At 74.4% G+C, this 57,538-nt stretch carries 48 protein-coding genes (1 of these 48 only partly in view); 21 read left to right on the top strand and 27 right to left on the bottom strand.

The annotated features are described in order from the left end of the window. Positions 1-1,156, top strand: partial view of a nitric oxide synthase oxygenase gene (locus ACFV61_RS00500; protein ID WP_380489229.1) — the 3' portion only. 89 nt of this gene lie to the left of the window's left edge; only the last 1,156 of its 1,245 coding nucleotides appear in the window; its start codon lies off the left edge, out of view; it ends in the stop codon at positions 1,154-1,156. A 97-nt stretch (positions 1,157-1,253) separates the two neighbouring features. On the opposite strand, the gene ACFV61_RS00495 is transcribed toward ACFV61_RS00500, so the two are convergent. Beyond that, positions 1,254-1,991 (bottom strand): TetR/AcrR family transcriptional regulator, encoded by a 738-nt coding sequence (locus ACFV61_RS00495; protein WP_380489227.1) that lies wholly within the window; start codon positions 1,989-1,991, stop codon positions 1,254-1,256. Between the two features lie 138 nt (positions 1,992-2,129). On the opposite strand from ACFV61_RS00495, the gene ACFV61_RS00490 reads away from it, so the two are divergent. The 4 genes from ACFV61_RS00490 (at position 2,130) to ACFV61_RS00475 (ending at position 7,193) form a co-directional block, all read left to right on the top strand. Next, positions 2,130-3,293, top strand: a complete 1,164-nt coding sequence (locus tag ACFV61_RS00490; RefSeq protein ID WP_380489224.1) for an acyl-CoA dehydrogenase family protein — start codon at positions 2,130-2,132, stop codon at positions 3,291-3,293. Positions 3,294-3,453: 160 nt separating this feature from the next. Then, positions 3,454-4,656: an acetyl-CoA C-acyltransferase gene (locus tag ACFV61_RS00485; protein ID WP_063350054.1), complete on the top strand. Its 1,203-nt coding sequence runs from the start codon at positions 3,454-3,456 to the stop codon at positions 4,654-4,656. Positions 4,657-4,798: 142 nt separating this feature from the next. Next, a complete protein-coding gene (fabG, locus tag ACFV61_RS00480) occupies positions 4,799-5,569 on the top strand; it encodes a 3-oxoacyl-ACP reductase FabG (RefSeq protein ID WP_244293711.1) in 771 nt (256 codons plus the stop codon). Positions 5,570-5,822: 253 nt separating this feature from the next. Beyond that, positions 5,823-7,193 carry a S8 family serine peptidase gene (locus ACFV61_RS00475; RefSeq protein ID WP_063350053.1) on the top strand — a complete coding sequence of 457 codons (1,371 nt, stop codon included), beginning with the start codon at positions 5,823-5,825 and terminating at the stop codon, positions 7,191-7,193. A 158-nt stretch (positions 7,194-7,351) separates the two neighbouring features. On the opposite strand, the gene ACFV61_RS00470 is transcribed toward ACFV61_RS00475, so the two are convergent. Then, positions 7,352-9,529: a hypothetical protein gene (locus ACFV61_RS00470; protein ID WP_380489221.1), complete on the bottom strand. Its 2,178-nt coding sequence runs from the start codon at positions 9,527-9,529 to the stop codon at positions 7,352-7,354. Between the two features lie 158 nt (positions 9,530-9,687). Between ACFV61_RS00470 and ACFV61_RS00465 the strand changes: the two genes are divergently transcribed. Together ACFV61_RS00465 and ACFV61_RS00460 are read left to right on the top strand one after the other, a co-directional pair. Next, positions 9,688-10,212, top strand: coding sequence for an HAD domain-containing protein (locus ACFV61_RS00465; RefSeq protein WP_380489218.1), 525 nt, complete (start codon positions 9,688-9,690; stop codon positions 10,210-10,212). A gap of 45 nt (positions 10,213-10,257) precedes the next feature. Continuing rightward, a complete protein-coding gene (locus ACFV61_RS00460; protein ID WP_380489216.1) occupies positions 10,258-10,545 on the top strand; it encodes a hypothetical protein in 288 nt (95 codons plus the stop codon). Between the two features lie 226 nt (positions 10,546-10,771). Here the strand turns inward: ACFV61_RS00460 and ACFV61_RS00455 are convergent, their stop codons facing one another. The 14 genes from ACFV61_RS00455 to ACFV61_RS00390 form a co-directional block, all read right to left on the bottom strand. Next, complete coding sequence (locus ACFV61_RS00455) at positions 10,772-11,092, bottom strand: GntR family transcriptional regulator (RefSeq protein ID WP_380489213.1); 321 nt, start codon at positions 11,090-11,092, stop codon at positions 10,772-10,774. A 185-nt stretch (positions 11,093-11,277) separates the two neighbouring features. Then, the gene (locus ACFV61_RS00450) at positions 11,278-15,333 is read right to left on the bottom strand and encodes a BTAD domain-containing putative transcriptional regulator (protein WP_380489212.1); all 4,056 of its coding nucleotides are present in this window, start codon (positions 15,331-15,333) and stop codon (positions 11,278-11,280) included. Then, on the bottom strand, positions 15,333-15,779 hold the full coding sequence (locus ACFV61_RS00445) for a hypothetical protein (protein WP_063350047.1): 447 nt from the start codon (positions 15,777-15,779) through the stop codon (positions 15,333-15,335). Before ACFV61_RS00445 ends, ACFV61_RS00450 begins: the two co-directional genes overlap by 1 nt. A gap of 164 nt (positions 15,780-15,943) precedes the next feature. Continuing rightward, a complete protein-coding gene (locus tag ACFV61_RS00440) occupies positions 15,944-16,486 on the bottom strand; it encodes a TadE/TadG family type IV pilus assembly protein (protein ID WP_380479374.1) in 543 nt (180 codons plus the stop codon). Next, positions 16,483-16,899: a TadE/TadG family type IV pilus assembly protein gene (locus tag ACFV61_RS00435; protein WP_159398548.1), complete on the bottom strand. Its 417-nt coding sequence runs from the start codon at positions 16,897-16,899 to the stop codon at positions 16,483-16,485. Before ACFV61_RS00435 ends, ACFV61_RS00440 begins: the two co-directional genes overlap by 4 nt. Beyond that, the gene (locus ACFV61_RS00430; RefSeq protein WP_363367209.1) at positions 16,896-17,189 is read right to left on the bottom strand and encodes a hypothetical protein; all 294 of its coding nucleotides are present in this window, start codon (positions 17,187-17,189) and stop codon (positions 16,896-16,898) included. Before ACFV61_RS00430 ends, ACFV61_RS00435 begins: the two co-directional genes overlap by 4 nt. A gap of 53 nt (positions 17,190-17,242) precedes the next feature. Further along, positions 17,243-18,121: a hypothetical protein gene (locus ACFV61_RS00425; RefSeq protein WP_063350044.1), complete on the bottom strand. Its 879-nt coding sequence runs from the start codon at positions 18,119-18,121 to the stop codon at positions 17,243-17,245. Continuing rightward, positions 18,118-19,080 (bottom strand): type II secretion system F family protein, encoded by a 963-nt coding sequence (locus ACFV61_RS00420; RefSeq protein ID WP_380489208.1) that lies wholly within the window; start codon positions 19,078-19,080, stop codon positions 18,118-18,120. The genes ACFV61_RS00425 and ACFV61_RS00420 overlap by 4 nt, the downstream gene beginning before the upstream one ends. Continuing rightward, the gene (locus ACFV61_RS00415; RefSeq protein WP_380489205.1) at positions 19,077-20,711 is read right to left on the bottom strand and encodes an ATPase, T2SS/T4P/T4SS family; all 1,635 of its coding nucleotides are present in this window, start codon (positions 20,709-20,711) and stop codon (positions 19,077-19,079) included. The genes ACFV61_RS00420 and ACFV61_RS00415 overlap by 4 nt, the downstream gene beginning before the upstream one ends. Then, positions 20,701-22,032 carry a hypothetical protein gene (locus ACFV61_RS00410; protein WP_380479381.1) on the bottom strand — a complete coding sequence of 444 codons (1,332 nt, stop codon included), beginning with the start codon at positions 22,030-22,032 and terminating at the stop codon, positions 20,701-20,703. Before ACFV61_RS00410 ends, ACFV61_RS00415 begins: the two co-directional genes overlap by 11 nt. Then, positions 22,032-22,847, bottom strand: a complete 816-nt coding sequence (locus ACFV61_RS00405; RefSeq protein ID WP_380489203.1) for an SAF domain-containing protein — start codon at positions 22,845-22,847, stop codon at positions 22,032-22,034. Before ACFV61_RS00405 ends, ACFV61_RS00410 begins: the two co-directional genes overlap by 1 nt. A 221-nt stretch (positions 22,848-23,068) precedes the next feature. After that, on the bottom strand, positions 23,069-24,013 hold the full coding sequence (locus tag ACFV61_RS00400; RefSeq protein WP_380341793.1) for a hypothetical protein: 945 nt from the start codon (positions 24,011-24,013) through the stop codon (positions 23,069-23,071). Beyond that, positions 24,007-24,486, bottom strand: coding sequence for a hypothetical protein (locus ACFV61_RS00395; protein ID WP_380489201.1), 480 nt, complete (start codon positions 24,484-24,486; stop codon positions 24,007-24,009). Before ACFV61_RS00395 ends, ACFV61_RS00400 begins: the two co-directional genes overlap by 7 nt. 280 nt (positions 24,487-24,766) lie before the next feature. Beyond that, entirely contained in the window at positions 24,767-25,621 is an 855-nt protein-coding gene (locus ACFV61_RS00390) for a hypothetical protein (protein WP_063350037.1), read from the bottom strand. A 202-nt stretch (positions 25,622-25,823) separates the two neighbouring features. Between ACFV61_RS00390 and ACFV61_RS00385 the strand changes: the two genes are divergently transcribed. The 3 genes from ACFV61_RS00385 to ACFV61_RS00375 all read left to right on the top strand — a co-directional run bounded on the left by ACFV61_RS00385 (position 25,824) and on the right by ACFV61_RS00375 (position 28,385). Continuing rightward, the gene (locus ACFV61_RS00385; protein WP_063350036.1) at positions 25,824-26,267 is read left to right on the top strand and encodes a pyridoxamine 5'-phosphate oxidase family protein; all 444 of its coding nucleotides are present in this window, start codon (positions 25,824-25,826) and stop codon (positions 26,265-26,267) included. A gap of 134 nt (positions 26,268-26,401) precedes the next feature. Continuing rightward, positions 26,402-26,854: a MaoC family dehydratase gene (locus ACFV61_RS00380; RefSeq protein WP_380489198.1), complete on the top strand. Its 453-nt coding sequence runs from the start codon at positions 26,402-26,404 to the stop codon at positions 26,852-26,854. 346 nt (positions 26,855-27,200) lie between these two features. Further along, on the top strand, positions 27,201-28,385 hold the full coding sequence (locus ACFV61_RS00375) for an MBL fold metallo-hydrolase (RefSeq protein ID WP_380489243.1): 1,185 nt from the start codon (positions 27,201-27,203) through the stop codon (positions 28,383-28,385). Between the two features lie 155 nt (positions 28,386-28,540). Here ACFV61_RS00375 and ACFV61_RS00370 read toward each other — a convergent pair whose 3' ends face one another. Continuing rightward, positions 28,541-31,309, bottom strand: a complete 2,769-nt coding sequence (locus tag ACFV61_RS00370; protein WP_380489196.1) for a DUF6493 family protein — start codon at positions 31,307-31,309, stop codon at positions 28,541-28,543. Beyond that, the gene (locus ACFV61_RS00365) at positions 31,306-32,727 is read right to left on the bottom strand and encodes an SWIM zinc finger family protein (RefSeq protein WP_380489193.1); all 1,422 of its coding nucleotides are present in this window, start codon (positions 32,725-32,727) and stop codon (positions 31,306-31,308) included. The genes ACFV61_RS00370 and ACFV61_RS00365 overlap by 4 nt, the downstream gene beginning before the upstream one ends. Positions 32,728-32,863: 136 nt before the next feature. Here ACFV61_RS00365 and ACFV61_RS00360 point away from each other — a divergent pair, with 136 nt between their 5' ends. The 4 genes from ACFV61_RS00360 (at position 32,864) to ACFV61_RS00345 (ending at position 36,750) form a co-directional block, all read left to right on the top strand. Then, the gene (locus ACFV61_RS00360) at positions 32,864-33,763 is read left to right on the top strand and encodes an acyl-CoA thioesterase (RefSeq protein WP_380489191.1); all 900 of its coding nucleotides are present in this window, start codon (positions 32,864-32,866) and stop codon (positions 33,761-33,763) included. A gap of 133 nt (positions 33,764-33,896) precedes the next feature. Continuing rightward, positions 33,897-34,556: a TetR/AcrR family transcriptional regulator gene (locus ACFV61_RS00355; protein WP_063351543.1), complete on the top strand. Its 660-nt coding sequence runs from the start codon at positions 33,897-33,899 to the stop codon at positions 34,554-34,556. 246 nt (positions 34,557-34,802) lie between these two features. Next, positions 34,803-36,446 carry a BCCT family transporter gene (locus ACFV61_RS00350; RefSeq protein ID WP_363367186.1) on the top strand — a complete coding sequence of 548 codons (1,644 nt, stop codon included), beginning with the start codon at positions 34,803-34,805 and terminating at the stop codon, positions 36,444-36,446. A 118-nt stretch (positions 36,447-36,564) separates the two neighbouring features. Beyond that, complete coding sequence (locus tag ACFV61_RS00345) at positions 36,565-36,750, top strand: hypothetical protein (RefSeq protein WP_063350032.1); 186 nt, start codon at positions 36,565-36,567, stop codon at positions 36,748-36,750. Between the two features lie 161 nt (positions 36,751-36,911). Here ACFV61_RS00345 and ACFV61_RS00340 read toward each other — a convergent pair whose 3' ends face one another. Next, positions 36,912-38,729: a DUF2398 family protein gene (locus ACFV61_RS00340; protein ID WP_380489189.1), complete on the bottom strand. Its 1,818-nt coding sequence runs from the start codon at positions 38,727-38,729 to the stop codon at positions 36,912-36,914. Between the two features lie 250 nt (positions 38,730-38,979). Between ACFV61_RS00340 and ACFV61_RS00335 the strand changes: the two genes are divergently transcribed. After that, a complete protein-coding gene (locus ACFV61_RS00335; RefSeq protein WP_380489186.1) occupies positions 38,980-39,738 on the top strand; it encodes a lysoplasmalogenase in 759 nt (252 codons plus the stop codon). A gap of 70 nt (positions 39,739-39,808) precedes the next feature. On the opposite strand, the gene ACFV61_RS00330 is transcribed toward ACFV61_RS00335, so the two are convergent. The 7 genes from ACFV61_RS00330 to ACFV61_RS00300 form a co-directional block, all read right to left on the bottom strand. Next, a complete protein-coding gene (locus ACFV61_RS00330) occupies positions 39,809-40,480 on the bottom strand; it encodes a hypothetical protein (protein ID WP_380489183.1) in 672 nt (223 codons plus the stop codon). A 154-nt stretch (positions 40,481-40,634) separates the two neighbouring features. Next, positions 40,635-41,438, bottom strand: coding sequence for an exodeoxyribonuclease III (locus ACFV61_RS00325; RefSeq protein ID WP_063350028.1), 804 nt, complete (start codon positions 41,436-41,438; stop codon positions 40,635-40,637). A 172-nt stretch (positions 41,439-41,610) separates the two neighbouring features. Next, entirely contained in the window at positions 41,611-43,404 is a 1,794-nt protein-coding gene (gene ggt, locus ACFV61_RS00320) for a gamma-glutamyltransferase (protein WP_380423608.1), read from the bottom strand. Between the two features lie 119 nt (positions 43,405-43,523). Beyond that, a complete protein-coding gene (locus tag ACFV61_RS00315) occupies positions 43,524-44,630 on the bottom strand; it encodes an ROK family glucokinase (RefSeq protein ID WP_063350026.1) in 1,107 nt (368 codons plus the stop codon). Between the two features lie 2 nt (positions 44,631-44,632). After that, the gene (locus ACFV61_RS00310; protein WP_380489181.1) at positions 44,633-45,493 is read right to left on the bottom strand and encodes an ATP-binding cassette domain-containing protein; all 861 of its coding nucleotides are present in this window, start codon (positions 45,491-45,493) and stop codon (positions 44,633-44,635) included. Further along, a complete protein-coding gene (locus tag ACFV61_RS00305; RefSeq protein WP_063350025.1) occupies positions 45,490-46,521 on the bottom strand; it encodes an ABC transporter permease in 1,032 nt (343 codons plus the stop codon). The genes ACFV61_RS00310 and ACFV61_RS00305 overlap by 4 nt, the downstream gene beginning before the upstream one ends. Then, positions 46,518-47,537, bottom strand: a complete 1,020-nt coding sequence (locus ACFV61_RS00300; RefSeq protein ID WP_380489178.1) for a sugar ABC transporter substrate-binding protein — start codon at positions 47,535-47,537, stop codon at positions 46,518-46,520. Before ACFV61_RS00300 ends, ACFV61_RS00305 begins: the two co-directional genes overlap by 4 nt. Before the next feature lie 312 nt (positions 47,538-47,849). Between ACFV61_RS00300 and ACFV61_RS00295 the strand changes: the two genes are divergently transcribed. After that, entirely contained in the window at positions 47,850-48,998 is a 1,149-nt protein-coding gene (locus ACFV61_RS00295; protein ID WP_380489175.1) for an alpha/beta hydrolase, read from the top strand. 139 nt (positions 48,999-49,137) lie between these two features. Here ACFV61_RS00295 and ACFV61_RS00290 read toward each other — a convergent pair whose 3' ends face one another. Next, positions 49,138-50,730 (bottom strand): PucR family transcriptional regulator, encoded by a 1,593-nt coding sequence (locus tag ACFV61_RS00290; protein WP_380340180.1) that lies wholly within the window; start codon positions 50,728-50,730, stop codon positions 49,138-49,140. A 451-nt stretch (positions 50,731-51,181) separates the two neighbouring features. Between ACFV61_RS00290 and ACFV61_RS00285 the strand changes: the two genes are divergently transcribed. The 5 genes from ACFV61_RS00285 to ACFV61_RS00265 all read left to right on the top strand — a co-directional run. Next, positions 51,182-52,069, top strand: a complete 888-nt coding sequence (locus ACFV61_RS00285; protein ID WP_380489173.1) for an FAD binding domain-containing protein — start codon at positions 51,182-51,184, stop codon at positions 52,067-52,069. Further along, positions 52,066-52,554 carry a (2Fe-2S)-binding protein gene (locus ACFV61_RS00280; protein ID WP_063350020.1) on the top strand — a complete coding sequence of 163 codons (489 nt, stop codon included), beginning with the start codon at positions 52,066-52,068 and terminating at the stop codon, positions 52,552-52,554. Before ACFV61_RS00285 ends, ACFV61_RS00280 begins: the two co-directional genes overlap by 4 nt. Further along, a complete protein-coding gene (gene pucD / locus ACFV61_RS00275) occupies positions 52,551-54,920 on the top strand; it encodes a xanthine dehydrogenase subunit D (RefSeq protein WP_380489171.1) in 2,370 nt (789 codons plus the stop codon). Before ACFV61_RS00280 ends, pucD begins: the two co-directional genes overlap by 4 nt. 447 nt (positions 54,921-55,367) lie before the next feature. After that, positions 55,368-56,855, top strand: a complete 1,488-nt coding sequence (locus ACFV61_RS00270) for an NCS2 family permease (protein WP_380340184.1) — start codon at positions 55,368-55,370, stop codon at positions 56,853-56,855. A 106-nt stretch (positions 56,856-56,961) separates the two neighbouring features. After that, a partial coding sequence (locus ACFV61_RS00265) for an XdhC family protein (protein WP_380489169.1) occupies positions 56,962-57,538 on the top strand: 577 nt, incomplete at its 3' end.

Raw genomic sequence — 57,538 nt, 5'->3', positions numbered from 1 at the left:
CCCGGCCGCGGCCCGGCCGTCGCCCCCGCCATCGTCCACGCCGCCGTCCACGCCCCCGCCATCGTCCACGCCGCCGTTCACCGACCCGGAGCAGGCCGCCGAGTTCATCCGCCGCTTCCATCGCGAGCAGCCCGCCACCGGGGCCCCGGACCCCCGGATACGGGCCGTCCTCGACGAGATCGAACGCACCGGCAGCTACGAGCACACCCCCGCCGAACTCGCCTACGGCGCCAAGCTCGCCTGGCGCAACGCCGCCCGCTGCATCGGCCGGCTGTACTGGCGCAGTCTGGTGGTGCGCGACCTGCGCCACCTCGACTCGGCCGACGACATCGCCGCCGAGTGCTTCGAGCACCTGCGGCTGGCCGGCAACGGCGGACGGATCCGCCCGGTGGTCTCGGTGTTCGCCCCCGACCGCCCGGGCCACCCGGCCGCCCGCATCGTCAACCAGCAGCTGGTCCGCTACGCCGGCCACCGGGTCGGCGACGCCGTCGTCGGCGACCCGGCCGGCACCGCACTCGCCGCCCGCGCCCGCGACCTCGGCTGGAAGTGCGCCGAGGACCGCTTCGAGGTGCTGCCGCTGCTCGTCCAGGAACGCCCCGACGAGCGCCCGCGCTGGTACGAGCTGCCGGACGACACCACCCTGGAGGTGCCGCTCACCCACCCCGCGTACGACTGGTTCGCCGACCTGGGCCTGCGCTGGTACGCGGTGCCCGCGATCAGCGACATGACGCTGGAGATCGGCGGCGTCCGCTACCCGGCCGCGCCCTTCAACGGCTGGTACATGGGCACCGAGATCGGCGCCCGCAACCTCGCCGACGCCGACCGCTACGACCTGCTCGGCACCGTCGCCGAGCGCCTGGGCCTGGACACCTCCAGCGAGCGCACGCTCTGGCGCGACCGCGCGCTGATCGAGCTCAACATCGCGGTGCTGCACTCCTTCCAGGAGACCGGAGTGACGATCGCCGACCACCACACCGAGTCCGAGCGCTTCCTCCGGCACGTCGCCCAGGAGAAGCGGCTCGGCCGGCCGACCCCGGCGGACTGGAGCTGGATCGTGCCCCCGGTCTCCGGCGGACTCACGCCCGTCTACCACCGGTACTACGACCCGGTGGACCCGTCGCTGCGGCCGGCCTTCCTGGCGCGCGAGCCCTGGTGAGGCGGGGGGCAGCGGGGGCGGCGGGGGCAGCAGGGGCAGCGGGGGCAGCGGAAACAGCGGGACGGTGGGACAGGGGGAAGGCCGGCGGCGGCGGGGTCTAGGGGCGTTCGGTGAGGCGCTCGAAGCGCAGGACGAGCCCGTCGAGCAGCGCTTCCAAGCCGGTCTCGAAGGCGCCCTCGTCCACCGTCCCGCGGTGCCCGGCCAGCCGGTGCGCCTCGCCGAGGTGCGGGTAGTCGGCCGCGTCGTACACCTCGGCGTCCGCGGGGAAGCCGGCCGCGAAGGAGGCCAGCGCCGAGCCGGTGACGAAGTAGCGCATCAGCGCGCCGATCCGGGTGGCCTGGCCGCGCGGCCAGCCGGCCTCGACCAGGTGGCCGAAGACCGCGTCGGCCAGGCGCAGCGCGTTCGGCCGGCGGCCCGGGCCCTGGGCGAGCACCGGCACGATGTTGGGGTGGGCGGCGAGGGCGGCGCGGTAGGAGCGGGCCCAGGCGCGCAGCGCGTCCGGCCAGGGCGTCGGCCGGCCGTGGGGCGGGCCGTCGGGCGTAGCGGTGGGTGCGTCGTCGGGCGTGCCGTCGGGCTTGGCGGTGGGCGTAGCGGTGGGCGGGCCGTCGGGCGCGCCGAACATCGACAAGTCGACCTCGCCGATCACGCTGTCCACCACCGCGTCCAGCAGTTCGTCCTTGGTCGCGACGTGGTTGTAGAGCGAGGGACCGCTGACCGACAGTTCGGTGGCGAGGCGGCGGGTGGAGAGGGCCGCCAGGCCCTCGGCGTCGATCAGCCGCAGAGCAGCGGCGACGATGCGCTCGCGGCTGAGCAGCGGGGTGCGCGGGCGGGCCATCGGGGTGCTGCCTCCGGTTCCTCCGGTCGGGTGGGGCGGGGACCGATTCTGGCAGGTGCCCCTTCCCAGCGCGGGCCGGCCGGGGCTACAGTCCCTCCATAAAACTTGCAGCGCTAGTTTAATGGATCTGGAGCCGCCGTGAACCTGGAGCTGTCCGAGGAGCAGAGCGCCGTCCGGGACCTCGCCGCCTCCTTCACCGACCGCGAGATCGCTCCGCACGCCGCCGCCTGGGACCGTGCCGAGTCCGTCGACCGCGCGATCATCGGCAAACTGGCCGGGCTCGGCTTCCTCGGCCTCACCATCCCCGAGGATTACGGCGGCAGCGGCGGCGACCACCTCGCGTACTGCCTGGTCCTGGAGGAGCTCGGCCTCGGCGACTCGGCCGTCCGCGGCATCGTCTCGGTCACACTCGGTCTGGTCGCCAAGTCCGTCTACGGCTACGGGACCGAGGAGCAGAAGCAGCACTGGCTCCCCCGGCTCACCTCGGGCGAGTCGCTCGGCTGCTTCGCGCTCACCGAACCCGGCACCGGCTCCGACGCGGCCAACCTCAGCACCCGCGCCGTCCGGGACGGCGACGACTGGCTGATCAGCGGCGCCAAGATGTTCATCACCAACGGCACCTGGGCCGACGTCGCCCTGGTCTTCGCCCGCACCGGCGGCGACGACCCCGACCGGCAGGGCCACAAGGGCATCACCGCTTTCCTGGTGCCCACCGACCTGCCCGGCTTCACCCGCACCGAGATCCACGGCAAGCTCGGCCTGCGCGGCCAGGCCACCGCCGAGCTCGCCCTCGACCGGGTCCGGGTGCCCGACAGCGCGCGGCTCGGCGAGGTCGACAAGGGGTTCCGGGTGGCGATGTCCGCGCTCGCCAAGGGCCGGATGTCGGTCGCGGCGGGCTGCGTCGGCATCGCCCGCGCCTGCCTGGAGGCCGCCGTCCGCTACGCCGGCGAGCGCGAGCAGTTCGGCCGCCCGATCGCCTCGCACCAACTCGTCCAGGAACTGCTGGCTGGCATCGCCGTCGACGTCGAGGCCGCCCGGCTGCTCACCTGGAAGGTCGCCGACCACATCGAACGCGGCCTGCCGTTCGCCACCGAGTCCTCCGTCGCCAAGCTCTACGCGAGCGAGGCCGCCGTCCGGGCCGCCAACAACGCGCTCCAGGTGTTCGGCGGCTACGGCTTCATCGACGAGTACCCGGTCGGCAAGTACCTGCGCGACGCGCGGGTCATGACCCTCTACGAGGGCACCAGCCAGATCCACCAGTTGCTCATCGGCCGTGCCCTCACCGGGGTCAACGCCTTCTGACCAGCCCGTTCATCCCATCCGATCAGCCAGGACAGGTCAATCGGACCACCCGGACCACCCGGATCACCCGGATCACCCGGACCGTCCTGACCGTCCTGACTGCTCGGATCACTCGGATCACTCGGATCACTCGGATTCAACCGGATAGGAGCCCGACGACGTGCGTCCCGTCTACTTCGCCGCAGCCCGCCGCACACCCATCGGCCGGCTGCGCGGAGCGCTCGCCACGGTCCGCCCGGACGACCTCTCGGCCACCGTGCTGCGCGCCCTGCTCGCCGACGTCCCCGCCCTCGACCCCGCCCGCATCGACGACGTCTACTGGGGCGCCGCCAACCAGGCCGGCGAGGACAACCGCAACGCCGCCCGGATGGCCGTCCTGCTGGCCGGCCTGCCGGAGACCGTCCCCGGCGCCACCGTCAACCGGCTCTGCGCCTCCGGGCTGGAGGCCGTCACCCTCGCCGCCCGGGCCATCGGCTCCGGCGAGGCCGACGTCGTCCTGGCCGGCGGCTGCGAGTCGATGACCCGCGCCCCCTTCGTCCTCCCCCGCCCCGACGAGGCCCTCCCGCACCGGATCGAGACCTACGACACCCGGCTCGGCTGGCGGCTCACCAACCCCCGGATGGCCGAACTGCACGGCGTGCTCAGCATGGGCGAGACCGCCGAGGAGGTGGCCGGCCGGTACGGCATCGGGCGGGAACGCCAGGACGCCTTCGCGCTGCGCAGCCACCAACGGGCCGCCGCCGCCCGCAAGGACGGCCACTTCGACGCCGAGCTGATCCCGGTCGAACGGCCCGACGGCGTGACGGTCGGCCAGGACGAGGGCATCCGCGAGGACACCAGCCTGGAGAAGCTCGCCCGCCTCAAGCCCGCCTTCCGCCCCGGCGGCACCGTCACGGCCGGCAACGCCTCGCCTATGAACGACGGCGCGGCCGGGCTGCTCCTGGTCGGCGAGGAGGCGCTGCGCGACCTCGGGCTGCGGCCGCTCGGCCGGTACGTGGCCGGCGCCTCCGTCGGGGTGCACCCCGACGTGATGGGCATCGGCCCGGTGCCGGCCACCCGCAAGGTGCTCGGCCGGGCCGGCTGGTCGCTGGCCGACCTCGACACCGCCGAACTCAACGAGGCCTTCGCCGCCCAGGCCCTGGCCTCCGCCGACGGCATCGGATTCACCCCCGAACAGGCCGACGAACTGGTCAACCCGAGCGGCGGGGCGATCGCGCTCGGCCACCCGCTGGGCGGCTCCGGCGCGCGCATCCTCACCACCCTGCTGCACCGGATGCGCCGCACCGACGCCCGGCGCGGGCTCGCCACCATGTGTGTGGGGGTCGGTCAGGGCACTGCCGTCCTCGTCGAGAACGTTGACTGAGTGCGCGCCCGCGTTCGCGGCCGAGTTCACGGTCGAGTCCGCGTCCGAGTTCACGTCCGAGTTCGAGTTCACGTCCGAGTTCGAGTTCACGTCCGAGTCCAAGGGAGCACCAGGAATGACTGAAGTAGCCGCAGTGGCTGAAGTGACGGGCCTGGCGGGCAGGTTCGCGGGGCGGGTCGCCGTCGTGACCGGCGCCGCGCAGGGCATCGGCGCGGCCACCGCCCGCCGGCTCGCCGAGGAGGGCGCGACCGTCGCCGTCGTCGACCTCACCGCCGAACGGGCCGCCGGGACGGTCGCGGAGATCACCGCCAAGGGCGGCACCGCTCGGGCGTACGGCTGCGACGTGGCCGACTACGACGCCGTCGAGGCGGTGTTCGCGCAGGTCGCGGCGGACCTCGGCGGGGTGCACATCCTGGTGAACAACGCCGGGATCACCCGGGACAACCTGTTCTTCAAGATGCCGAAGGCCGACTGGGACGCGGTTCTGACCGTCAATCTGACCAGCGCGTACAACTGCAGCCACGTCGCGCAGAAGTACATGGTGGCGCAGAAGTACGGGAAGATCGTCTCGCTCAGCTCGCGCTCCGCCCTCGGCAACCGGGGGCAGGCCAACTACGCGGCCGCCAAAGCCGGCATCCAGGGGCTCACCGCGACCCTCGCGATCGAGCTGGGGCCGTTCAACATCAACGTCAACGCCGTCGCCCCCGGGTACATCGCCACCGCGATGACCGCGGCCACCGCCGAGCGGGTCGGCAGCACGGCCGAGGACCAGCACGCAGAGGTCTCCGCCCGGACCCCGCTGCGCCGGGTGGGACAGCCGGAGGAGATCGCGTCCGTGGTCGCCTTCCTGGCCAGCGAGGACGCCTCGTACGTCAGCGGGCAGACGCTGTACGTCAACGGCGGGGCGCGGTAGGGCTGGCCCGGGCGGGGATCGTCAAGAACCGTTCAGCATTAGTACGATAATACTGACGTGTCGTCACATAACCGTCCCGGGCGTGGGGTTACCTTCACCTGGGACGGTCTTTACCTTTTCGCGTGGCCGAGCATGACCATGCCTCTGATCAGGCGACCCCACCAAATGACTATGGCATGATCATGCGGCAGTCGATGGGATGGCCGGACCGACCCGACCGGACCAGGTCGGGCCCTGCGCCCCAAGGAGTCCCATGGGCAGCCCCGCCCCCCTTCGCCGTGCCCTGGCTCTGCTCGCCGTCGGGGCCACCGCCCTCACGGCCGGCACCATCGCCGTCCCGGCGGTCGGCGCCGCGACCGCCGCCCCCGCGCACGACCTCACGGGCGTCCACGTCCGCCCCGCCTCCTTCGGGCACCACAACGCCCAGGGCCGCACCGCCCCGCTGACCACCACCCAGTGCGTCAGTCAGATCGGCATCCACTGCTACTCGCCGCTGCAGTACCGGAACGCCTACAACCTGAACCCGCTGTACCAGGAGGGCATCACCGGCAAGGGCCGCACGATCGTCATCGTCGACTCCTTCGGCTCGCCGACCATCCAGCACGACCTGGAGGTCTTCGACAAGCAGTGGGGCATCCAGGACACCAACGTCGAGGTGGTCAAGTGGGGCAACGTCCCCGCCTTCGACCCCAAGAACCCCGACCACACCGGCTGGGCCGGCGAGACCACGCTGGACGTCGAGTACGCCCACGCCATCGCCCCCGACGCGCACATCGTCCTGGTCGAGACCGGTGTCGCCGAGACCGAGGGCACCACCGGTCTGCCCGAGATGATGGACGCCGAGAAGGCCCTCATCAAGGCCGGCCGCGGCGACGTCATCTCGCAGAGCTTCGGCGCCACCGAGAACACCTTCCCGGGGTACGACAAGGGCGACTTCAAGTCGCTCACCGACCTGCGCTACGCCTTCCAGGCCGCCGCCGACCACAACGTCACCGTGCTCGCCGCCTCCGGCGACAACGGCGCCACCGACGCGCAGACCAACGGCACCGACCTGTACCCGTACAAGGTCAACTCCTGGCCGTCCTCCGACCCGCTGGTCACCTCCATCGGCGGCACCCAGCTCACCCTGGACGACAACGGCGCGCGCACCGCGCCCGACAAGGTGTGGCACGACAAGTCCGGCGCCGGCGGCGGTGGCGTCTCCGGCATCTTCGAGCGCCCGTGGTACCAGGCCGGCGTCGCCAACGTCACCGGCAACCACCGCGGCACGCCCGACATCAGCATGAGCGCGGCCGTCGACGGCGGCGCCTGGACCTACGAGTCCTACGACCCGACCTCCGTCGGCTGGCACCTCACCGGCGGCACCAGCGAGGCCACCCCGCTGTTCTCCGGCGTCGTCGCCCTCGCCGACCAGCTCGCCGGCCACCGCCTCGGCCAGCTCAACTGGCGTCTGTACGGGCTCAACCTGCTCCCGAGCGCGTGGAGCGGCATCACGGACGTGAAGGAGGGCGACAACTCCTGGGGTGGCGTCACCGGCTACACCGCCACCGAGGGCTACGACCTCTCCAGCGGCCTCGGCACCATCGACGGCGCGAAGTTCGTCCACGCCATCGCCGGTCGCTGACGGGCAGTGGTGGGTAGCAAGTAACAACTAACAGCGAACAGATAACAGATTTCGAAATCTGTTATCTGTTCGCTGTTTTCTGTTTTTTGTTTTCTGTTCGGTGTTAGTTGCTCGCAGCCCGGTGCCGGTCGTCCGGCCCGGCCGTGCGGCGCGAAGGGTCAGACGCGGTCCGCCGGGGCGGAAGCGGGCTCCGGGGCGGGCGGCGTTGCGGGCTCCGGGGCGGCGGCCAGTTGGGCGAGGTAGCGCTCGGCGGCGCGGAGCTTACGGCCGTCGGGGCCCGGGAGGTAGGCGCGGAGCTCGATGATCTCCGGGGCGATCCGAAGGGCCGCCGCGCGGTCGGGGACCGAGCGCCAGCAGGCCTCGGCATTGGTGGCCGCCTGCTGGGTCTCCGGGTGGTCCGGCCCCTGCGAACGGAGCAACGCCAGGGCCACCTCGCGGTAGATGTCCGCGGCCTCGGCCGGCCGGCCCGCGAGACGGCACACGTGCGCCCGGACCTGGCGCACCTGGAGGACCGGTTCGGAGGCGGCGCCGTGCTCGGCGATCGCCTCCAGTTCGAGGGCGAAGGCGAGTTCGGTGGCGGCACCGTGCTCCCCGGCATCCGCGCTGCGGACGATCCGGCCGATGGCCTCCCGGTAGTCGGCACGCGGCTGGCCGGACACCGGAGCGTCGACGGGCACCGCATCGGCAGGCACCTCGTCCGCCGGCACCGCGTCTGCCGGCACCGCGTCCGCTGGGGCCTCCGCCACGGGGGCCTCGTCAACGGGAGGGGCCTGCGTCAGAGCGGCGTCCTGCGGTTCCGCCGTCGGCGTGGCGACGTCCGCCAGCGCCTGCTCCGGCTCCCGCTCCCGCTCCCGCTCGGACTCCAACTCCGGCTCCGGCCCCGGCTGCTGGGGCTTGGCCAGCGTCACGCCTGCGGACCGCTCGACGACCTCGGGCGTCGCGTCCGCCGGAGCGGGCTTGTGCAGGGTCACGCCAGCCGGGCCGGCCGGCTGCCCCTTCAGCAGGCTGACCGGGCGGGCCGGCCTGGGTGGGGTGGGCGGCACGCCGGGCTTGACCAGGCTCACCGGACCGGCCTCGGTCCCAGGAGCCGGGGAGGCCGACGACGGCAAGGCCGGGGGCGCCACGGGCGGTTCGACGACGGCGTCCTGCGACTCCGCCCGACCCGGCACCGGCGGCACCGACAGCACGGCCGGCCCGGACGACACCACATCGGCCCGCACGGCATCGACCGGCGGCACCGCGTGAACCGGCACCACGTCGGCCCGCACGGCATCAACCGGCGGCACTGCATCGACCGGCGCCGACACGTCGGCCGGCGGACCGTCGCCACGGCGGGCGGTGTTGCGGAAGACCGGGCGGTCCGGGGCGTGCGTGGCCAGGATGACGACGTCCGGCCGCAGCACCGAGTACACCTGTTGCCGCAGTTGCTCGGGCGCGAGCACGTCGCCCGCGCCGGGGCGGCCGCCGTGCAGCGCCTCGATCAGGGCCCGGGTGAAGGTGCCGATCTGCTCCGGGTCCGGACTGACGACCGCCCAGAGCGGGATGCCCTCGCTGAGCGGCGAGGCGGCGCCCTGGAGGTACGGCCAGGCGTTCTGGTCGGCGCTGAGGTCGGCGACGACGAGGGTCTGCCACTCGGCCGGACGGTGGCTCAGCTCGGCGGCGACGGCCTGCCAGGGCAGGCCGTCCTGCTTGGAGTCGCGCAGGGTGAGCTGGAGCTGTCCGCCGCGCTTGTCGGCGACCACGTGACCGCCCAAGTGGACGAGCAACGGCCCCGGATGGCGGGACGCGGCGCGCAGGTGGGCGAGGACGGTGTGCGGGTCGCTGGCGCCGGGGAGGTGGACGGCGTCCACCGCGTCCGCGGCGAGCAGTACCTGCGGTGAGACGGCCGCGAGCATCGCGGACAGCACCGACGCCTGGGCGGGACCGCCCCGACCCCAGGTGCGGCGCCCGGAGTTGCCGTAGCCGCCCTCGACGACCAGGATCCGTCCGCGCGGCGCCGCCCCCAGTCCGCCCGCACCGGGGGCGCTCACGCCCGGGGCCGGGAAGGGCGGCGGCGTGGCCGCGGACGGCGGCGCGCCCACGGCGGGCATGCCGGTGACGGTCCATCCGGTGGGCGCGGTCGGCGGTGGACCCGGCACCGCGGCCGGAGCCGTCGGAGCCGACGGCGGGGCTGCCGGAGCGGGCGGCGGGAGCAGGGGCACGGGTGGCGGCTCGTAGAGCGCGGCGGGCCCGGGCGGGTGCTCCTCGGCCGGGGTGCGCGGCGGCGGTACGGCGTCCCAGGGGCCCGAGTCCGCTGCCGGTTCGGGGCCTCCGGGGACAGCTGTCGTCTCCGCCATCTTCTGGTCACCGCCCACCCCGCCGCTTCGCGGCGTCTGATGCCCTTGCTGGGTGGTGCCTGCCACCACTCCCGTCGCGCCACCCTACGAGATCCCGGCACACCCGATCCAGGCCGGGTCTCCGATCGGCGTGCCACGCGGCCCGCTATCGTGCCGTCATGGCAGGCCCCGGTACACCTCTCCTGTTCCTCGACATCGACGGACCGCTCATCCCCTTCGGCGCGCCGCCCCCGGGCGGCTACCCCGTCTTCCGCGGCGTCTCCGCCGCCGCACCCGGCCCGGGTGTCAACCCCCTGCTGGCCCGCGTCGATCCGGCGCTCGGCGGGCTCCTGCTGAGCCTGCCGTGCGAACTGGTGTGGGCGACGACGTGGATGTCCGATGCGAACGACTGCCTCTCCCCCTGGCTCGGGCTGCCGCAACTACCCGTCGTGAGCTGGCCGGTGGAGGACGGCGACGAACCGGCCGGCCTGCACGGGAAGACCCGCGCGCTGGTCGCCCGGGCCGCCGGCCGCCCGTTCGTCTGGGTGGACGACGAGATCGCCGCCACCGACCGCCGCTGGATCGCGGCCCACTCGCCCGCCCCCGCGCTCCTCCACCGCGTCGACCACCAACGCGGCCTCACCGCAGCCGACTTCGCCACCCTGGACGCCTGGTTGCGCACACACCGACACGACACGCCTTAGACTCTCCGACCATCTAAACTCCCCGACCATCTGGACTCCCCGACCATGGACTTCGCCGCCGGACCGCCCCTGCCCTGGCACCTGACGCTGGACGGCGGGGCGGTGGTCGAGCTGTGGGCGGACGGGTACGGCGTCGAGGGCGGGGCGTACGTCTTCAGCGTGCTCGCCCGGGCCACCGTGGCGGAGCAGAGGCAGCTCGACGTCGTCGCCCGGACGCCAGCGGACCGGACCCGGGTGGGTGTGGCGGTGGCCCGGGTCCCGCTCGCCGCCGTCCGGGACGTCCACACCGCCACCGAGCGCACCGTCGACGGCCGGTGCGTCTGCCCGACCTGACCGGCCCGACCGACCTGATCGGCCTGATCGACGCGGCCCCGTATGCCGCTGCCCGGTCACCCCGAGGGGCGGCCGGGCAGCGGCATTGTAGGGTCCACGATTCCGTGAGCAATCTCGGCGTTGTGACCTGCGGGTATCTGCCCGGTGAGCACTCGCCGACGGTCGCCGTGTCGAGCGATCATGAGCAATCCGAGAGCAGGCCCTCGGGCAGCACCAATCCGTCGGCCTACGGGTGGTCGTGTGGGGGATGCCGGTCCGGCTGGGCAACAGCGGCGAAACGGTCAAAGTCGCCGCCGTACATCCAGTGCGTATCGAGACCAGGCGTGTACAACCTCCCGGCCGGGCCTGGCTTCACATACCCCTCTCCCTGCAGCAGTTGGAGGGCCTTTCGGATGACCGCACCCTTGGCTTCGAAGCGGACCGAAAGCTCACGCACCGTCGGGAGCGCCTCGCCGGCGCCGATCCGGCCATCGAGGATCTCACCACGCAGTGTCTCCGCGATCCGGCGGGATGCCGAGGGCTCTTTGATGGCGGCACGCTCGGCCATTCGTCAACTCCCGCTCGAAGACCTGTGGGTGACCGCCGCCAGCCTGACACGAACCCACCGCATCGGATGAATCCATTCGAACAGCTCGGCCCCCTGATCATGATCACCCGGATTTGCTCGGACAGTGCTCATGATCGGCCTACAGTGCTCACGGATTCGCGGATTCTACAGGCATGCAGGGGACGTCAGGAACCGGCCAGCAGGTCGCGGAGCAGGGCGACGGTGTCGGCGTCGAGGTCACGGCCGGTGCGGCGGCTGAGCGCGTCGAGACGGTTGACGGCGCGCAGGAGTTGGTCGCGGGCGCCGGCCGAGGCGTAGGCGTAGAAGAGGTCCCGGTGCAGGAGTTCGACGTCCGGGGCGACGGCGAGGCCGCGGAAGACGGCGGCCTCGGCGCTGCGGTGGTCGCCGTACTGCAGGCGGCGGGCGGCCAGTTCGTGGGCGGTGTCGACGATCGCCGCGATCATGTCCTGGCGTTCGGCCTCGGCCCAGCCGTAGGAGGCGGGCGGGGCCTCGGCGAACGGGGCGCCGCGCACCAGGGCCAGGGCGTGGGCGAGGGCGGCGTCGGCGGTGGCGCTGGTGCTGCGCATGCCGCGCCGGTAGAGGCTGCGGAACTCGTCCCAGTCGCAGGTGACGACCGGGGTGAAGGAGTAGCCGTCGGTGGTGTCGGTGGGCAGGAAGGCGCGACCCTCGGGCGAGGTGCCGAACCAGGCGGCCAGGTCGGCGAGTTTGCCGGGGAGCGGGCTCTTGGCGTCGGCCGCGGTGGGGTGCGGGTCGAGGTGGGCGGCGCCGGGGTGGAGGTCGTGGTCGAGGGCGTGGTGGTCGGCGCCGGGCCGCAGCGCGAGGTAGACGGCGAGTTCGGTGAGCCGGGACAGCGCGCCGGGTTCGGCGGTACCGAGGGCTCCGGCGACGTCGACCGGGCCGAGCAGGCGGATCCGGGGGGCGTTGCGGGCGGCGTGCGCCTCCGGGGAGCGCAGGATGGCGAGCAGGTCGTCGCTGTCGCTGCGCCCGGGGGTGGTCTGGGCGACCGGGGCGACGGCGGCGGGGCCGGGCTCGGCTCCGGGTTCGACTCCGGACTCGGTGTGGGAATCAGCGTGGGAATCGGCTTCGGCCGGGGCCTCGGCTTCGGTGCCGGGCAGGAGGTCGGGCGAGGGCTCCGGCCGGGACGGGACGCGCGGGTCGACGCCGGAGGACGCGGGCGCGGGCTGGTGGACCGGGGCCGGCTCGACGGGCGACTGCGGCACGACCGGCTGGACGGACTGAACGGCGGGAACGGACGGCACGGGCTGGACGGCGAGGACGGCCGCGGGGGCTTGCTGCGGTGCCTCCGCCGCGTCCCCCGCCACCGCGTCCGGGCGGCGCAGGTCCCGGGTGGCCTCGTCCGCTGCCTCGTCCGTGGCCTCGTCAACGAGCTGCCCGACCACGAGCTCTTCGTCGGTCCCGATCCCGCTCCCGGTCTCGGTACCGACTCCGCTCCCGGTCTCGGTCCCGGTCTCGGCGGAAGCGGCCTGCCGCCCCTGCCCGTTGACCGCGTACCGCCCCGGCCCGGCCGGAGGGGCCGGTACCGGCGTCGCCGGGTCGGTGCCCGCGAACGGGCTGGCGCCGGTGCCGATGACCCGGGCGAGCAGCCGGGGCCCGGCGGCCGTGTCCGTACCGCCCTGCGCGCCGGTCGCGGCGGCGCCGACGGCGGCCAGCACGGGTACGGCGGCGGGCAGTTCGGCCGTGTCGGTGTCGTCGTCGTCCGCGTCGGGGTCGAGGCCGGGACCGTCCAGGGTCCAGGCGGGGGCCGGGTGCTGGGTGAGGTCGTCGGCGGCGCGGAGCAGTTCGGTGACCTGGTCGTACTGCTGGTCGCTGAGCCGCTGGAGTTCGACGGTGAGGTGCAGGCCGGGGATGGCCGCCTGGCCGGTGGCCGGGAGGGTCCAGCGGGCGACGGGGCCGGTGCCGCGTTCGGGGGCGCGGGTGATGACGGCGACGCAGGTGCGCGGCCGGGCGTCGAGCAGGCGGCCGAGTTCGGCGGGGACCTCGCCGCCGGGCTGCTGGGCGCAGAGCACGATCTCGGGGGTCCAGGACTCGTCGGCCTGGCCCCGGCTGCGGGCGTCGCGCGGGCTGGCGGCCTCGGCGGCGACCAGCGTGGCGCGGGCCTTGGCGGTGCGCGGGCCGAGGGCGGCGAGCGCGGCCTCCAGGGTGGGGTGGCGGTGGATGCGTTCGGCGGCCGGGCCGCTGATCGGCACCTCCTCGGCGAGGTCGACCAGGTGCAGGTGGAGCCGGTCGGCGAGCGGGCTGTGCGCGAGTTCGACGGCGAGGGTGCGCAGGATGTCGCGGGCGTCGTCGGGGTGGCCGGAGAGGTGGAGCAGCCGGACGGCCTCCAGGTCGGCGAGGACGACCGAGCCGTCGGGCGAGGTGCCGAGGGTGACCAGGGCGGGGTAGGGCGCGGCGGTCTTGCGGGCCTGGGCGGCGCTGAGCAGGTCGCCGGAGTCGAGGCTGCACCACCAGACGTTGGCGGCGTGCGCGGCGCGGAACGGCGCGATCGGGGTGGCCGGGCCGGAGAGGTGCAGTTCGATGGTGTGGCCGGGGGTGATCCGGGCGGCGACGATGGCGGGCAGGCGCTTGCCGCCGCGCACGGTGTTGCGGGCCATGGTGCGCAGGGCGCGGTCGAGCAGGTCGAGGCCGGCGTCGTCCTGACGGGCCCTGAGCTCGTTCTCGAAGGCGGCGGCCTCGGCGTCGGGCATGGTGATGCGGTGCCGTGGGCGGCGGGCGCGCAGTTGGGTGCCGCGCTTGTGGGCGACGGTGCCGACCATGACGGCGGCGAGCAGGACACCGACGGTGGAGGCGGTGAGGGCGATGGAGTAGTCGTCACCGGCGGCCGGTTCGGCGTGCGCGGCGGGGGCGGGCGCATGGGTGGGCGCGTGGGTGGGTGCCGGGGTGACGGGCTGGGACGCGGCCGGGGTCGGCGCGGCCGGGGTCGGCGCGGGGGCGGGAGTGGCGGGCGCCTGGTCGGCCGGCGGCTGGCCGGTCGACGGCGCCGGAGCGGGCGCGGGCTCGGACGGAGGAGCAGGCGAAGGAGCGGGCGCGGGAGCGGCCGCCCCCGGCAGCGTGAGCACCATCCCGGGCACCAGCACGTCCGGATCGGTCAGCCGTTCTCCGTCCGGCGCCTGGGCGCCCTTGTTCGCCTCGAAGAGCTTCGGCCACGCCTCGGCGTCCCCCAACTCCCTCTGGGCGATGACGGACAGGCTGTCCCCGCCCTGGACGGTCACCGTCGCATGCCCGCCCGCACCCGGCTCCGTCCCGGCCTGCGGCACCTGGGCCGACCCGGCACCGGAAGCAGGGGCGGGCGCGGGCTCGGACGGAGGAGCAGGCGTCGGAGCAGACGCAGGCGCCGACCCGTCCGCCTTCGCGTCCCCCGGCATCAGCAGCGCCCACCCCGGCTGGATCGGCCGGTCGGCGTCGAAGCGGATGCCTGAATCGTCCATCACCCGGCCGTCGTTGAGCTTGGCGATCTCCACCCACCGTTCACCGGAGCCCAGTTGGCGTTCGGCGATGGACCACAGGCTGTCAGCGGGCCGGCTGTCCCGCACGGTGTACGTGGGGTTCTGCTCGGCGGCGGGCGCCAGCGCGGGCGCGGCCTGGGCGGCGGGCAGGGCGGCGCGCTGCACTCCGGCCGCCAACTCCGCCGGGGCGGTGGCGGTGTGGGCCGGGGTGGCGGCGAAGGCCGAGCCGGCGACCGGCATCAGCGCGAACACCGAGCCGACCAGGCCGGCCGCCATCCGCTGGCTCCAGCCGAAGGCGGGGATGCGGCGGGCGATCCGGCCGCGCAGCTGCGCGGGGATCTCCAGCAGGACGGAGAACGCGAAGCAGCCCCAGGCGAGCCAGCCGACCACGACCAGCAGCCAGAGGAACAGCCGTCCGTCGTCCGGGCCGGTGAGCGCCTGGCCGACGCCGTCCGGCGCGACGTCGCCCATCGCGGCGACCGCACGGGTGCCGTAGAGCAGCAGCGCGGGGACGCCGAGCAGCAGGGCGAGCAGGGTGACCAGCGCGGCGAGCGCGGTGATCAGGGCTGCGCCGCGGCCGCGCCCGCGCGGTGGGCGGGGCGCCGGGGCGGCGGGGCGGCCGGCGGCCCGGTGTCCGGTGTGGGCCCGGCCGTTGGCGCTCCGGGCCTGGTCCTCGGCACCCGGGCTCCGTCCCTTGGCGGTTCGAGCCCGGCCCGGGGCGGTTCGGGCCTGGTCCTTGGCACGTGGCGCGGCCATCAGTCGGTCTCCGCTTTCTCGACTCCGTGGACGAGGGTCGCACTGCCCTTGCCCGTTACCTTCCGCTCCCCGAGCGCGCCCAGCAGGACGGGCCGGTAGTCGGCCCGCACGGTGACGGTGACGACCTTGCCGTCGCCGGAGAACTCGACCTCGCCCGCCTGGAGGCCGTACAGGGCCAGGTAGGCGTCGGCGGCCTGCCGGACGTAGTCCTGCTGGATTTTGAAGCCCTTCCCCTGGAGGACGGCGGCCTGGTCGAGCTGCTGTCCGCCGACCCGCGCGGCCTCCTGGGCGTAGGCGTCGGTGCGTTCGGCGACCCGCAACCGGCCGCCGGCGTCGATCACCAGGGCGATGACGAGCACGACGTAGGCCGCGCAGATCGCCACGAAGAGGGCGACCGCGCCCCGGTCGGAGCGGCGTCGGCGCCGCGCCCTGACAGGCACTCCCATCCCCCCTGCCCCTCCCGCACCTCGTCCGCCCCACCGGCCCCCACCGGGCGCCGGCCGGTCCCGTCGCGTCATCCCCCGTGCGCTCTCCGCTTGCGTCTCCCCCGCGCGGGCCGTCCCCAATCCCCCGTCGTGGCCCGTGTCCCGCCGGGTGCCGCCCCGGGCCGTCATGTGCCCCGGTAGCGGTCCACCACGGAGGTGAACTCGCCGACGAGGTGCTTCGTCACGGGTACGCCGGACGGTCCGCCGAGCAGGTCCGCCAGTTCGACGTCGCACACCACGGTGACCTTGACGGTCGTGACGGCGCCGCCGGGCAGGTCCAGTCGGCCGGGCACGACCTGGACGTCCCCGTTGCGGCAGGAGACGCCCTGCTGGCGCAGCGTCGCGAGGGCCGAGTCCCGGCCCGGCTGCGTCATCCCGTCGACGCTGCGCTGCAGCGAGGCGGTGCGGGCGCCGGCCCGGGCGGCGGCCTCGACCGTACCGGCCGTGGTCTGCACCCGCCCGGCGGCGATGGCCACCAGGACCAGCCCGACCACCGGCGGCACGACGATCGCCGCCTCGATGGCGACGGCGCCGCCGTCGCTCCGCCGGACCGGCCACCACCGGGGCCGGCGCGCGGAACGGCGCTCGGCCCGGGGCGCGCAACGGCCCCCGGAACCACGCTCGGCGCGCGGCGCCGGCCACCAGTCGGCCCGGGTCCGCCGTCTCACGGCGCCACCGCCACCGGCGGGACGAAGTGCTCGCGCGGCGCCTCGGCGAACTGCGTGAGGGCGGGCGCCGACAGCCCGGGTATCAGCAGCGGCGGGCGCACCGCCACCGTGACCCGGACCACTTCGGGCGTGCTGCCGTCGGTCGTCACCGTGTACGAGTGCACGCCCTGCCGGTCGAGGAAGTCCCTGGCCTGTCGGCGCGCCGCCTCGTTCTTCACCTCGTCCGTCGCGTTGCCCTGGATCCGGCCGGCGTCCACGCCCTCGCGGGCGGCGGTGAGCGCGAGCTGGCGGTCGTACCACAGCAGCGCGGCCTGGACGACGAGCATCAGGAGCACCAGGACGACCGGGAAGACGATGGCGAGGCTCACGCTCATCGACCCCCGGTCGCCGCGGCGGCGAGGTCGGTACGTCACTTGGTGGCGCCTCCCGCGGCCGCGCCCGCACCCGGCATGTTCGGGTCCTGCTGCACCTTCTGCACGACCTTGTCCTTCAGCAGGTACAACGCGGTCGCGACGGCGCCCGCGACGAAGACCAACGCGATGATGGCGAGGGCGAGTTCGATGCTGATCGCGCCGCGGTCGCCGCGCGCGCGGGCGGCCCGCAGCCGGCCGAGCCGCAGGGTGAACAGCAGCAGGGCGAACTGCACGGGCAGCAGGACGGGCCGGATCAGCCGGCCTGCCAGGTGGACGAGTCGGACGGTCATTCGGGTCTCCCGGGGTGGAGTGCGGTGTGGTGCCAGATGCCCTGTGAGGAGGGTCAGTTGAGCATCTGGTGGAGTGCGGGGAAGACGATCAGGACGGTCATCAGCAGGGTGAGGGCGGCTCCGGGTGCGACCATCCGCTCGCTGTCGGCGTTGGCGCGGGCGAGGTCCTCGGCGAGCAGCTCGCCGCGCAGGCCCTTGGCGCGTGCCCGCAGGGTGTCGTACACGGCGGCGCCGTCGGTGCCGGACAGCCGCATGATGTCCGCCACGTCCTGCAGCGGGCTGAGCCCCAACTCCTCGGCCAGCGCGTCGAGTCCGGCCCAGGGCGGGAGCCGGTCGGTGGCGGCGCGGTCGAGGGCGTCGCGGATGCGCCGGAACACGGTGCCGCGCCCGACCGCGGCGGCGCGGCGCAGCGCCTCGGCGGGCCCGCAGTCGGCGGCCCGTTCCAGGGCGACGAGTTCGAGGTAGGCGGCGATGCCGTGCAGGTACTCGCTGCGCGCCTCCTTGGCCTCGCCGCGCACGATGCCGTCGGGGACGAACCAGAGCAGGCCGGCCAGCAGCGGCCCGGCCAGCAGCGGCAGGGCGAAGGGCAGGCCGATGTCCATCAGCACGGCCATCGCGCCCAGGTAGGCGGGCAGCAGCAGGCCGATCGCGGCGAACAGCAGCTTGTGCACCATGAACCGGGCCGGGGCGCGGCCGATCAGGGCGAGTTCGCGGTGCGGCAGGGACACTCCGCGCAGGCCGATCGAGCGCTCGCCGATCCGGTCGTACCAGCGCGGCCGCTCGTCCGGGTCCGCGGCCCGTTCGGCGGGGGTGCGGTGCAGCCGGTCCAGGGCCTGGCGCAGGTCGGGCGGCGCGGGCCGCAGTTCGGCGATCAGCAGGGCGACGCCGCCGGCGGCGACGGCCCCGGCCAGCACGGACCAGGGGGAGATCACCGGACCTCCCCGAGCTGCTGGAGCGCCTCGTCCTCGCGCGCCGGGGCGCGGCGCCCGGCCTTGCCGCGCCGGTCGGGCGCCAGCAGCCGGGGCACCGGCGGGTGCGAGGCGAGGGCGCGCATCCAGGCGATGATCGCGACGAACAGGGCGGCGACGACCGCGAGCACGATCTGGCCGAGCAGCGTGCCGTACGGCCGGGTGTACTCGGTGTTGAAGGAGCCGACCGTGACGACCAGCACGATGATGCCGACCAGCCAGCGGATGGTGGTGCGGTGCTTGGCCCGGTCGGCCTCGATGGCGCGGCGCTGGCGGACCTCCTCGCGCACCGAGTCGGCCATGTCGGCCAGTGCCCGGGCCAGGCCGGGGCCGCTGTCACCGGAGCGCAGCACGAGCGCGGCGAGCACCTTGTCGGCGGTGGCGTCGGCGACGCTGTCGGCGAAGGCCTGGAGCGCCTCCTCGGGCCGCCAGCGGGCCTGGAGCCGGGCGGCCAGTTCGCCGATCTCCTCCTCCAGGGCGGCGGGGGCGGTGCGGCGGCTGGTGACGATGGCCTGGTTGAGGCCGACGCCGAGCAGCAGCACGTCGGCGATGCGCTGGGTCCACTCGGACAGCGCCTCCAGGCGTTCGATCCGGCGGGTGTCCGGGCGGGTGGTGTCGAACAGCCAGGGCAGGCCGAACACGGCCAGCGGCACCAGCAGGGCGGCCAGCGGGATGCCGGTGAACAGCCAGGCGAGCGGGGCGCCGGCGAGCGCGAGCGGCAGCTGGATCCGGCGCAGCCGTGCGACCCTGGCCGAGGCGGCGCCGGGGGCGCCGTACCAGAAGACGTGGGCGCGGCCGGCCAGCGGGTTGCTCCGCTCCGGGGTCTCGTCCTCGTCCGCCGGGTCACTGCCGCGGGCCCAGGCCACCAGGGCGACCAGGCCGCCCGCGACGGCCAGCCCGCACAGGGCGAACAGCAGCATCATCGCGCGCCACCGCCGATCCGCAGTTGCAGCGGGGTGGCCCAGCCGCCGTAGCGGGAGCCGAGCAGGGCGGCGTCGAAGCCGGCCCGGCGCAGGTCGTCCAGGCACTGCGGCGGGGTGTGCGGGACGGCCCGCGGCTCGCCGAGGTCCACCCGGGGGCCGAACACGGTGTTGAGCGCGGGCCGGCCGCTCTCGCCGAGGCCGGCGACCTCCAGGACGTGGGAGACGAAGCGGTGCCGGCGGCCGCCGACGGCGGTCTCGTCGACCATGGCGACGTGCACGATGAGGTCCAGGGCGTTGGCGGTGAGCCGGTAGGCGAGCGAGTCGGTCATGTGCGAGCCGTACTCCAGGCAGAGTTCGGCGATGCGGTCGACGACCATGTGCGGGCCGCGGGCGTGCAGGGTGCACATCGAGCCGCCCTCGCCGTTGGTCATGACCCGCAGCATCGGGACGACCTCGCCGGATCGGACCTCGCCGACGATGATCCGGGACAGCGTCATCCGCAGCGCCGCCGGGATGAGGTCGCCGATCGTCAACTCGCCTGCCAGGCGGCCCTCGACGCGTTCGCCGTTGCCCTCGCGGGCCTCCATCGGGACGACCTGGCGCAGGTGGCCGAGGGTGTGCAGCCACAGCTCGAACTCCGACTCCAGGGTGCCGATCCGCTCGTCCGGCGGGATCTCGGCGGCCATCGCGCGCAGCAGGCTGGTCTTGCCGACGCCCTGGGTGCCGGTGATCATCACGTTCTTCCGGGCCCGGATCGCGGCGGCCAGGAACGCGGCCAAGGTGCTGTCCAGGGTGCCGAGTTCGACCATCTCGGGCAGCGTCGCCGAGGCCACCCGGTGGCGCCGGATCGCCACGTACGGGCGGGGCGTCACCTCGGTGAGCGCCTGGAGGCGCATGCCGCCCTCCAGGCGCAGCGCGAGGGTCGGGCTGGCGGTGGACAGGCTGCGCTCGCCGCCGCCGTGCTGGCGGGCCAGGTCCTGGAGCAGTTCGACGAGTTCGGCGTCGCTCTCGGCCACCGGCGGTACCTGGCGCAGGGGTTGGTGCACCCGGGAGACCCAGACGTCGTCGCAGCCGTTGATCAGGATGTTCTCGATCTCCGGGTCGTCCAGGTAGGGCTGGAGCCGCCCGGCCCGGAACAGCAGGTCGAAGACGGCCTCGGCGAGCGCGCGGTCCTGCTCCCGGGTGGGCGGGATGCCGTGGGTCTGCGCGTAGGCGTCGGACCAGCGGGCGACCGCCTCCTCGATCAGCGCGCGGCCGCGCTGGCGGCGGGTGGCGCGGTCCGGTTCGGCGCCCGAGGTGGCGGTCAACCGGGTGATCTGCTGGTGCAGTTCGGCCGCGACCTGGCGCTTCAGCTCGCGGGCGACCTGCGGGTCGACGGCCGGCCGGGTGGCGGCGCCGCGCAGGTCGAGCGAGGGCAGCTGGGAGGGCACGGCGGTGGGCGTGGCCGCGCCGCCCGGCTGGACGTACGGCGGCGGCGCGGGCTGCGGGGCGACGGGGCCCGGCCGGTAGGCCTGGGGCGGGGCGGCCGCCGGCGTCTGCGTCTGGGCCTGTGTCGGGGCCTGGGCCGGGGTGGCCCAGGGCAGCGCGGCCGGGTCGGCCGCGGGGTGCTGGTGCAGGGGGCTACCGCGCACGGAGCACCTCCCCGGGGTTGTACGGCTGCGGACCGTTCGGGTGTGTCTGATCGGGTGTCACGGCGGGCTGCTGGAGCGGGTAGCGGCCGTCGTCCTCGGGCTCCGGGCGGACGTACGCGCCCTGCTGGTCGTACGGGGCCCCGCCCTGCTGGTCGTACGGGCCGAACCCGGCCTGCTGGTCGTACGGGCCGAACCCGCCCTGCTGGTCGTACGCGACGTAGCCGCCCTGCGGCCCGTACGGCGACTGCGGCTGCGACTGCTGCGGCTGCTGAACATGCCCCGGGAACGGGGCCGGAGCGGCCGGTTGGGGGGCCAGCCCGGCCAGCGGCGCCACCGGGCCGGTGGTGATCACCGGCCCGACCGGCTGCGGCGGGGAGTACGAGGGCTGCTCCCCCTCCACCGGCCGGTACGCCGTCGGCGCGGCCGCCTGCGGGGTCGGCACCGGGGGCTGGACGTGCACCGCGGTCGGGGGCTGGGGCTGGGGCTCGGTCCGGGCCGCGGCGGTGAGCTGGGCCGGGACCGGCGCGGCGGTCGGCGCGAGCCGCTGGCGACGGCGGCGGACCAGCAGCTGCACCTCGTCCGCCGCCGAACGCGCCGTCCGCATCAGCTCCGAGCGGATGAACCGCCGGTCGGTGATGTCACCGCCGTCGGAGAGCACCCGGGCGGTGCGGGTGGCGTGCGGCAGCAGCCCCAGCACCGGCAGGCCGAACTCGCGCGACACCTCCGGCCCCGAGTACGGCCCCTCGGCGACCAGCAGCAGTCCGAGCGCGTCCACCCCGGTGCCGGCCGTGGCGAGGTCCTCGGCGAGCGCGGACAGCCGGGGCCTAGCCGAGCTCAGGCCGCGCAGCGTGGTGCGGACGGTCACCGCGACCACGTCCGCCCGGCGGGCCAGCACGGCGCTCACGCCGGTGGCGCCGGAGCGGCCGAGGTCCACGATGACGTCGTAGCCCTGCGGTTCGAGGCCGTGCAGCAGGTCGACGAGCGGCTCCCAGGTGTAGGCGAGGCCCGGGGCCTGGGTGGGGTCGGTCAGCCCGGGCAGCAGCAGCCGCTCGGCGGTGCCCTCGGGCGAGAGGTCGATCAGCTGCTCCCAGATGGTCGCGGCGAGCAGTCCGCGCCGGTCGGCGACGGCCAGGTTGCGCAGCCCGTACACCGCGTCGACCCGGCCCTCCAGGGCGCCCGCGAGCACCGCGCCGCCGTCCGGGTCGGCCTCCACCAGCAGGACCCGCCGTCCGGGTTCCAGCGGCCAGGCCAGCAGCAGGGCCAGGGCAGCCGTGGTCGCGCCGGGCGCGCCCGGGCCGCCGGCCACCGCGATCACCGCCATCAGGCGCCACCCGCCCCGGTCGGGGGCACGGGGGCCGTGGCAGCGCCGGAGGCGGTTCCGGTCGCCGGGGCCGCCGGCGCGGCGCTGCCGCCGGTGCCCGCACCGGCGGTCCCGGTCGCGCCGCCCGCCGCGGCGGCGCGCGGGGCCAGCAGGACCTGGATCCGGCCGCCGGCCACCCACTGCGCCAGCCGGGGGCCGTCCGCCGCACCGACGGCCACGTCGATCACCTGGCTGCCGTCGGTGTCCACCCGGCCGACCGTGATGACCGTCGCGGGCATCGAGTCGGCCTTGGTGTTGTCCGGGGTGTAGACCACGACGATCTGCAGCCCCGGCTGGAGCCGGGTGGCGGGCAGTTGGCTGTGCTTGGCCGAGACGCCGACCACGATCTGGCCGGGCTGCACCGCCAGGGTCTGCGCGACGTCGCCCCTGGTGAGCATCGCGCCGCGCTTGAGGTCGGTGGCGGCCCGCATGCCGACCGCCTTGTCCCGTTCGGTGGCGGACAGCGGCCGCAGCGCCGGATCGCCGGCGATCCGGGCCACCACCAGGTCGTCGTCGGTGATCACCTGTCCCCACGGGATGTCCCGGGCCAGCGCCAGCACGGCGACCCGCTGGCCGGTGCTGTTGTAGAGCACCGCGCCGCCCAGGCCGCCGGCGGCGATCAGCGCGACGGCCATCGCCAGCACCGCCGGGCGCCGCCGCCGGGCCCGCAGCGTCCGGCCGGGGACGTGCGGGGCGGCGCGCCCCTTGCCCTTGCCCGCACCGCTGCCCGGGGCCTCGCCCGGCCCCTGCCCCTGGTCCGGGACCGCCACGGACACCGCGGCCCCTGCGGGTGTGCCGGATCCCGGCGTCGCGAACGTACGGTTCTCCACCGGGTTCCGCCCTTCCCTCGTGCTCGTTCCGGATCGTCGGTACTGGGTTCTCGGTGCTCGGGTCGTCACCGCTCGGGCCGCCGGTGCCCGGGCTTCGGTGCCCGGGCTCCGGTGCCGTGGTCGCGTGCGGCCGGGCCGCGGGGCATCGGACGTCCGCCGCCGCCGGGTCAGTTGAGGACCTGCACCTCGGCGACCTTGAGCGTGAAGTTCGAGGACTGCGGCATCTTGACGTCGAAGGTCTTCGCGTTCGGCCCCGTGACCACGACCTCGCCCACCCAGTTCGCCGTCACCGTGCCGTCGAAGACGCCGCTCTTCCTGGTGCCCGAGCCCACGGCGAACTCGTAGCCGCAGTCCGGGGACTTGGCGGCGCCGTACTTGGGGTCGTACGGCGTCCCGGCCTTGTCGCAGGTCACGGAGACGCCGCTGTCGAAGACCCAGGTCACGCCCCTCAGCACCGGTGTGACGGTGACCGAGGCGCCCGGGACGGACAGCGTCTTGGGCGCGGGCGCCGCCACGCCGTCCAGCCAGAGCCAGACCGGCGCCTTCACCACCGCCGTGCCCTTGGGCGCGACGCCCGCCGTCGGCTTCGGGAAGCGCATCTCGTGGGCGAAGCCGAAGCCGACGTCCACCAGGTTCAGCGCCGGCGGCCCGGCCGGCGAGGTGGCCTCGAAGACGATCTCGGCGCCGTCCTGGCCGCCGCCCGTCTGCGGGCAGACCTTCGAGTAGAGCGCGCCCTCGGACGGCTTGTGGCCCTGCCACGCCGGGTCGCCCTCGGGGAGCGGGTTGTCCAGCGGGCGGAAGTAGCATCCGACGCCGCTGTTGAACCAGCCGCGCTCCGGGTCGTGGCAGGGCCACTGCTGGTCGTGGTAGCTGCACAGCAGCGGCCCGTCGCTCGTACCGCCCCCGCCGCCACCGCCGGGCTGCGACGGTCCGGGTTTCGGTTTCGTGCCACCGGTGTTGACCCCGGAGCAGATCACGTCCGGGTAACACTGTTCGGCACCTCCGCCCGGCGGTTCGTCCGCCGCCGCCGACACCGCCGAGGCCAACAGCAACCCGGCGGACAACGGCGCGAGGATCGCGAATCGCCGGGCCGGTTTACGCGTGTTCAGCATGCCCGGTCCACCTCCCGCTTGAAGTCGTAGATCAGCCAACGTGCTTGGAACCAGCGCAGGGACGCGGTCGCGACGTAGCGGTTCAGTCGGTCGCCCGGATCCTTTGCCACCTGGGTGACGGCGTCGACGCGGTGCCATCCCGACACGTCGACGCAGTCCTCGATCACGGCGGTCTGCGGATCGGCTTTCAGGTCAATGGCCTTGACCACCGCCGAATTGCGCGGCGTTCCGGTCATCACCAGTTTGGCGTCGCGAAGTTGGCGGAGACTGACCAGGGTGTCGGTAAGGGCCCGCCCGGAAGAGTACGTCTCCAGAGCGAATCCGTCCGAATCCGACCGCCCGAATGCCTCGGTCTGGGCCTGCCACCAGTCCTGATACGTCTTCAGGGCCAGCCGCCCCATGGCACCTTCCGGCCCGTCCGTCGGCGCGATCGAGGCGTTTACCGAACCACCCGAAGGAGGTACCGGATCCACTCCCGCGACACTGGGCGCAGCCGTTCCGAGCCGATCGACGGAACCACCGGCACCGCCGCTCGCACAGGCTCCGAGGAGCAACACCAGAACCACCCCACCGACCCCAACCGCCCCAGGGCGCAACACATTTCCGCGCTGCCGCATCGCCCCACCTCGTCGCGACCGACCGATTCGTGATCCGTGGCCGCCGGAAGAATTCCGCCGTCCCGCAGGTGTTTCCGCTGGGGATCGATTCTTCGCCAACCCACCCCATCACGGCAACACCTCAGGCCACCTGACCTTACGCGGAAGGCGGTTCCGTCGGGGCACTTTCCCGCCACAGAACGGCCAACAGTTCTTCGGAAAGCGACAATCCGGCCAATGCGCCCCGAACCGCGGCCCGATTGCGCATCAACAGGCGCCCGCCCTGCGGCGGAACGAGCAGGCGCGCGCCCGGCGCACCCGAACCACCCGGTGCTTCGCCCCCGTCGAGCAGCGCGGCGACGGACGGCTGGAGATCCAGCGGGGCGACGGCCGCCGGGGCGCCCGGGACACCCTGCCGCAGCACGGTGGTCAGGGCATGGCTGAACGAGCCCTCACCACCCGGCAGTACGGCGTCCCGGCCGCGTCTGCCCGGGGTGTACCGGCCGACCCGGCCCCACAGCGGGACACGCGGGTAGGCCAGCAGTTCGCCCGCGCCGTCCTCGCCGCCGCCGCGCTCCAACGCCGCCCAGGTGTCCCGGTCGGCCACTGCGTCGACCAGCAGCAGGGCCTCCTCGTGGCCACCGTGCACCATCGCGCTGACCACCCAGTCCCAGGCCAGGCCGCGCCGGTAGGCGTTGTCGGCGGTGCTGCCGCCGGTCACCAGGGCGAGCCGCCGCCCGCGCGGATCGACCGCCAACTGGCCGACCAGGCAGACCACCAGCCACCGGCCCGGGTGCTGGGCGGCCTCCCGGACGGCGGTGAGCATCGCGTTGGCGTCCGCGTCCGGCGCCACCTCGGTGACCCGGCAGCCGGCCGCGCCGACGTCGAAGCACATCCCGGGCAGCACCCGCGCGAGCAACCGGGCGCCGTCCGGCGCCAGCGCCGAGCCCCCGAAGCCCCGATCGGGCCCGCCGTTCGCCCCGATCACCACCAGGTCGACCCCGCCCGCCATCCGCACGCCCCCTCCCATGCCGGCCCCGGCGCACCCGGGACCGCCCGCCGCGCCCGCCGCTGCCGTGGTGCGCAGGGGCGCGTACCGTACCGCCGCCGGGCAGGCTACCGCCCCGGGCGGCCGCCGACGGGGCTCCCGGCCCGTCCGCTCAGGGACCATGGGCCCTATCGGCGCGCGCGCCGACCGGAGGACGATCGGACGCATGGAGCGTGAGGACCGTGTGGAGACCCTGAGCGAGGCCGAGTGCCTGCGGCTGCTCAGCACCGTGCCCGTCGGGCGCGTGGTGTACACCGAGCACGCGCTGCCGGCCGTGCTACCGGTCTCCTTCGAGGTCCTGGACGGGCGGTTGGTGCTCGCCGTGCGCCGGGGAAGTGCCACCGCGCGCGGGCTTGACGGCACCGTGGTGGCCTTCCAGGCGGACCTGCTGGACCCGGTCACCCGGACCGGCTGGAGCGTGCTGGTCCACGGCCGGGCGGACGTGGTGCGCGAGCCCGAGCAGGTGCGGCGGGTGCTGCGGTCCGGCCTGCGGCCGTGGGTGGGGGACCCGGAGCCGCTGTTCGTCGCGCTGGTGCCGGAACTGGTCAGCGGCCGGCGACTGTTCCCGACCGGGCAGGACGCGCTGGGGCGCGGGGCGCTGCGGTCCTGAAACACCCACAGGGCCGCCGCGCCCTCGGGTTCCGGTGTTCCCGGGTTCCGGTGTTCCCGGTTCCGCACCGCTGACAGATACCGGCGGGTACGCATACGCTTCCGGCGTCCTGACCCCTCCCCCAGGAGCGCACCGTGACGAGCTTCGCCTCCCTCGCCGATCTGACCGCCGCCGTCGGCACCGAACTGGGCACCAGCGAGTGGCACACCATCGGGCAGCGGCAGATCGACCTGTTCGCCGAGGCGACCGGCGACCACCAGTGGATCCACGTGGACCCGGAGCGGGCCAAGGAGAGCCAGTTCGGCTCGACCATCGCGCACGGCTACCTGACCCAGTCGATGATCCCGGTGCTGGCGAAGGAGTGCTACGGCGTCGAGGGCGTGCGCATGGCGCTGAACTACGGCTCGGAGAAGGTGCGCTTCCCGGCGCCGGTGCCGGTGGGCACCGCGATCCGGGCCAGCGCCGAACTGGTCTCGGCCACCGAGGTGCCGGGCGGGGTCCAGGCGGTGGTGCGGTTCACGATCACCAGCGCGGAGAGCGCCAAGCCGCACTGCGTCGCGGAGACGATCACCCGCTTCTACGCGTAGCGGCGCCGGGCGGCTCCACGCGGAGCGGCGCCGGGCGGTGGCCCTGGGCGCGCGGCCGGGCGGGGTACGCCGATTGGCCCGCACGGGGCCGCTCACCAGGTCCGGACGGCCCATGACGAGTAATCTCCGACGAGATGGTTGTCGTATCGCAGCGGCCCCACCAGTCGCCCGGATACCCGCCCCGGCATGCCCGGTAGCCGTGACCGTCCTTGGAGGAGCCTTGCCCCGCCCCGCCCCCTGGTTCTCCCGCCTCGCCGGTCTGTCCTCGCAGTTCATCACCCCGCCGACCAACAGCCCGACCACCAGCCCGGCCCTCGGCCCGACCGCGAACCGCACCGGGTCGGGCCTGGCCCGACTGCCCCGCGCGGCCTGGCACCTGGTCCGGGCCGAGGCCTTCGGTGCCGAACCCCGGGGCGAACGGCTGGCCCGGATCCACCGCTCCCCGCAGTTCGCCGACGGCGCCTTCCGCAACCCGCTGCCCACCCGCCGCCTGGTCTACGAGCGCAGCCCGCTGGAGATCACCCGCGCCCAGCTGACCGGGGACAAGACCCGCCGGGCACCGACCGCCGCCGTACCCGTGCACCGGCTGCTCCCGGTCGACCTCGCCCTGCCGCCGGACTCCGGACTGCGACTCACCTGGCTCGGCCACGCCACCGTGCTCGCCGAGATCGGCGGGCGGCGGGTCCTGATCGACCCGGTGTGGGGCGAGCGCTGCTCGCCGTTCGCCTGGACGGGGCCCAAACGGCTGCACCCGATGCCGCTGCCGCTGTCCGAACTCGGGCCGGTGGACGTGGTGGTGATCTCCCACGACCACTACGACCACCTCGACATGGCCACCATCCGCGCGCTGATCGGGACGGACGCGGTGTTCGCCGTCCCGCTCGGCGTCGGCGCGCACCTGGAGCGCTGGGGAGTACCGACCCGGCGGATCGCCGAACTCGACTGGTGGGAGTCGGCCGAGATCGCCGGGCTCACCCTCACCGCCACCCCGGCCCGGCACTACTGCAGCCGCGGCCCGCGCACCAGCGCACTGTTCCTCTGGGCGTCCTGGGTGGTGGCCGGCGGCGGGCACCGGATCTTCCACAGCGGGGACACCGGCTACTTCCCGGGCTTCGCCGAGATCGGCCGCCGGCTCGGGCCGTTCGACGCGACGCTGATGCAGGTCGGCGCGTACAGCGACTTCTGGCCCGAGGTGCACATGACGCCCGAGGAGGGCGTCCGGGCCCACCTGGACCTCGGCGGCGATCTGCTGCTGCCGATCCACTGGTGCACCTTCAACCTGGCGACGCACCCCTGGGAGGAGCCCGCCGAACGGGTGGTCGCGGCTGCCCAGGCGCTGGGCGCCCGGCTGGCGGTGCCCCGGCCCGGCAAACCCTTCGAACCGGTCGACCCGCCCGCGCTGCGGCTGTGGTGGCGCGCGGTCGCGGCCACGCCTCGCGGCATCGAGCCGCTGGTCCGGGACCGCAGCGCGGTGCCGGTCCGGGAGCGGGTGACAGATTTCAGCGAACAGATTTCAAAATCTGTTCGCTGAAATCTGTTATCTGTTATCTGTCATCTGTCTGCTGTTATCTGTTTGCTGTTACCTGTTCGCCCACTTGTCCGCAGCCACCTGTTCACTGCCACCTGCGGGACGGGGCGGCGGACGGAAGTCCCGCCCACCGCCTGGGCCCAGGACCAACCGCGGCGTCACCCCGCCAGGACGTCCCGCAGTGCGCGGGCCTCCTTGACCAGCCGGCTCGATCCGCCCTGCTCCGTCACCGCCGTCACCTCGGCCACCGGCCCCCGGGCGCCGGTGCGCCGGGCGCAGTCCGCCGCGAGGGCGAGCAGGTCACCGAGGCCCCGGGCGGGCGTGCCCTCGCCGCCCAGCAGGGCCGGCAGCGCGGGCCCGAGCACGGACCAGACCGTGCCGTAGGCGCCCGTCCCGGCGGCCAGGGTGAGCGCCGCCGCGAGCCGGTTGGGCTTCACCGCGCCGCAGTCGACCAGCGCGCCGAGTTCGCGGCCGAGCTGCGCGCCGTCCAGCTCGCCGCGGGCGGCGAGCACCAGCAGGGCGTCGACGGCCGCCGTCCGGTCCTCGGTGTGCCGGGCGCCCAGGCCGTAGGCCAGCGCCAGGTGCAGGGCGAGCCCGGCCGGGCCGCCGGCCTCGGCGAGGGCGGGCAGCAGCCGGCCCGCGCCGCGCTCGTCCCGGTCGGCGCCGGCGGCGAAGTGGTCGAGCCACCGGGCCGCCAGTTCCTCCCGGTGCCAGGGGAGCATCGCGGCCCAGTGCGCCGTGGGCCGCCACGTCCAGTCGCCCACCTTGCGGGCCCGGGCCACGCTCGGCTCGGTGCCCTCCAGCAGCGCCCGGAACTCGGGGGCGAGCCGCTCGCCGTCCGGGCCCTTCGGGCCGGCTCCGATGCCGGGTTGGGCGACGGCCACCCGCCGGACGTCCTCCCACCAGCGGTCCGCGTACTGGTGGCCGTGCTTCGAGCCCCGGCCGGGGGCGAACAGCACCCGCTCGGACGGCTGGTCGGGCAGGCCGCCGGTGCGCAGCCACTGGGCGGCCCACCGCCCGGACGGCGAGGTGAGCGCCTCGGCGGCGCGCAGCACCCCGGCGTCGGCGCGGGGGCCGACCCGCAGCAGGGCCGCACACAGGTCGGCCCGACCGGGGGTGACGCCCGCCGCCTGGTACCCGGCGAGGCGTTCGACCAGCGTGCCGGGGTCGATCGCGCCGGTGGTGTCGGTCGGGATGGCCAGCAGGTAGGGCGGCCGGTTCGCGGTCACCTGCCAGGCGGCCTCCTCCAGCCGGGCGGCGAGGGCGGTGCCCTGCGCGGTGTTGTTCTGGCCGCGCAGCGGGGACCGGCCCTTGCCGCCGAGGAAGTCCCAGAACCGGTGCGGCGGCGTCTCGCCGGCCACCGCGGCCACGACGTGGAGGACGTCCCGAGGCGAGCAGTCGCGCCAGCGGTCGACGCCGCTCCACGGGTGGACCCGCCGGACCGGCTCCAGTGCCTCGGCGAGCGCCGCCCGGTCCTGGTGGGCCTGGCGGACCAGGCCGTCCAGCACGCGCTCGAAGACCGTCGGCTCCGGCTCGTCGGCGGCGAGCAGGGCGGACAGCTCCTGCGCGAGTTCGGCCGCCGAGGCGATCGGCGGGCCGAGCGGGAGGGGCTGGGGGGCGGGCGGGAGGAGTTCGTTCCACCCGGTGTCCGGGTCGTCGTCGCCGTCGCCACCGACCGGCGCGCCGAACAGTTCGCCGGCGCGCCGGTGGTGGGCGGGGTTCAGCACCTCGGCGGCGAGCCGCAGTTCGGGCAGGACGGCCTCCCCGGCCGCGCGCAGGTGCCGGGCCACCACGTTCAACGCCCGCTCCTGGACGGCCTGGTCCGGGTGCCCGAACGCCTCGGCGGCCGCGAGCACCACCGGCCCGGACCGCCCGGGCTCGCGCCGGGCCGCCCGCTCCAGCCAGCCGAGTTGGGCGCGGACGAGCTTCTTCTCGGCCCGGAACAGCACCACCGCGGAGGACTCGACCAGCACCTCGGGTTCGACCAGCCCGGCCTCGTCCAGCCCGGCGAGCACCTCCTGGGCGTGCCCGGCGACCACCGACAGCCCGTCCAGCAGCGGCAGCACGTCCCGTACCCGGGCGGCGTACTCCTGCGGGGTCGGGGCGAGGGCCCTCAGCACGTCGAGGAAGAAGCGCTGGTCGGCCGGCTTGCCGCCGCGCAGCAGCCGGGCCAGGCAGCGGTCGATCAGGTCGGCCCGGTCGAGGTCGCCGGCGGCGGCGAGTTCGGCGATCGCCTCCGTAAAGGCGTCCCCGGGGCGGGGGCTGAACCGCAAGGACACCGCGCCACCGATGTCGGCGAGTTCGAACACCCGGGGCAGCAGCAGCGGGGTGAACGCGTCGGCCCGCAGCAGCTCGACCAGGGTGGGCCGTGCGCCGCTGCCCCGGCGCTGGCGTTCCATCCACTCGCGGACGAAGGGCTCGCTCTGCGGCACCGCGCAGCCGGTGCGGCGCACCACGGCCTCGATCACCGGGTACAGCGCCCAGCCCCAGCTCGGCGCCGGCCGGGCGGCGAGCCGGGTGGCCACCTCGATCTGCCACTCCACCGGCTGCGCCGCGACGAGTTGGCCCACCGCCGGGTGGCGGGCCCAGCCGAGCGAGGTGAAGTCGCGGGCGCCGAGCCAGGTGGCGGCCCCGGCCGGGCCGGCGTGGCAGCCGGCGCCGGCCAGCAGCAGGGCGCCCCTGGTGGCGAGCGCCTCCTTCGACCACTCGTCGCGCAGTTCCTTGCGCAGCGCCTTCAACGCGAGCAGGCAGTCCCGGCGCTGCGTCTGGTCCAGCGCGGCGACCAGCGCCGGTATCTGCGGCATCCGCCCGCCCCGGACGGCGGCGAGCAGGTCCTCGACCGCCGCCTCGCCCCGCACCGCCTCCGGCATCGGCGCCACCGCCGTCGCGCCCCGCACCGCCTCCGACCCCCCTGCCGCCGCGCTCATGCCTGGACCCCCTTATCCGTCGTCGGAACCGCCGGGACCGCCGGAACCTGTTCCCCGTCCGCCCGTTGGGCCGCCTCCCGCACCATCGCGACCGCCAGCGCGTGCTTGCACGGACCGCGCCCGCCACGGTACTTGGCCCACCAGAGGCAGGTGCAGCCGAGGCGCCCCGCCTCGTCCGTACGCACCCGCTGGATGTGGTCGTCCACCGTGACGACGGCCGTCGTGCCGCCCGGCTCCAGCCGCACCGCGCCCGCCGCGACCAGGGCCTGGGCGGCACGCAGCCGCGGGTTGGCGGCCTCGGCCCGCCCGGCGTCGTACGGGAGCTGGCGGTGGAAGTAGGCGGCCTCGGCGGTGTCGTAGCCGATCTGCCCGGCGGTGCCGAGCCGGGTGAGCGCGGCGCGGACCCGCTCGTGGCTGAGCCCGGACTGCTCGGCGAGGTCGGCGACCTCGACCCGCGGCTCCCAGGCGAGCAGTACCGCGACGAGGTCGGCGTCCTGCTCGGCGGTGCCGGTGGCGAGCGCGCCGAGCACTCCGCCCTCGCCGGAGAAGCCCCGGGAGGCGTCGGGCGAGAGGGTCAGGGTGAGCCGCATGCCGGGCAGGACCACTTCCCACGCCGAGGCGGCCGGGCCGGTGGCGGCGACCGGGCCGTACACCCGCAGGGCGAGCGCGTGCCGCAGCACCCGCTGGAGCGCCACCAGCCGGTCGGGCCCGGGCAGGCAGACGGCGCCGGGCACCGGCCGGGTGGTGGGCCGCAGCGTCCGCCCGGCCGGGACGACCCAGGCGGTGCTGGAGCGGCCGCCGCGCGGCAGCGAGCGCAGGAAGCGGACCGCCTCGGCGGCGGGCAGTTCGGCGCGCAGGTCGAAGCCGGCGGCGACGACCTGGGTCTCGGCGAAGCCGCGCAGCCAGCGCTGCGGCAGCGGCACCTTCTTCTCGACCAGCGGCCCGTCGAAGCTGGTGACCTCCAGCGCGTCCGGCCCGACCGCGAGGTGCAGCGGGTCGCTCGGGCCGATCCTGGTCAGGGCCTCCCGCAGCGGGTTGTTGACGTCCACGTTGGTGGTGCCGTGGCCGATCTCGTCGCCGTCGAGGCCGGCCTGGAGCACGTCGAGCCGGGCGTAGACGCCGCAGCAGCCGGAGAACGACTCGAAGCGCAGCCGGTCCCCGTTGGCGGTGACCACCGGGTCGAGCGAGGAGCGCAGCTGCGGCTGGTAGTACCGCGCGGCGGCGACGTCCGCGACGGCGAGCAGCGCGGCGGCGGCCGGCGCCGGGTCGGCCAGGAAGCCCGCGAAGAAGCGCGGGTTGGCCGCCTCCCCGAGCGGGGTGGCGCCGCCGGAGGTGGCCAGGTCGAGGTGCCGGCCGTCGGCGCCGTCGAGGACGGCGGACGGGCGCAGATAGGCGTACGCGTGTGCGGATTGCGTCATGTCGAACACGCTAGGTGAGGGCACTGACAATCCGTCGGGCCGCGACCGCACTGGAACAGGTTCTACCGGGCTCCGGAGCCCCGGGGCGTTACCCAGGTCACACCGCGGCGCGGCGGGATTCTGCCACTATGGGCCCGTGACCGACCTGACAGAACAGGAAATCCGGGCCGACCGCCCGGCCGGCTCGTTCGCCGGACTGCTGGAGCTGGAACGACTGGACGAGAACACGTTCCGGGGCCACTGCCACGCCGGGGCGCCGATGCGCGCGTTCGGCGGGCAGGTCGCCGCGCAGGCGCTCACCGCCGCCGGCCGCACCTGCGAGGGCCCGCGCGCGGTGCACTCGCTGCACGGCTACTTCCTGCTGCCCGGCGACCCGTCCCAGCCGATCCGCTACGAGGTCGAACGGGTCCGCGAGGGCGTCTCCTACACCACCCGCCGGGTGACGGCGGTGCAGAACCAGAACGCGATCTTCACCCTCTCCGCCTCCTTCAAGCGCCCCGAGACCGCCACCGACCGCCACCGCACGATGCCGCCGCTGCCCGGGCCGGAGGCCCTGCCGGACGCCTTCTCGCTCTGGGATCCGGCCCTGCGCGCGGCGATCACCGGCACCGGCGGCTTCCGCGACCTCGAACTGCGCTTCGTCCCGCCGGACGCGCCGGGCGTGCCGGCGTCCGTGCCGGGGATGCCGCAGCAGTTCGTCTGGCTGCGCATCGCCTCCCCGCTGCCCGAGGGCGACCCGCTCCTGCACGTCTGCGCGCTCACCTACCTGTCCGACCTCACGCTGGCCTCCACCGCCGGCCTGCACGAGCAGCCGAACTTCTTCCAGCGCACCGAGCCGCCCCGGCTGCTGATCGCCTCGCTCGACCACGCGATGTGGTTCCACCGCCCGTTCCGGGCCGACGAGTGGCTGCTGTTCGCCCAGCGCAGCCCGTCCTCCTCGGACGGCCGGGGGCTGTCGCTCGGCGAGTTCTACGACCGGGACGGGCGGCTGGTCGCCTCCGCCGTGCAGGAGTCGCTGATCCGCCGACTGCGCTGATCCACCGACTGCGCCGACCCGGGACAGAACGGGACGGCGCGGGACGGGCCCGGCGACGGTGACCGCACGGCGAACGCAAGGGGGCCGGTCGGCGTCATACTCCTGAGCGGCCCCGGCCCGTATCATGGTGCGGGTGACCAAGGTTGACCTGTCACCACGGCCGGTGGAGGCGATGTCTCCGCGTCAGCTCGAACGCCGCGGAAGCCTGATCGCGGCCGCGCTCGCCCTGGTGAACGAGATCGGCGTCGAACGGCTGCAGATGAAACAGGTCTGCGAGCGGTCCGGAGTCGCCCTGGGGACGGCGTACCGCTACTTCTCCTCCAAGGACCACCTGCTGGCGGCGGCGATCGCCGAGTGGCACCGCCTGCTGCTGGCCGACCTGGTGGCGGAACTGCGCGGTCCGCGCGCCGGGCTGGGGGCCACCGACCGGGCGGTCCGCTTCGTCCGCGGCGGGATGCGGGCCTACCAGCGCCAGCCCGAGCTGGCCCGGCTGCGGGTGTCCGTCGCCGCCTCCACCGATCCGTTCGCCAGCGAGACCCTGCAGGGCATGGCCCGGGCCGACAGCACCGCCCTCCAGGCGGTGACGGCCGAGGTGCCGGCCGCCGCCAGCGACCTGGTGCGGCACATCGTCGCCCACGCCTGGCAGGGCGAGCTGACCGCCTGGGTGACCGGCCGCACCACCCTCGGCGACGCCCGGCGGCGGCTGGAGGACGTGGTGCGGCTGGTGCTGAACCCGTACGAGACGCCGTACCCGGCGCCGTACGAGGTCCCGTCCGGCACCCACCGGCCCTGACCCCGTCCGACGCGACAGCCGGCCCAACTCCCCGGCGCCGGACGGCTTCCGCCCGTGGTTCCGGCTCGCCGCGCACGCCCCGGCCCATGAGCACCCGGCCTGACGGGACGTAAGTCCCCACCCACCGCCTCCCCGGCGCGCCCTCCCGCCCCTCGCGGCACGAACTGGACATAGTGCGACATGCAGCTTTAATCCGCCGATGTCGCCGAAGCCCACGTCCGCCCCCGAGGTAGGAGAGTCCACCCGATGAGCAGCCAGCCGCCGCAGCCCGACCAACGCGCGGAGGAGCCCGACGAACCCGCCGCGACCCTGCCCGCCGACCGGGCGGTGTTCGGGATCAGCGCCGCCCTGGTGCTGGCCGTGGTCGCCTGGGGCGTGTTCGCCGAGGACTCGCTCGGCCGGACCTCCAGCAGCGCGCTCGGCTGGGTCCTGCACAACTTCGGCTGGCTGTTCGTGGTGGCCGCCGACGTCTTCCTCGTCCTCACCGTGCTGCTCGCCTTCAGCCGCTTCGGTCGCATCCGGCTCGGCCGCGACGACGACGAACCCGAGTTCTCCACCCTCGCCTGGGTCGCCATGATGTTCAGCGCCGGAATGGGCATCGGCCTGATGTTCTACGGCGTCGGCGAGCCGCTCCAACTGTTCGCCACCCCGCAACCCGGCTCCGGCCTGGAACCGCAGAGCGCGGCCGCCGCCCAGCAGGCCCTGGAGTTCTCGCTGTTCCACTGGACCCTGCACCCGTGGGCGATCTACGCCGTCGGCGGCCTCGCCCTCGCCTACACCACCTTCCGCAAGGGCCGCGGCAACCGCATCTCCGCCGCCTTCGTCCCGCTCATCGGCCAGCGCGGCGCCGACGGCTGGCCCGGGCGCGCGATCGACCTGCTGGCCGTCTTCGCCACCGTCTTCGGCTCCGCCACCAGCCTGGGCCTCGGCGCGCTCCAGGTCGCCGACGGCCTCGGCTACATCACCTCCGTGCGCAACACCCAGAACGCCCAGCTGATCATCATCGGCTCGCTGACCGCCGCCTTCGTGCTCTCCGCCTTCTCCGGCGTCCACAAGGGCGTCAAGTGGCTCTCCACCGCGAACGTCGTCCTGGCCTCGCTGATCATGCTCTTCGTCTTCGTGTTCGGCCCGACGGTGTTCACGCTGGACGCGATCCCCTCCACCGTCGGCGGCTACCTCTCCGACCTGCTCGGCATGTCCACCCAGACCGGGGCCTTCACCGACGAGAGCTGGCTCGGCTCCTGGACGATCTTCTACTGGGCCTGGTGGCTCTCCTGGGCCCCCTTCGTCGGCACCTTCATCGCCCGCATCTCCCGCGGCCGCACCATCCGGCAGTTCCTGATCGGCGTCCTGCTGGTCCCCAGCGGGGCCACCGTGATCTGGTTCTGCGTGATGGGCGGCACCGCGATCCGGCTGGTCTCCACCGGCGCGGCCGACCTGGTCGCGACCATCCCGAAGGGCGCGGAGGCCTCGCTGTTCGAGATGCTGCGCGCGCTGCCGCTCGGCTCCGCCACCAGCGTCGTCGCCGTGCTGCTGGTGATGACCTTCTTCATCACCAGCGCCGACTCCGCCTCCCTCGTCCTCGGCTCGCTCTCCAGCCGCGGCTCGCTGCACCCGCGCACCTGGCTCGTGGTCGTCTGGGGCGTGCTGATGGGCGGGGTCGCCGCCGCCCTGCTGCTGGCCGGCGGGCTCACCGCGCTGCAGAACGCGACGATCCTGGTCGCGCTGCCGTTCGTGGTCGTGATGCTGCTGCTCTGCGTGTCCCTGGTGAAGGAGCTCCGCGAGGACCCGGCGGCCGGCCCGTCCCGCCTGCACCCCGTGCACGGCCTGCGCGACGCCGTCCGGGTCGCCGTCGGCGAGGCCCTCGCCGAACGCACACCACGCCGCTGACCAGCGCGTACGCCCCACCCGTGCTGGTGGGGCGTACGCGGCCAACCGACGCCCAACCCCCGCCCGGACTTCACCCGCGCGTACCGACCGTTCACACCACCCTGGGACCCTCCCTGTCATGAACGCCAGCCCTCAGGCGCCCTACCAGGAACCGCGCTTCCCGCTCCCCCGGCGCCACCGCCGCCTCCTCGCCGCCACCGCCGTCCTCGCCTCCATCGCCCTCGGCACCTTCGGCGTCGGCGCCACCGTCGAGACCGTCCAGCACGACACCATCGCCGCCACCACGGCCACCGCGAGGAAGTGACCCGCGAGAAAGCGACCGGCGAGAAGGAAACCGACAGGCCGTCCGATCCACCCCCTCAGCACCGCCGTCCGCCCCCGGACGCGGTGCTTCCGCCTTTCCGGCGACGGCGGAGCGGGGCAGCGGAGCGGAGCGCGACGGCGCAGCGGGGCGGCGGACCGGCCTCAGGCGCGCCGCTGCTCCCGGGCCCCGGCCGGCGCGGGGCGGGAGTGGCGGCCGGTGCCGGGGACGGGGTGGAGGTCCGGGGCCGGGGCGTAGCGGGCGGCGGGCGGGCGCAGGAGCCAGCCCGGGGGGCGGCTGCCGCGGGGGGTGGGGGTGATCAGGCCGAGGTTGTGGAGCAGGTCGAGGGCGTCGCGGCGCAGCGCGGTGCGGTCGGCGAGGTAGTCGCGGCGCCAGCGGGCCGGGAGGCCGTACTCGTCGGCGATGTCGCCGAGGAGGCCGTCTATCAGCGCGTCGGGGATCGGGACGTCGCCGCCGGTGGTGGTCTCGCCGGGCAGCGGGCGGACTTCCTCGACCAGGCGTTCGAGGAGCAGCAGGGCGGCCTGCGGCAGGGGGCCGGCGCCGGGGAAGACGAGGTCGGTGAGCTCGTCGGCCGGGTCGAGCAGGGCGACGCCCTCGGTCCGCAGCTCGGTCTCCAGGCCGAGGAAGTCGGCGAGCGCGGCCGGGCCGCTCAGCCGGTGCTCGTGCAGCCAGGCGCGCCGGTCCTCGGGGAGGTCGGCGTCGAGGACGGCGGGGGTCTCGGCGAGCAGGCGGCGCACCGCGGTGGCGGGTTCGGCGTCCGCGGCACGGCGGATCAGGTCGGCGGCGTCGTCGGCGAGGGCGGGCGGGCCGGCCGGGACGGCGCGGGCGAGTTCGCGGTCGACGGTCAGTACGGCGGCCCGGGCGGCGGGGTCGGCCGGGTCGGCCCCGCCGGCCGGCAGGTCGCCGAGGACCTGCCAGTCGGCGAGCGCGGCGAGGGCCATCGCGCGGTCGGCCGGGCCGGCGGCGAGGCCCGGCGCCGCGGCGCGCATGGCGTCGAGCAGCCGCCCGTACGGCAGTTGCTCGGGGGCGTCGACCAACAGGGCAAGGGCGAGGGCGAGTTGGGCGTAACCGGCGGGGGTGAACGGGGCGCCGGTCGCGGGGTGTTCGAGGCGGCGGGCGGCGCCGGGGCCGAGGCCGGCCTTGCAGAGCCGGGCGTGCCAGGGGCCGACGACGAGCCGGTAGCCGAGCAGGGCGTCGAAGCGTTCGACGAGCCAGTCGCGGTGACGGCGGATCAGCGGGAAGCCGTCGGCGTGCGGGCCGGACGCGGTGACCAGCGGGTGGGCGAGCAGCAGCCGGGCGGCGATCCGGCGCTCGGCGGCGGGCAGGTCGACGGCGGGCAGGGCCGGGGCCGAGACGTCCGCGGCAGGAAGGGCCGGGGCGGGGGCCGGTATCGGAAGGTCCTGGCCGGAGCGATCCTGCGCGCCCGGCACCGGGCGGGTGCGCTCGGGCTTGCGGTGCCTTCCGGGCCTGCCCGGCTTGGCGCCTGACCGGACGACGGGCAGCGCGGAGGCGTCCCGCCGGGCACGGCGCAGACCGCCGACGGGGCGGGGCTCCCGGGAGCGCGGGGTGGCGGTGGCGTGCGCGGTGGGGCCGTGCCACCAGCTGACGTCGGCGTCGGGCGCCGCTTCGGCGGGGGCGCCGAGATGGCGGGCCGGGTAGAGGCCGAAGGAGGCGGCACACAGGTCGTCGGCGGTGCCGGGGGCGGCGGCGGCGAACCAGTGGGCGAGCCGGAGCAGGCCCGGGTCGGACGAGAGCGCGGAAGCGGCGCCCGGCTCGGGGGCGGGCCTGGTCGGCGCGGCGTCAGCACGGGGGCCGGACACGGCTTCGGGCGCCGCCCCGGCTGCGGGTTCGCGTACGGCGAGGAGGGCGTCGGTGGCCCTCCGCCCCGTCCCGCCCGTGCGCCCGTCCGGCCTGCCGGTGGCCACCCGGGTGGCGCCGACCGCGTACTCCTGCTGCTCCATGTCGGGGACCAGACTAGACGGTGGCCGGGTCACCCGGTGGCAGCAACCGGCCGCGCGCCGAAGTGACCGGCGGCCCTCCGCTACGCCACCCGCCGGCCCGCACCCGGCGCCGCACCGCCACCCGCCCCGCACCGCCCGGGTTACGCACCGCCCGGGTTACGCACCGGTAACCCGCTCTTCCGCCGCACCGACGGGTCGCCTAGGGTTCGTCCCACTCCCCCACCGCCCGACCCCGGAGGTCAGCAGCCGCATGAGCATCCGTACGACCACCCGTGCCGTCCTCGGCGGCCGCCTGCGCTCGGCCGCCGGCCTGCTCGGCGGCTTCGCGGCCGCCTCGGCGACGCACCTCGGCGCGATCGCCTCCGGCGCGTCCGTGCTGCAGAACGCCACCAAGCCGGCCCTGATGCCGCTGCTGGCCGCGCACAGCGTCGCCGCGGCCGCCGGCGCCGGGCGGCGGGCGCCGAAGCCGCTGGCCCCGGCGCTGCTGCTGAGCGCGGGCGGGGACGTGCTGCTCCAGCTGAAGAACGACACCGCGTTCCTGGCCGGGATGGGCTCGTTCGCGGCGGCGCACATCTGCTACGTGACGATGTTCGTCCGGCGCGGGGCGCTGACCGACCGTCGGCGGGCCCTGGTGGTGGCGGCCGCGTACGCAACCGCCTGGGTGGCCATGGTCGGGCAGCTCTGGCCGGACCTCGGGGACCTGCGGATCCCGGTGGCCGGCTACAGCCTGCTGCTCGCCTCCACGGCCGTCACCTCGGCCGGGCTGGGCTGGCGGACCGGGCTGGGCGGGGCGCTGTTCCTGCTGTCCGACACGCTGATCGCCACCCAGCTGGCGAAGTGGCGGGAGCTGCCGGGACATCAGTTCTGGATCATGGCGACGTACGTCCTGGCCCAGTACCTGCTGGCCAGCGGCACCCTCCGGCACGAGCACGAGCACGGGCACAAGCACGGGCACGAACTCGGGCACGGGCCTCAGCAGCAGCGCAAGCCCGCGCCGCAGGCCGGCTGACACGCCTGTGCGCCGCCGGCCCGGTCAGGGTCCGACGGCGCGCGGGAAAGACAAAAAGGCGCGGTGCCCATCAGGCACCGCGCCGCCGCAGCAGCCAGAAGCCTCCGACGCCGCCCGCCACCAGGGCCAGGCCCCCGGCCAGCTCCGCCGGATCGGCCGCGACCGAACCGCCGAGGCCGGTGTTGACGGCACCGTGCGGGGCGACCTGCTGGCCGCCGGCGCCGGACTGGCCGAGCGAACCCGCCCACTCGCCGGCCGCCTTGCCCCAGTCGCCGAGGCCTTTCTCGGGACCCTTCTCGGGACCCTTCTCGGGACCCTTCTCGGGACCCTTCTCAGGGCCTTTCTCGGAGCCCTTGTCAGAGCCCTTGTCGGAGCCGGCGACCGGGACGCCGGCGACCGCGACCTTGGTGGAGAACGCTCCGCCGTCCGGGCAGGTGCCGTCGATCTTGTTGTCCCCGGAGTGCTGGCCGGCCAGCCGGGCCGAGCCGCTGTGCTTGCCGTCGGAGCCCAGGGTGAGAGTGGCCGGACCGCCCTCGAACGCGGCGGAGTGGGCGGTGATGGTCTTGGCGTCGGGCTTGTCCGACTTCTCACAGGAGACCGTGAGCTTCACGGTCTGGCCCGGTGCGGCCTGGGACGGGCTGACCGAGGCCGAGCCGTCCCTGGCGGATGCAAGGGGGGCCGTCAGGCCGGTCAGCACCGTCGCGCCGATCAGGGCGGCGGCGGCCGTACGCATGGGGCGCATGCCGGAACCTCCGGGATTCTCGGGCGCAGCCGGGGGGACTCCGATGTCCACGTGGTCGAACAACTGCACCCGGTTATGCCCGACAGTAGGCAGCCCGCCCGGACCCGGCCACCGGTCGGGACCGTTCGGGTTACCGCCCCTCACCCAGGGTGATTCACAGGTCGAGGTCCACCACGACCGGCGCGTGGTCCGAGGTGCCCTTGCCCTTGCGGGCCTCGCGGTCCACATAGCTGTCGGTGACGGCGTCCACGAAGGGCTTGTTGGCGTAGGTGAGGTCGATCCGCATGCCCCGGTTCTTGGGGAAGGCCAGCTGGCGGTAGTCCCAGTAGGTGTAGGGGCGGTCGTACTTGAGCGGGCGCGGCACCACGTCGTGCAGGCCCACCTCGCCGAGGGCCTCCAGCGCCGCCCGCTCGGCGGGGGTGACGTGGGTGAGGCCCTCGAACGCGGCGACGTCGTAGACGTCCTCGTCGGCGGGAGCGATGTTGAAGTCCCCGAGGACGGCGAACGGGCGGGGCCCGGCGGCGTCCTCGGTGGCGGCCGTGCGCAGCGCCTGCAGCCACTCCAGCTTGTAGCGGTAGTGGGCGTGGTCGACCTCGCGGCCGTTGGGCACGTAGACCGACCAGACCCGGACCGGGCCGCAGGTGGCGGCGACGGCGCGCGGCTCGACGTCGGGCAGCAGGGCGCCGTCGGCGAGGTAGCCGGGCTGGCCGGGCAGGTCGCGCACGACGTCGTCCAGGCCGAGCCGGGACACGATCGCGACGCCGTTCCACCGGCCGGTGCCGTGGGCCGCCGTCTCGTACCCGAGGGCACGCACCTCCTCGTACGGGAAGGCGTCGGCCGCGCACTTGAGCTCCTGGAGGCAGAGCACGTCGGGCTTGGCGCTCTCCAGCCACTCCAGGAGCTTGGGCAGCCGCGCGGTGACGGAGTTGATGTTCCAGGTGGCGATGCGGACGGTCACGGCGGGCGGCCTTCCCGGTGGTTCGGTACGGACGGGTGGTTCGGTACGGACGGGTGCTTCGGTACGGACAGGTGGTCCGGTCAAGACGAGGGGTGGGCACCCCCCGAGGGGACGCCCACCCCGAACATACCGCCCGGCACCGACAGCGCGGCCCGGCCGGCCTGCGGCCCGGTCAGCCCGTGGGCCGGACCACCGCCGCGGAGCCGCCTCCGCGCCGGACCGGTTCGGCCGCGGCCACCCACCGCCCGTCCGGCAGCCGTTCGACGCCGGTCGCGGCGCCGATCTCGGCGACGGACGTGAAGCTGTGCCCGAGCGCCTCCAGGGCGGCCCGTTCGGGCAGCGCCAGGAAGCCGGGCTCGGCCTGGGTGGCGACGGTGTTGCGCTGGCTGGCGCGCGGTGCGGCGATGGCCTGTTCCAGGCTCAGGCCCCGGTCGAGCCGCCCGAGCAGCACCTGGAGGGTGGTGGTGATGATGGTCGCGCCGCCGGGGCTGCCGGTGGCCAGCAGCGGTTCGCCGTCGCGCAGCACGATGGTCGGGGAGATCGAGGAGCGCGGCCGCTTGCCCGGCCCGGGCAGGTTGGGGTCGGGGACGCCCGGGGTGAGCGGGGTGAAGTCGAAGTCGGTGAGCTCGTTGTTGAGCAGGAAGCCGCGGCCGGGGACGGTGATGCCGCTGCCGCCGGTCTGCTCGATGGTGAGGGTGTAGGAGACGACGTTGCCCCAGCGGTCGGCCACGCTGAGGTGGGTGGTGTTGGGGCCCTCGTAGGGCTCGGCGACGGCGGGGCCGGCCTCGGCGCAGTCGGCGGGGTGGCGCGGGTCGCCGGGGGCGAGCGGGCTGGTGAGGGCGCGGTCGGGGCTGATCAGGCAGGCCCGGGAGGCGGCGTAGCGCGCGGAGAGCAGTTCCTTGGTGGGGACGTCGCCGAAGGCCGGGTCGCCGACCCAGCGGTTGCGGTCGGCGAAGGCGATCCGGGAGGCGTCCAGGAAGTGGTGGTAGTACTGCGTGTCGCTGTACGCGCCGAGGTCGCCGTCCTCCAGGATGCCGAGCGCCTCGCCGACGGTGGTGCCGCCGGAGCTGGAGGGGGCGATGGAGTAGACGTCGTAGTCCCGGTACGGGACGTGGGTGGGCGCCTGGCGGCGGACCTGGTAGGCGGCGAGGTCGGCGGTGTCGATCTTGCCGGGGCGGGCCTTGCGGCCGGAGGCCGGGTCGACCGGCGGGTGCTGGACGGTGTCGGCCACGTCCTTGCCGAGGTCGCCCTGGTAGAAGGCCTTGACGCCGTCCTTGGCGAGCAGCCGGTAGGTGGCGGCGAGGTCGGGGTTGCGCAGGACGGTGCCGACCTCGGGGGGCTTGCCGCCGGGCAGGTAGAGCTTGGCGGTGTCCGGGAAGTCCTTGAACCGGTCGTAGTTGTCGGCGGTCTGGCCGTGGAAGGTCTGGTCGACGACGAAGCCGTTGTCGGCGATCCGCTCGGCGGGCTTGAGGGCGTCGGCGAGCGTGCGGGTGCCCCACTGGCGCAGGGCGGTGTCCCAGGTGGCGGCGGTGCCGGGGACGCCGACGGACAGGCCGCTGGTGACGGCGTCGGCGAAGGCCAGCGGCTTGCCGTCCTCCAGGAACAGCCCGCTGTCGGCGGTGCGGCCGGCCACCTCGCGGCCGTCGATGGTGTGCACCCGGCCGGTGGCGTGGTCGTAGTAGACGAAGTACCCGCCGCCGCCGATGCCGGAGGAGTAGGGCTCGGTGACGCCGAGGGCGGCCGCGGTCGCGACCGCCGCGTCGACCGCGTTGCCGCCCTTGCGCAGCACCTCGATGCCGGCCGCGGTGGCGTCGGCGTCGACGCTGGCCACCGCTCCGCCCCGGCCCACCGCCTCGGGGGCCTTCGGCGGCGGGGCCGCCCCCGCCGCCCCGGCCGGCCCGGCGCAGGACCAGACCAGGGCGGTGGCGAGCAGCAGCGGTGGTGCGATCCGGGCCAGAGCCCTCATCCGAGTCCTCCTGAGTCGACGTCAACTCCGTTGTCTCACAGGAGGCATGATCCCGACAATCACACCGCACCGCTACCAACCGGTAGTTGACGCGGCCGACGCGATCGGGGAGAGGACGGTCAGACGCCGCTGCGCTCGACCCGGCGCCGCTTGATGGTGCGGAACCGGCGGGCGACCTGCCGGGCGAGGTCGGCGGCGCCGACCAGGCCGGCCTCGTTGCCGAGTGCGGCGTGCACGATGCTGGCCTCGGGCCGGAAGCCGCGCCCGGTGAGGGTGCGGCGGAAGGTGTCCCGGGCCGGGCCGAGCAGCAGGTCGCCGGCCTCGGAGACGCCGCCGCCGATGACGAAGCGGCCCGGGTCGAGCGCGGCGGCCAGGTTGGCGATGCCGACGCCGAGCCAGGTGCCGACCTCGTAGAGCAGTTCGGTGGCGGTCGGGTCGCCGGCCCGGGCGGCCTCGGTGACCAGCGGTCCGGTGATGCCCTCGACGGTGCCGCCGGCCCGGGCGAGCAGCGGCTGCACCACCGGGGACTCCTCGGCGACGAGTTCGCGGGCGTCGCGCACCAGCGCGTTGCCGGAGGAGTACTGCTCCCAGCAGCCGCGGTTGCCGCACGGGCAGCGGTGGCCGCCGGGCAGCACCTGCATGTGGCCGAACTCGCCCGCCAGGCCGTACTTGCCGCGGTCGACGTAGCCGTCGCGGACGACGGCGCCGCCGATGCCGGTGCCCAGGGTGAGCATCACCATGTGGTCCTCGCCGCGCCCGGCGCCGAAGCGCCATTCGGCCCAGGCGGCGGCGTTGGCGTCGTTCTCGACGATCACCGGGAAGCGCAGCCGCTCGCTGAGCGCCTGCTGGAGCGGCTCGCCCCGCCAGTTCAGGTGCGGAGCGAACAGCACCGTGGAGCGGTCGGCGTCGACCCAGCCGGCCGCGCCGATGCCGACGGCGTGGACGTCGTGCCGGTCGGCGAGCTCCAGCACCAGGTCGACGATGACGTTCTCGACGACCTTGGCGCTCTTGCTCTTGTCGGGGGTGTCGGTGCGCAGCTTCTCCAGCACCGTGCCCTCGCCGTCGACCACTCCGGCGACCACCTTGGTGCCGCCGATGTCGACGCCGATGGTGGGCAGTCGCAGTATCCCGGCGGGCAGGGCGCGGCGGCGGCGCTCGGCGCGGGGGCCGAGGCCGAGCAGGGTGGGCAGGACGGCCGGCCGGGTGCTGCCTTGGGGGCTGGTCACGGCTACGGACGCTCCTCACGGGGCTCGGGGTCAGGACGGGGCTCGGGGTCGGTGCGGGGCCGGGGTTCGGTGCGGGGCTCAGGCTCGGTGGGCCGGGCCAGCTCGTGCGAGAGTTCGGCGAGGTCGGAGCCGCCGGCCATCTCGGTGGTGAGCTGTTCGAGGCCGATCTCGGTGCGCGGGTGGCTGCCGGCCATCCGGCCCCGCTTGAGCAGGGTGAAGTGGTCGCCGACCAGGTACGCGTGGTGCGGGTTGTGGGTGATCAGGACGACCCCGAGCCCGGCGTCGCGGGCGGCGGTGACGTACTTGAGCACCACTCCGGACTGCTTGACGCCGAGCGCCGCGGTCGGCTCGTCCAGGATGAGCACCTTGGCGCCGAAGTGCACGGCCCGGGCGATCGCGACGCACTGGCGCTGGCCGCCGGAGAGGGTGCCGATCGGGCGGTCCACGTCGTGCAGGTCGATGCCCATCCGGGCGAGCGCCTCGCGGGTGGTGGCGCGCATCGCCTCGGCGTCCAGGCGCAGGCCGCCCCAGCGGCGGTGGCCCTGCTCGGAGCCGAGGAAGAAGTTGCGCCAGACCGGCATCAGCGGGACGACGGCGAGGTCCTGGTAGACGGTGGCGATGCCGCGGTCCAGGGCCTGGCGCGGGGAGTCGAGCCGGACCTCCTCGCCGCCGACGGTGTAGGTGCCCTCGTCGTGCTGGTGCAGCCCGGAGATGATCTTGATCAGGGTGGACTTGCCGGCGCCGTTGTCGCCGAGCACGCAGCTGATCTCGCCGGCGTGCAGGGTGAGCGAGACGTCCTGGAGGGCGCGGACGGTGCCGTAGCTCTTGCCGACGCCCTCCAGGGCGAGCAGTTCGGTCCTCATCGGGGCCCCCGTTCGGCCTGGCGCTTGACGTACGCGTTCAGCAGGGCGGCGAGCAGCAGCATCGCGCCGAGGAAGAACTTGAACCAGTCCGGGTTCCACTGGGCGTAGATGATCCCCTTGCTGGCCATGCCGAAGATCAGCGCGCCGAGCGCGGAGCCGACCACCGAGCCGTAGCCGCCGGTGATCAGGCAGCCGCCGATGACGGCCGCGACGATGTAGATCAGCTCGTTGCCGACGCCCTCGCCGGACTGCACGGTGTCGAAGGAGAACAGCAGGTGCTGGCCGAGCACCCAGGCGCCGAAGCCGACGCCGAGGTAGAGCAGGGTCTTGGTGCGGGCGACCGGCACACCGACCGCGCGGGCGGCGTCCGCGTCGCCGCCGACGGCGAAGATCCAGTTGCCGAAGCGGGTGCGCAGCAGCACCCAGCTGCCGACCGCGAGCAGGCCGAGCCACCACCAGACGGTGGCCTTGATCGTCAGTCCGCCGACGGTGACCTCGGAGGCGAACAGCCAGCGGCAGGCGGCGAAGCCCTCCATGTCGGAGATCGGCTTGGTGGAGACGGTGCCGGAGACCAGCTTGGTGACGCCGAGGTTGGCACCGGTCAGCATCAGGAAGGTGCCGAGGGTGACGATGAAGCTGGGCAGCCGGGTGCGGCCGAGCATCCAGCCGTTGAAGGCGCCGACGGCCAGGGTGACGGCGAGCGAGACCAGCACGCCGACCCAGGTCACCGCGGTGAACTGGTAGGAGACCATCGAGGAGGTCAGCGCGGCGGTGGTGACCAGCACGCCCGCCGACAGGTCGAACTCGCCGCCGATCATCAGCAGCGAGACCGGGACGGCCATGATCCCGATGGTGGACGCCGCGTAGAGCACGGTGCCCAGCGAGGAGACCCGCAGGAAGGGTTCGGCGGCCACCGCGAAGACGGTGAACACCGCGACGGCGGCGATCAGCGAGCCGAGCTCGGGGCGGGCGAGGAGGCGGCGCAGCGCGGCCGGGCGGTCCTGGGCGAGGACGTCGGTGGTGCTCACCTGGTCCCCCTCGCGACGTACTCGGCGAGCGCGTCGGCGTCGTCCTTGGTCAGGACCTGCGGGCCGGTCGCGACGGGCTTGCCGCCGCCGAGCATGTCCAGGTTGGACTTGTACAGCCAGAGCAGGTCGACGCCCTCGTAGCCCTGGAGGTAGGGCTGCTGGTCGACGGCGAAGCCGACGGAGCCGGACTTGAGGCCGGCCACCACCTGCGGCCCCAGGTCGAAGGTGTCGAGCTCGACGGCGCGGTGGACGTCCTGGACGGCCTGGAGGCCGGTGGCGGCCATCGGGCCGGAGAGGGTGAGCACGGTGTCGATGGCCGGGTCGGCCTGGAGCTTGGCGGAGATCGCGGCGCGGGCGTCGGGCATGTTGACGCCGTCCACGTACAGCACCTGGAAGGCGCCGCCGGCCTTGGACTGGGCGCCGGAGCAGCGCTGCTCCTGGCCGATGTTGCCCTGCTCGTGGATGACGCAGAGCACGTTCTTGCGGCCGCGGCCGGCCAGCTCGGTGCCGGCCGCCTGGCCGGCGGTGGACTCGTCCTGGCCGATGTGGGTGAGCGCGCCGAACTTGGCGGAGTACTCCTGGCCGGAGTTGACGGTGATCACGGGGATGCCGGCGGCCTTGGCCTTGCCGAGGACGTCGGCCATGGCGTCGCCCTTGGCGAGGGTGACCAGCAGGCCGTCGACCTTCTGGTCGATGGCGGCCTGGACGAGCTGGACCTGGTTCTGGGTCTGCGCGTCGTTGGAGTACAGGAAGGTGATGTTGTCCTTGGCGGCGGCCTGCTCGGCACCCTTGCGCACGCTGTCCCAGAAGGCGTCGCCGGCCCCGGCGTGGGTCACCATGGCGACCTTCCAGCGCGGGGTGGTGACGGCGCTGCCGCCGGCGGCCGACGCCTTGGCGCGGGCCTCCTCGGCACGGCGGCCTCCGGTACTGCTGCAACCGGCCGCTGTGACCGCGAGTGCCAGGAGGGCGCAGACGGGCCAGAAGCGGCGGGACGGGCGAAAGCGGGTTGTGCTCATCCCCCTAGTCTCTCTGGCCGGGCGGCACGTGGATGACACCGCCTCGCCCGGCGGCGCCCGCGACGCGGGAGGTAAGGTGCCCCGGGGGACCTTCCTGGAAGTTCGCTGGACATCTCGTCCGGACGACGGCCGTCCGGGTGGCAGACTTAGCGCCGACCCGAAACAGGAACATCACAGGAAACGTGATGTTCCTCTCAGGTTCCGCACAGATTCGGATGGCAACCGATCATCGGTTCAGCGCCGTCCAATGCCATTGGAGTGCGTTCGGGCGAGTGGGGCTCGGGCGGCCAGCAACCCGGATACGAGAACTTGATGCAACTGACAGGTACGCCATTCTTCATCCTCACCGTCATCCTGGTGCCGGTGTCCATCGCGGTGGCGCTCCTGTACTGGGGCAAGGTCCGCGGGCCGAACCCGGTGCGGATCCTGTCCAGGCTCGTCATGATCATGTTCTGCCAGATCACGGCCGTGCTGATGGTCTTCGTGATGGTCAACAACGCCAACCTGATCTACGGCAACTGGGACGACCTGCTCGGCACCGGCGACCACGTCCGGGCCGTGCCGCAGGTGGCGCCGGCCGACCAGGGCGGCGCCGCGGGCAAGGACGGCGCCGGCCAGGGCACTGGCGACGCGGCCAAGCAGCCGCCGAAGGCGCTCCAGAAGTTCGCCGGCGTGGGCGACCCGGCGGTGCCCGGCGACGTCCAGAAGACCGAGCTCAAGGGCCAGGTGTCCGGGGTCGACGGCGAGGTCCTGGTCTGGCTGCCGCCGCAGTACAACGACCCGGCGTTCAAGGACAAGAAGTTCCCGGTGGTCGAGCTGATCCCGGGCTACCCGGGCTCCTCCTCCACCTGGTACGGCACCCTCAAGGTCTCCGAGCAGCTCAAGCCGCTGATGCAGCAGGGCAAGGTCTCCCCGTTCATCCTGGTCTCGCCGCGCACCCTGCTCCTCGGCAACCACCAGGACGCCGGCTGCACCGACATCCCCGGCAAGATCAACGCCGACGCCTGGCTCACCCGGGACGTCCCGCAGATGATCATGGACAACTTCCGCGCCGACCCGTCCCCGGACCGCTGGGGCATCGCCGGCTACTCGGCCGGCGCCCACTGCGCGGCCAAGCTGTCCCTGGCGCACCCCAACCGGTACCGGGCCGCGATCTCGATGTCCGGCTACAACGACCCGGCGTCCGAGAACGACTCCCTGGTCGGCAAGGACCCGAAGCTGCGCGAGGCCAACAACCCGGTCAACATCCTCAAGAGCGCCCAGCAGCCGCCGAAGGTCAACCTCTACATCAGCGGCAAGAAGGGCGACGGCCTGGAGGACGGCCAGGCGATCGCGGCGGCGGCCAAGGAGCCGACCAAGGTGCAGGTCCAGGAGAGCAACGGCCCGCACACCACCGAGCTGTGGAAGACCATGGTGCCGAGCATCTTCGAGTGGATGACCTCGGTCATCCCGCCGCAGTAGTCCCACGCAGTAGTCCCACGCAGTAACGATCATGCAGGAGGGCCCGCCGCAAGCACTCGCGGCGGGCCCCTCCTGCATGCGGCACGGCTCTCAGGCCCGGCCGTCAGACCCAGCCCTCGGACCCGGCCGTCCCGACCCGTCAGGCCAGTTCGAGCGCCAGGTAGAAGTCCACCCGGTCCTCCAGCCGGGAGAGGTCACGGCCGGTCAGCTCCTCGATCCGGCCGATCCGGTAGCGCAGGGTGTTGACGTGGACGTGCAGCTGCGCGGCGCAGCGCGTCCAGGAGCCGTCCGAGCGCAGGAACGCCTCCAGGGTGCGGACCAGGTCCGCCTGGTGCTCGATGTCGTACGCGATCACCTTGTCCAGCAGCCGGCTGCGGAAGGCGCGGCGGACCTCGTCCGGGACGGCCGCCAGCAGCAGCACGTGCGAGGCCAGCTCCTCGGGGCCCGCCACGCAGACCCGGCCGACCCGGGCGGCGGCGATCCGGCGGGCGTGCCGGGCCTCCTCCAGGGCGCCGCGCAGGCCGCCGGCCTCGGAGGCGGGGGCGGAGACGCCGAGGGTGATCCGGCCCTCCGAGCCGAGGCCCGCCTCCAGCGGGGCGAGCAGGTCGCGCAGGGTCTCGGCGGGCACCGGGCCGTCCAGGGCGGGCAGCACCACGACGGCGCCGGAGCCGGCCCCGGCGACCAGCGCGCGGTCGGTGGTGCCGCCCAGCGCCTCCTCCAGGACGGCGCGCACCACGCCCTCGGGCAGGCCGGTGCCCTCGGCGCTGAGCACCAGCCAGGACCCGTCCTGGGCCTGGGGTTTGGGCTCGACGCTCTCGTAACGGGCGGCCATCGCCGTGGAGGCGTACAGGGTGCGGCTGATCTCGGCCGGGTCGGCGTCGCGCTGGAGCAGGGCCAGCACCTCGTCGGCGAGGCGGCGGCGCAGCCGGCGGCCCTCGTCGCGGCGGTGGCGCTCGGCGGCGACCAGCCGGGCCAGGTTCTCGGCGAGCTGCTGGCGCTTGGCGGTCCACTCGGTGACGTCGCCGGCCACCGCGAGCACCCAGTCGGCCAGCGGCGCCTGGTGGTCGGCCGAGGCCGGGGCGGGCAGCAGCGAGTAGGAGCCGCCGGCCAGGCGGGCCCGGTGCGGGGGGCGGCGGCGCTGGCGCTGGGCACCGAGGTGGGCGCGGACCAGCTGGTCGCGGTCCTCGGCCGGGAGGCGGTCGGCGGGGCCGGCGATCACCGCGCCGGTGGGGGTGAGCACCCAGCAGTCGAGGTCGAGGTCGCCGCCGAGCAGGTCCAGCACCGCGTCCAGCCCGCCGCCGCCGGCCGCCGAGACCAGCAGGCGGTGCCGGTCGACGAGGGCGGCGAGGTCGGCGGCGCGGTCGGCGGAGACCTGGCGGCCGATGAACTCGGTGACGGTGCCGAAGGCGATGTCGTCGGGGACGGCCAGCAGCGGCATCCGGTGCCGCCGGCAGGCCTCCACCAGGTCCTCGGGCACCGGGCCGACCTCGGCCTCGCCGGCCGCCAGGGCGACCGCGCCGCCGGCCACGATGGTCCGCACGAACCGCTCGGAGTCGGCCGGGGCGGTGCGCCACAGCATGCCGGTGAGCACCAGCTCGCCGCCGTGCAGGTAGCGGCCGGGGTCGTGCAGGTCCGTGGTCATGACGCCGCTGACCTGCCGGTCCAGCTCGTCCTCGGCCGCGAGCAGGCGCAGTCGCGGGGCGCCGGGGGCGAGCAGGTCACGGACACGCATCCGCGGACTCCTAACGGGGCTGAGGGTGGGATGGGGCTGAGGGGGTGGGCCGAACGGGGGAGGCCCGAGCGTTCGGTCGGGGGTCACAGTGTGCCCGAACATCCGTACTTGTCGTCACGTCCGGGCGGGCGACCGGATCACGGGCCCGTCGCTTGCGAATCACGGCCGGATTACGGTCGTAGGTAGCACCTGGTGAACACCTGGGCTGCGCATTCCTCTCCTTAGAGGAACGTACAGGATGCCGGGCGGGAGCACAGCCGGGGCTTCATGCCATCGGTGACTGCCTGTGGGCCCCGTCCCGGCGGTTCACTGGGCGACACGCCGCCGGACGCAGCCCGGTGACCGGGGCCCGACGCGGAGGCGACGAAGCGGTTGGTTGAGAGGTCCGAACACCGAGTTCCGGGCACTGTGCCCACCCGTCCGGCAGGCGACGACTTGAGGAGACACCCGCATGGAGTTCCTTCGGCCCGCTACCTGGGACGAGGCACTCGCGGCGAAGGCCGAGCACCCGACCGCACTGCCCATCGCGGGCGGTACGGACGTCATGGTCGAGCTGAACTTCGACGTGCACCGGCCATCCGCGATTCTCGATCTGAACCGCATCACCGAGCTCACCCAGTGGTCGAACGACGGCGGCGTCGTCCGGCTCGGCGCCTCCGTCCCCTACTCCCGGATCATCGACGAGCTGTCCGGGCCGCTGCCCGGGCTTGCGCTGGCGGCCCACACCGTCGGCTCCCCGCAGATCCGCAACCGCGGCGGCGTCGGCGGCAACCTCGGCGCAGCCTCCCCGGCCGGCGACTCCCACCCGGCGCTGCTGGCGGCCGGCCGGGACGTCCTGGTCGAGGCCGCCTCCGTGCGCGGCACCCGGCTGATCCCGATCGACGACTTCTACGTCGGCGTGAAGCGCAACAGCCTGGAGGCCGACGAGCTGATCCGGGCCGTGCGCATCCCGGTGGCGGACGGCCCGCAGCAGTTCTCGAAGATCGGCACCCGCAACGCCATGGTGATCGCGGTCTGCGCCTTCGGTTTCGCCCTCCACCCGAAGAACAGCACCGTCGGCACCGGCATCGGCTCGGCCGCCCCCACGCCGCGCCGCGCCGTCGAGGCCGAGGAGTACCTGGGGGGCGTGCTCGCCGAGCGCGGCCTCTGGGAGTCCGGCGACCTGCTGGGCGCCGAGGTGGTCCAGCGCTTCGGCGAGCTGGTCAAGGCGGCCGCCTCGCCGATCGACGACGTCCGGGGCACCGCCGACTACCGCCGGCACGCACTGGCCGTGATGGCCCGCCGCACCCTCACCTGGACCTGGAACGACTACAGCAAGCAGATCAGGAGCGCGGCATGAGGGTGACTTTCACCGCCAACGGCAAGCCGGTCGAGGCGGACGACGTCTGGGAGGGCGAGAGCCTCCTGTACGTGCTGCGCGAGCGGGTCGGCCTGCCGGGCTCCAAGAACGCCTGCGAGCAGGGCGAGTGCGGCTCCTGCACGGTCTACCTGGACGGCGTGCCGGTCTGCAGCTGCCTGGTCGCGGCCGGCCAGGTGCAGGACCGCGAGGTGCGCACGGTCGAGGGCCTGACCGACGAGAACGGCGAACTCGGCCTCGTCCAGCAGGCGTTCATCGACGCCGGCGCCGTCCAGTGCGGCTTCTGCACCCCCGGCCTGCTGGTGCAGACCGACGCGCTGCTGGAGCGGGACGCCCAGCCGAGCGACAACGACATCCGCGAGGCGCTGTCGGGCAACCTCTGCCGCTGCACCGGCTACGAGAAGATCATGGACGCGGTGCGGCTGGCGTCCGCCCGCACGTGCGCCGGAAAGGCCGTGTCGCAATGACCACCCGCACCATCCAGGGGCAGAAGAACCTCCAGGACATCCGGCAGGCCAGCAAGGACGGCATCGGCGGCTCACCGCTGCGCCCGGACGGCCACCTCAAGGTCAAGGGCGAGTTCGCGTACTCCTCCGACATGTGGCACGAGGACATGCTCTGGGGCACGGCGCTGCGCTCGCCGCACCCGCGCGCCACCATCCTGTCGGTGGACATCTCCGAGGCGCTCAAGGTGCCCGGCGTCTACGCCGTCCTCACCCACCAGGACATCCCCGGCGCGAAGTACTACGGCCTGGAGATCCAGGACCAGCCGGCCCTGGCCATCGACAAGGTCCGCTACCACGGCGAGGCGATCGCCCTGGTCGCGGCCGACCACCCGGAGACCGCCCGCCGCGCGGTGAAGAAGATCAAGGTCGAGTACGAGGTGCTCACCCCGATCGTCACCGAGGAGCAGTGCCTCGACCCCGCCACCCACGGCTACGTGCACGAGCCGCACGAGTACAAGTCGCACGGGTACGGCAACATCTGCCACGAGCAGCGGCTGGTCTCCGGCCTCGGCGTCACCGACGAGGTCCGCGCGCTCGCGGACGTCGTCGTCAGCGGCGACTACGAGGTCGGCATGCAGGACCAGGCCTTCCTCGGCCCCGAGTCCGGCCTCGCGGTGCCCGCCGAGGACGGCGGCATCGACCTCTACATCGCCACCCAGTGGCTGCACGTCGACCGCCAGCAGATGGCCCCGGTGCTCGACCTGCCCGAGGAGAAGGTCCGGCTCACCCTGGCCGGCGTCGGCGGCGCCTTCGGCGGCCGCGAGGACCTGTCGATGCAGATCCACGCCTGCCTACTGGCCCAGCACACCGGCAAGCCCGTCAAGATCGTCTACGCCCGCGACGAGTCCTTCTTCGGCCACGTGCACCGCCACCCCGCCAGGATGCACTACGAGCACGGCGCCACCCGCGACGGCAAGCTGGTCTTCGCCGACTGCCGGATCGTGCTGGACGGCGGCGCGTACGCCTCCGCCTCGCCCGCCGTGGTCGGCAACGCGGCCTCGCTCGGGCACGGCCCGTACGTGATCCCGAACGTGCGGATGCACGCCATCGCGCTCTACAGCAACAACCCGTCCTGCGGCGCCATGCGCGGCTTCGGCGCCGTCCAGGCCGCGTTCGGCTACGAGTCGCAGATGGACAAGCTGGCCGCCGAACTCGGCATGGACCCGGTCGAGTTGAGGCAGCTCAACGCCATGTCGGAGGGCGACCGCATGCCCACCGGCCAGCAGATCGACTCGCCCGCCCCGGTCGCCGAACTGCTGCGGCGCGCCAAGGAGATGCCGCTGCCGCCGCCGCTGGACACCGAGCACCCGGACGTGCGCCAGCTCCCCGGGGCGCTGTCCAACACCTCGCACGGCGAGGGCATCGTGCGCGGCGTCGGCTACTCGGTCGGCATCAAGAACGTCGGCTTCTCCGAAGGCTTCGACGACTACTCCACCGCCCGGGTGCGCCTGGAGGTGATCGGCGGCGAGCCCGTCGCCATGGTGCACACCGCGATGGCGGAGGTCGGCCAGGGCGGCGTCACCGTGCACGCCCAGATCGCCCGCACCGAGCTGGGCGTCGAACTGGTCACCATCCACCCGGCCAACACCGAGGTCGGATCGGCCGGATCGACCTCCGCCTCGCGCCAGACGTACATGACCGGCGGCGCCGTGAAGCTCGCCGCCGAGGCGGTCAGGCGGGCACTGATCGAGAAGGGCCGCCGCCGCTACGGCTGGACCCACGGCGACATCACGCTGATCGCCGGGAAGGTCGTCTCAAAGAGCGCCGGCGTGCTGGTCCCCATGGTCGACCTGCTCGGCGAGGAGGCCATCGACCTCACCCGCGAACACCACCACCGCCCGACCGTCCCCTTCGACAAGGAGACCGGGCAGGGCTTCGGCCACGTCCAGTACACCTTCTGCGCCAACCGCGCGGTGGTCGACGTGGACGTCGAACTGGGCCTGGTCAAGGTCGTCGAGCTCACCGCCGTCCAGGACGTCGGCAAGGCGCTCAACCCGCTCTCCGTCGTCGGCCAGATCCAGGGCGGCTGCACCCAGGCGCTCGGCCTCGCCGTGATGGAGGAGATCATCGTGCGGGACGGGAAGGTGCGCAACGCCTCCTTCACCGACTACCTGATCCCCACCATCCTCGACACCCCGCCGATCCCGGTGGAGATCCTCGAACTGCCCGACCCGCACGCCCCGTACGGGCTGCGCGGCGTCGGCGAGGCCCCGACCGTGTCGGCGACGCCGTCGATCGTGGCAGCCATCCGCAACGCCACCGGCCTGGCCCTCAACCGGATCCCGGTCCGGCCCGAGCACCTGACCACGGAGGCCCCCGGAGCCTGACGCCCCCGGAGCCCGCAAGCTCCCCCGGGCTCCGGGCCCCGGGGAGCACGGCCGGGGTGCAGGAGAACCTCCCCGGGGCGGCGACCGGCTTCCCCCCCGCCCCCGGGCCGCGCCCCCCCGCCCCCCCCCCCCCCCGGCGCCACCCACCCGCCGGGCCCACCGCGGGGGGGCCTTGACAACCCCCCGGGGGCGCCGCCCCACCCCCCCCCCCCCCCGGGGCCGCTCCACCGCGCCACCCCCACTCGCGTGCACCACCCACCGGCACGCGACCGCACCATCCCGCTGCCTCTCCCACGCCGGGGTTCTGCAGCGGTGCGCACCACCCACGCACCGCAGGCACCGCCACAGTGCGCCCAGTGAGTCGAGCAGTCCCCCTGCGCCAACCTCGTTGACTGGCAGTCAGGTCGGCTCGCCCACCCCAACCCCCTTTGACACTTGGGAGTGGACATGACCCAGATCCCCACGGAACACAGCCCCACGGAAGAGAGACCCACCGAGGACGACACCGCCGCGCCCGCCCCCGCCCCGGCCCCCGCGCCGAAGAACGCACTGGACGCGTACTTCAAGATCACGGCCCGGGGATCGACCTTCGGCAACGAGATCCGCGGCGGCCTCACCACCTTCATGGCGATGGCCTACATCGTGCTGCTCAACCCGATCATCCTGAGCGGCGCCGACGTCAACGGCCTCAAGCTGGACCACGCGCAGCTCACCACCGCGACCGCGCTCGCCGCCGCCGTCACCACGATCCTGATGGGCGTGGTCGGCAACGTCCCCCTGGCGGTCGCCGCCGGGCTCTCGGTCTCCGGCGTGATATCCGCGCTGGTGGTGCCGCACACCACCTGGCCCCAGGCCATGGGCCTGTGCGTGATCTACGGCCTGCTGATCGTCCTGCTGGTCGTGTCCGGGCTCCGCGAGAAGATCATGAACGGCATCCCGCTGCCGCTCAAGCACGCCATCACCATCGGCATCGGCCTCTTCGTCTCACTGATCGGCCTGGTCAAGGCCGGCTTCGTGCACACCGGCGGCCCCACGCCGCTCGCGCTCGGCCCCTTCGGCGAGCTGGCCGGCTGGCCCGTCCTGGTCTTCTGCCTCACCGTGCTGACGATCTTCGTCCTGCTGGCCCGCAACGTCCGCGGCGCGATCCTGATCGGCATCGCCGGCGGCACCGTGGCGGCCTTCGTCATCAACGCGGTCGCCGACCTCCCCGCGAAGACCTGGGTCAGCTCCGCCCCGGTGTGGCCGGGCAGTCCGGTCTCCGCGCCCGACTTCGGCCTCTTCGGCCACGTCGACCTCTTCGGTGCCTTCGGCAGCCACGGCCTGGGCGCCATCAGCGCCTCGGTCGCCGTCTTCACCCTGGTACTGGCCGGCTTCTTCGACGCGATGGCCACCATCATCGGCGTCGGCACCGAGGCCGGGCTGGCCGACAAGCAGGGCCGGATGCCCGGCCTCTCCAAGGCCCTGTTCATCGACGGGGCCGGCGGCGCCATCGGCGGCCTGTCCGGCGCCTCCGGCCAGACCGTGTTCGTCGAGTCCGCCACCGGTGTCGGCGACGGCGCCCGCACCGGCCTCGCCTCGACCGTCACCGGCGGCGTGTTCGCGCTGATGCTGTTCTTCTCGCCGCTCGCCGCGATCGTCCCGACCGAAGTGGCCTCCGCCGCCCTCGTCGTGATCGGCTCGATGATGATGAGCCAGGCCCGGCACATCGACTGGTCCGACCGCGAGGTCGCCATCCCGGCCTTCCTCACCTGCACCCTGATGCCGTTCACCTACAGCATCACCGCCGGTGTCGCCGCGGGCGTCATCTCGTACACGGTCATCAAGGCGGGCACCGGCAGGTGGCGCGAGCCCGGCCCGCTGATGTGGATCCTCACCGGGGTCTTCGTGGTCTACTTCGCGCTCACCCCGATCAAGTCCTGGCTGGGCGTGCACTAGGCCTTCTCGGCCGGAGAGGACCTGGCCGCACCGCCGCCGTGCGGGAATCGTTTCCCGTACGGCGGCACCTCCCGTCTACCCTCGCTTGTGTAAGGAGCTCCCCGACATGCAGGACATCGCCGAGCAGTTGCAGGCCTGGCACGCGGCCGGGCGCTCCTTCGCCGTGGCCACCGTCGTCGGTGTCTCCGGCAGCGCGCCCCGCGACCCAGGGGCGGCCCTGGCCGTCGACGCGGCCGGCGAGGCGATCGGCAGCGTCTCCGGGGGCTGCGTCGAGGGCGCCGTCTACGAGCTGTGCCAGGCCGCCATCGAGTCCGGCGAACCCGTGCTGGAGCGGTTCGGCTACAGCGACGAGGACGCCTTCGCCGTCGGCCTGACCTGCGGCGGCGTCCTCGACGTGTTCGTCCAGCCGATCCGGCCCGGGGCCGACGACGGACTCGACGCCGGCATCGCCTACATCGCCTCCGGCACCCCGGTCGCGCTCGCCCGGGTGATCGCCGGGCCCGACGGACTCGTCGGCGCCACCGTCGCCGTCACCGCCGACACCCACCACGGCGCCCTCTCCCCACCCCATACCCCCCCCCCCCCCCCGCCCCCCCCCGCGCCCCCCCGCCGCCCCGGCGCCCAGGGCCCCCGCCAGCCCCCCCCCGACCCGCGGGTCACGGGGCGGGCGCACCCAGCGCCGG

The sequence above is a fragment of the Kitasatospora sp. NPDC059817 genome, assembly GCF_042731835.1.
Classification (GTDB): Bacteria; Actinomycetota; Actinomycetes; order Streptomycetales; family Streptomycetaceae; genus Kitasatospora.
Note: the sequence above shows the minus strand (reverse complement) of the source record. Positions and strands in the feature narration are given on the sequence as shown.

Bases quoted from the DNA above. Each gene is read 5' to 3' on its own strand.
- ACFV61_RS00295 (WP_380489175.1), top strand. From the start codon at position 47,850: ATGCAACTGACAGGTACGCCATTCTTCATCCTCACCGTCATCCTGGTG.
- ACFV61_RS00455 (WP_380489213.1), bottom strand. From the start codon at position 11,092: ATGGCCGAGCGTGCCGCCATCAAAGAGCCCTCGGCATCCCGCCGGATC.
- ggt (WP_380423608.1), bottom strand. From the start codon at position 43,404: ATGAGGGCTCTGGCCCGGATCGCACCACCGCTGCTGCTCGCCACCGCC.
- ACFV61_RS00350 (WP_363367186.1), top strand. From the start codon at position 34,803: ATGAGCAGCCAGCCGCCGCAGCCCGACCAACGCGCGGAGGAGCCCGAC.
- ACFV61_RS00430 (WP_363367209.1), bottom strand. From the start codon at position 17,189: ATGACCGTCCGACTCGTCCACCTGGCAGGCCGGCTGATCCGGCCCGTC.
- ACFV61_RS00335 (WP_380489186.1), top strand. From the start codon at position 38,980: ATGAGCATCCGTACGACCACCCGTGCCGTCCTCGGCGGCCGCCTGCGC.
- ACFV61_RS00410 (WP_380479381.1), bottom strand. From the start codon at position 22,032: ATGGCGGTGATCGCGGTGGCCGGCGGCCCGGGCGCGCCCGGCGCGACC.
- ACFV61_RS00345 (WP_063350032.1), top strand. From the start codon at position 36,565: ATGAACGCCAGCCCTCAGGCGCCCTACCAGGAACCGCGCTTCCCGCTC.
- ACFV61_RS00290 (WP_380340180.1), bottom strand. From the start codon at position 50,730: ATGCGTGTCCGTGACCTGCTCGCCCCCGGCGCCCCGCGACTGCGCCTG.
- ACFV61_RS00280 (WP_063350020.1), top strand. From the start codon at position 52,066: ATGAGGGTGACTTTCACCGCCAACGGCAAGCCGGTCGAGGCGGACGAC.
- ACFV61_RS00370 (WP_380489196.1), bottom strand. From the start codon at position 31,309: ATGAGCGCGGCGGCAGGGGGGTCGGAGGCGGTGCGGGGCGCGACGGCG.
- ACFV61_RS00450 (WP_380489212.1), bottom strand. From the start codon at position 15,333: ATGGCCGCGCCACGTGCCAAGGACCAGGCCCGAACCGCCCCGGGCCGG.
- ACFV61_RS00385 (WP_063350036.1), top strand. From the start codon at position 25,824: ATGGAGCGTGAGGACCGTGTGGAGACCCTGAGCGAGGCCGAGTGCCTG.
- ACFV61_RS00470 (WP_380489221.1), bottom strand. From the start codon at position 9,529: ATGGCGGAGACGACAGCTGTCCCCGGAGGCCCCGAACCGGCAGCGGAC.
- ACFV61_RS00445 (WP_063350047.1), bottom strand. From the start codon at position 15,779: ATGGGAGTGCCTGTCAGGGCGCGGCGCCGACGCCGCTCCGACCGGGGC.
- ACFV61_RS00465 (WP_380489218.1), top strand. From the start codon at position 9,688: ATGGCAGGCCCCGGTACACCTCTCCTGTTCCTCGACATCGACGGACCG.
- ACFV61_RS00285 (WP_380489173.1), top strand. From the start codon at position 51,182: ATGGAGTTCCTTCGGCCCGCTACCTGGGACGAGGCACTCGCGGCGAAG.
- ACFV61_RS00495 (WP_380489227.1), bottom strand. From the start codon at position 1,991: ATGGCCCGCCCGCGCACCCCGCTGCTCAGCCGCGAGCGCATCGTCGCC.
- ACFV61_RS00365 (WP_380489193.1), bottom strand. From the start codon at position 32,727: ATGACGCAATCCGCACACGCGTACGCCTATCTGCGCCCGTCCGCCGTC.
- ACFV61_RS00475 (WP_063350053.1), top strand. From the start codon at position 5,823: ATGGGCAGCCCCGCCCCCCTTCGCCGTGCCCTGGCTCTGCTCGCCGTC.
- ACFV61_RS00270 (WP_380340184.1), top strand. From the start codon at position 55,368: ATGACCCAGATCCCCACGGAACACAGCCCCACGGAAGAGAGACCCACC.
- pucD (WP_380489171.1), top strand. From the start codon at position 52,551: ATGACCACCCGCACCATCCAGGGGCAGAAGAACCTCCAGGACATCCGG.
- ACFV61_RS00340 (WP_380489189.1), bottom strand. From the start codon at position 38,729: ATGGAGCAGCAGGAGTACGCGGTCGGCGCCACCCGGGTGGCCACCGGC.
- ACFV61_RS00390 (WP_063350037.1), bottom strand. From the start codon at position 25,621: ATGGCGGGCGGGGTCGACCTGGTGGTGATCGGGGCGAACGGCGGGCCC.
- ACFV61_RS00330 (WP_380489183.1), bottom strand. From the start codon at position 40,480: ATGCGCCCCATGCGTACGGCCGCCGCCGCCCTGATCGGCGCGACGGTG.
- ACFV61_RS00310 (WP_380489181.1), bottom strand. From the start codon at position 45,493: ATGAGGACCGAACTGCTCGCCCTGGAGGGCGTCGGCAAGAGCTACGGC.
- ACFV61_RS00400 (WP_380341793.1), bottom strand. From the start codon at position 24,013: ATGCTGAACACGCGTAAACCGGCCCGGCGATTCGCGATCCTCGCGCCG.
- ACFV61_RS00420 (WP_380489208.1), bottom strand. From the start codon at position 19,080: ATGATGCTGCTGTTCGCCCTGTGCGGGCTGGCCGTCGCGGGCGGCCTG.
- ACFV61_RS00300 (WP_380489178.1), bottom strand. From the start codon at position 47,537: ATGAGCACAACCCGCTTTCGCCCGTCCCGCCGCTTCTGGCCCGTCTGC.
- ACFV61_RS00460 (WP_380489216.1), top strand. From the start codon at position 10,258: ATGGACTTCGCCGCCGGACCGCCCCTGCCCTGGCACCTGACGCTGGAC.